The following is a 57,671-nucleotide window of genomic DNA, read 5'->3' as shown; positions in this document are numbered from 1 at the left end:
CGCGGGTGTCCCGCCGTCGAATGTGCCGCTTGCCTCCGCAGTCACGCTCCTCTATGTTAATAGAAAATCACATGGCCGGACGGTTCGAAATCTGCTCGTATCGCCTCCACACCCCAGTGTTCATGGCGATGTCCGGCCGACCGGGAAGTAGGCGAGCGAATGCAAAATCTCAGCAGAAGACGAGCGCTGACCCTCGGTGCCGCGCTGGGGCTGGTGGGTGCGCTGCCACCCGCCACGGCGTGGGCGTGGTCGTCCGCCAACTCGATCGCCGGGACCGACACGGTCACCGACCCATGGGACGTGTGGGACGACGCCACCGACCCGCTGGTCGCCTCGCTGCTCGACAACGGCCAGATCCCGGCCGTCAACACCGCGTTCCAGTCGTGGGTCAACAACGGCGACCAGCTCCCCGCCGGGCTGCCCGCCACGCTCGTCACCTACCTGCAGCAGGTCAACCGGCTGCCCTCGTGGGCCGACACGACCAAGCTGGCCGCCGCCGCCAAGTTCAACAAGCGCATGAGCCTGTACCTGTTCCTGCTGTACGGCCTGGGCAGCGGGATCATGAGCACCGTGATCCCGCGGGAGGCCCGCAACGTCTACTACTCGGCGGGCGGCGCCGACATGAAGTCCCGCGCGGCCAAGACGTTCACCTACGGCTACGACCTGAGTGCACCGGACGCCTTCCTGCCGACGGGGCACTTCATCACCACGTCCAACAAGACAAGACTGACCCACGCGGCGGTACGTCACCTGCTGCCCCAGTCGCCGGCGTGGCGGGCGGTCACCGACAACCCGATCCCCATCAGCAACGGGGACATCCTGATCACGTTCCACAGCCTCGGCACCTTCGTCCACCGCAAGCTGAAGTCCTGGGGCATCCGGATGTCGGCCGCGGAAGAGGCCGCCTATCTGCACCAGTGGCAGGTCGGGCTGCACCTGCTGGGCGTGCGGGACGACTTCATCCCGGCGACCTGGGCCGCCGCGGACGCGCAGTCGAACTACGTGCTGACGCCGCTGCTCGCCCCGACGCCCGAGGGCATCCAGCTGGCCAACATCCTGCTCGGGCTGGTCTCGCAGGTCGACGGGGGGCTCACGCTGGGGATTCAGCGGGAGTTCGTGCGGTACGTGCTCAGCGACAAGATCGGCGACTGGCTGAGGCTGCCGCGCGACCTGGTGGCCCGGGGGCTGATCGAGGTCGGCTGGCCGGCGTACGTCGCGTTCCAGGAGGGGCTCTCGCCGATCGTGCCCGCCGGGTTCGACGTGATCGACAAGCTCGTGCGCGCCATCGCCATGCTGTTCCTCAACAACGGCACCTCGGCGAGCTACACCCCCATCACCATCCCGACCGGGAACCGGCCCGGCGCCTGAGCCGGCCGCGTGCTCACAGGGTCAGCGCGGCGGTGACCAGGCCGGTCACCATGTCCCGGTGGCCGGGCGCGTCCTGCCAGCGCAGGGCGCGCCCGGCCTCCACCACCACGCCGAATCCCGCGTGCACCAGCAGCCGGGCCTGGCGCGGGTCCAGCTCCGGGCGGACCGCTCGCAGTTGCTGCTCCCAGACGGCGATGTGCTCACGCTGGGCCAGGATCAGCGGCCGCTGCACGTCGGCCGGCAATCCCGCGACCTCGGCCTCGGCGACGCTGGTGAGCGCGTTGTGCTCGAAGCAGTAGGCCACGTACGCCGCGGCCAGCGCGACCACGGCCTGCCGCGGATCGGTCGCCTGGTGCAGGCTGCGCTCGACGGCCTGGGCGAGCAGCCCCGCCGCCTGCAGACACGCGGCGACCAGGATGTCGACCTTGCCGGGATAGTGGCGGTAGAGCGCGGACGGTGTGAGCCCGACGGCCTGCGCGATCTGGGCGTTGGTCACGTTGGCGAAGCCCTCCCGCGCGAACAGCGGGATCGCCGCGGCCAGGATCTGCGCCCGCCGCGTGCGCGGCACGGGCTGGCCGGGCAGCTCGACCAGGTGGGCACTGCGCGCGGCCCCCGCCGGATCGGTGCCGACCACGCGCATTGCGGAGTCCAGCAGCAGCTCCTCGATCCGCCGCTGGGCGATCGAGGTGTGGTGCATCGTGATGGAGCCGATGGCGCCGAGGGCGGCCACGGCTCGCAGACGTTCGTCCGGCAGCGGGTGCTCGCGCCGCACGAGCTCGGTCACTCGCCCCACGACGTGCGCGAACTTCCCGCGCAGCACCCGGCGGTCGGCGCGCTCGAGATAGCGGGCCTCCCACCGGTAGAGCCCGCCCGAGGTGCGGTGTGCGACCGTGACGCGGATCAGGGCGGCGAGCACGTCCGGCAGCGCCGCGTCGGGCGGCCACTCGTCAAGCACCTCGACCAGCTCGTCCACCATGCCGTTGGCGCACTCGGCGAACAGCGCGTACTTGTTCGGGAAGTGCCGGTACAACGCCGGCGCGCTGATGCCCACCCCGGCGGCGATCTCCTCCATCGACGCGGCGTGATAGCCGCGCGCGCTGAACACCTGGCCGGCCGCCTCGACGATGATCTGCCTGCGGTTGTGCGGCCGGGTGGCCGCCGCCGAACCGGCGGTCACCGGATCACTCGAGCGGGCGGGGGCGCGCACAGGGCCATACGTGCTAGTCAAGCACAGCCCCGCCGCCATGGTGATCAACGGCCGGTGGTCAGGCGTGCAGGACCGCGAGGGCGAGGCGGGACGTCTGGGCGTCGAAGCCGGAGGTGCGCTCGAATCGGCCGAGCCGTCCGATGTCGGTGACGACGTTGAGCGCGGCGTGCACGAGCACCCGGGCGTCGGCGACCGGCAGCTCCGGGCGCACGGTGCCGAGCAGGCGCACCCACTCCTCGACGTGCTGGCGCTGGGCGCCGCGCAGCTGATGGCGGTCCTCGTCGGGCAGGTTGTTGTTCTCCGCGAGGTACACCGCGACGAGGTCGCGCTGGCCGAACGCGAAGGCGACGTAGGCCCGCACGACGCGGTGCAGGGCGTCGGCCGGGTCGGCGGCCTCGGCGAGGGCCGCGGTCGTCGCGGCGGTGAGGCGGTCGGTCGCGCGGTAGTAGGCGGCCGCGAGCAGGTCGGCCTTGCTGGGGAAGTAGCGGTACACGCTGGAGGCCTGCATGCCGGCGGCGCGCCCGATGTCCTCGACGCCGACGGCGTGGTAGCCGTGCCGGTGGAACAGCCGGATCGCCTCGAGGAGCAGCAGCTCGCGGCGGGAGGAGGGGCGGACCGGCGGCGCGGGCGGGTCGGCGGGCGGCGCGGGCGGCCGCCGCGGCGGGTCGGCCCGCAGGAGCGTCCAGGCGACGCGGGTGAGCAGTTCCTCGGTGTCGGCGGCCGTGGCGCGGTGGGTGGTCACGCTGCCGAGGGCGCTCAGCGCGGCGTCGACCAGCAGCTGCGCCGGTGCCTCGGCCAGTCGCGGCCGAATCGTGCGCAGCGGGGTGGTGAGGCGGCCGACGAGCGTGTCGAGTCCGGCCTGGAACTCCTGGCGGTGCTCCGGGGTGAGGTAGCGGCCCTCCCACTGGTAGAGCCCGGCGACGCGGCGCTTGGCCACGGCGACCGCGGCCAGCGCGCGGAGCAGTTCGTCCAGGACGCCCTCGGCGGTGGTCGCCTGCGGCTCGGCGGACGCCTGGAGCAGGGCGCCGACGACGTCGCGGGTGGCGTGCACGAGGATCGCGTACTTGTTCGCGAAGTGGCGGTACACGGCCGGGCCGCTGATGCCGACGACCGCGGCGATCTCGTCGACCGAGACCCGGTGGTAGCCGCGCTCGCAGAACAGTTCGGCGCCGGCCAGCGCGATGCGGTCTTTGCGGTCCTTCGGGCGCTTCGTCGCCGTCGGGCCGACCCCGCTCGCTGCTGGCTGCACCCGTACAGGTTAGCGCCACCTCGCAGCGGTGACGTCGGCGACCTGCGTGCGCCGTGCGGCCGGACGCCTTGACAGCCGTGCGGCGCCTCGGAGAAAGTTAGGCGCGATTCGCATTCGGGTGAGCGACGAGGAGCCGGCGCCATGACGACCGAGGCGTACATCTACGACGCGCTGCGCACCCCGCGCGGCCGCGGCAAGGCGACCGGATCACTGCACGGAGTGAAGCCGGTTTCGCTCATCACCGGGCTCATCGAGCAGGCGCTGCGGCGGATGCCCGGCCTCGACCCGGGCCGCATCGACGACGTCGTGCTCGGCGTGGTCTCCCCGCTGGGCGATCAGGGCGCCGACATCGCCAAGACGGCCGCCCTCGCCGCCGGCCTGCCCGACACGGTGGCCGGGGTCCAGCTGAACCGGTTCTGCGCCTCCGGCCTGGAGGCGGTGAACATCGCCGCGCAGAAGGTGCGATCGGGCTGGGAGGACCTGGTGCTCGCCGGTGGCGTCGAGTCGATGTCACGGGTGCCGATGGGCTCCGACGGGGGAGCGTGGGCGCTGGACCCGGAGACCAACTACACCACCGGCTTCGTGCCGCAGGGCGTCGGCGCGGACCTCATCGCGACCATCGACGGCCTCGGCCGCGAGGCCGTCGACGGCTACGCCCTGCAGTCGCAGGCCCGGGCCGCGAAGGCGTGGGCCAACGGCTACTTCGCCCGGTCCGTGGTGCCCGTCCGCGACCGCAACGGGCTCGTCGTGCTCGACCGCGACGAGCACCTCCGCCCGGACTCCACCATGGAGGGCCTGGCCGCCCTGCCGGCGTCGTTCGCCGCCATCGGTGACCTCGGCGGGTTCGATGCCGTGGCGCTGCAGCAGTACCACTGGATCGAACGCATCGACCACGTGCACACGGCCGGCAACTCCTCCGGCATCGTCGACGGCGCCGCGCTGGTCGTCGTCGGCAGCGAGGCGGCCGGCCGCGATGCGGGCCTGACACCGCGGGCCCGGATCCGGGCGACCGCGGTGAGCGGCGCCGACCCCACGATCATGCTGACCGGTCCGGCCCCGGCCGCCCGCAAGGCGCTGGCCAAGGCCGGTCTGGACGCCGCCGATCTGGACCTGGTCGAGATCAACGAGGCGTTCGCCGCCGTCGTCCTGCGCTTCGTCGCCGACCTGGACCTGAGCCTGGACATCGTCAACGTCAACGGCGGTGCCATCGCCATGGGCCACCCGCTCGGCGCCACCGGCGCCATGATCCTCGGCACGCTCGTCGACGAGCTGGAGCGCCGCGGCGGGCGGTACGGGCTCGCCACGCTCTGCGTCGGCGGCGGCATGGGCATCGCGACCGTCATCGAACGAATCTGAGGAGCGCGCATGGTCGGCACCATCCGGTGGGAGGACGGCGAGGACGGGATCGTCCTGCTCACCCTCGACCACCCGGGACGTTCGGCGAACGTCATGAACGCCGAGTTCACCGCGAGTCTCGTGAGCACCGTGGACCGGCTGGAGGCCGAGCGCGACCGGATCGCGGGCGTGATCATCACCTCCGCGAAGACGACCTTCTTCGCCGGCGGTGACCTCGAGTCCCTGGTGCGGCTGACCCCGGCCGACGCCGCGGCCGTCGAGGCCGACACCCACCGGCTCAAGCGGGCCGTGCGGCGGCTGGAGACGCTCGGCCGGCCGGTCGTCGCGGCCATCAACGGTTCGGCCCTCGGAGGCGGGCTCGAGCTGGCGCTGGGATGCCACCACCGCATCGCGCTCGACGACCCCGCCGTCGAGATCGGGTTCCCGGAGGTCACCCTCGGCCTGCTGCCCGGCTGCGGTGGCGTCGTGCGCAGCGTCCGGCTGCTGGGCATCGCCGACGCGCTCGGCAACTGGCTGCTGCGCGGCCAGCGGCACCGGCCGCCGGCCGCGCGCACCCACGGGCTCGTCGACGAGCTCGCCCCCGATCCGGTCGCCCTGCTCGCCGCCGCCCGCGCCTGGATCGCGGCGAACCCGGACGCCACGCAGCCGTACGACCGCAAGGGCTACCGGATTCCCGGCGGCACCCCGGCCACCCCGGCGCTCGCCGCCCAGCTGCCGGCGCTGCCCGCGACCCTGCGCAAGCATCTCAAGGGCGCGCCCTACCCCGCGCCGCGCAACATCCTCGCCGCCGCGGTCGAGGGCGCGCAGGTCGACCTGGACACCGCCCTGGTCATCGAGGGTCGCTACTTCATCGAACTGGCCACCGGCCAGATCGCCAAGAACATGATCCAGGCCCTGTTCTTCGACGTGCAGCGGTCCGCCGCCCGGGACCCCGGCGCGGGCCACCCGCCGGCGCGGCACGTCGCCGTCGTCGGGGCCGGCATGATGGGAGCCGCGATCGCCTACGTCTGCGCGAAGGCGGGCCTGGAGGTCGTGCTCAAGGACGTCACGCTCGAGGCCGCGCACAAGGGCAAGGCCTACGCCGAGGGCCGCCGTCACGACCAGGCGCTGCTGGAGCGCATCACCCCGACCGCCGACGTCGCCGACCTCGCCGGCGTCGATGTCGTCATCGAGGCGGTCTTCGAGGACCCGACGCTCAAGCAGCAGGTGTACGCCGAGATCGAGCGGGTCGCACCGGATGCGCTGATCGCCTCCAACACCTCCACCCTGCCCATCAGCCTGCTCGCCGGGACTGTGCGCCGGCCCGAGGACTTCGTCGGCCTGCACTTCTTCTCGCCGGTGGACAAGATGCCGCTGGTCGAGGTCATCCGCGGCGAGCGGACCGCCGACGCGACGGTCCAGCGGGCCCTCGGCGTCGTCCGGCAGCTGCGCAAGACACCCATCGTCGTCAACGACAGCCGGGGCTTCTTCACCAGCCGGGTCATCGGGACGTTCACGAACGAGGGCGTGGCGATGCTCGCCGAGGGCATCCCGGCCGCGACCATCGAGCAGGCCAGCAGCCAGGCCGGATACCCGGCGCCGGTGCTCGCGCTCATGGACGAGCTCACCCTCACCCTGCCCCGCCGGATCCGCCAGGAGACGGCGGCGGCGGTGGTCGCCGCGGGCGGGGCCTGGACACCGCACGCCGCCGACGCCGTCATCGACCGGATGATCGACGGGCACGGACGCCCGGGACGCGCCGGGGGAGCGGGCTTCTACGAGTACCGCGACGGCAGACGGGCCGGCCTCTGGCCGGGGCTGCGCGACGAGTTCGGCGGCGCCAACCTCGGCGTGCCGTTCGAGGATCTCAAGGAGCGGATGCTGTTCGTCGAGGCGATCGAGTCGGTGCGCTGCCTCCAGGAGGGCGTGCTCACCTCGGTCGCCGACGCCAACGTCGGCTCCATCCTGGGCATCGGCTACCCCAGTTGGACCGGGGGCGTGCTGCGGTACATCGATCAGTACGCGGGCGGGCTGCCGGGCTTCGTCGCCCGGGCGCGGGAACTCGCCGAGCGCTACGGCGAACGGTTCGACCCGCCGGCGCTGCTGTGCGCCAAGGCCGAGCGGGGCGAACCGTTCGCGTAGGTCTCGCCCGTGGTGTTACCGCAGCTCGTCGGTCAGGCCGTAGGTCCGGGCGATGATCTCGCGCTGGATCTCGCTGGTGCCGCCGTAGACGGTGGAGACGATGGAGGAGCGCACCAGCCGCTCCATGTCGAACTCGGTGGCGTAGCCGTAGCCGCCCATCATCTGCATCGCGTCCAGGGCGACGCGGCGGGCGGTCTCGGTGGCCTTGAGCTTCGCCATCGAGCTCGCCCGGGGCAGCACCGCGCCCGGCGTGCGGTCGAGTTCGGCGGCGGTGCTGTACACCAGCAGGCGGGCGCATTCGATCTCGGTGGCCAGGTCGGCCAGGCGGTGGCGCAGCACCTGGAACGAGCCGATCGGCCGGCGGAACTGGCGCCGCTGCTTGACGTAGGCCACGACGTCGTCGAAGGCCCGCTGGGCGGTGCCGAGCATGAGGCTGGCCAGGATCAGCCGCTCCATGTTGAGCCCGGCCATCAGCTGCTTCCAGCCCGCGTCGACCTGGCCGACCACGGCGTCGGCGGGCAGGACGCAGTCGGTGAAGTACAGGTCGTTGACCTCCCGGCCGCCCATGGTCTCGATGCCGGCGACGACCAGCCCCGCCGCCGTCGTCGGGACCTGGAACATCGTCAGGCCGGAGTGCTCGCCGGCCCGGCCGGACGTGCGGGCGACGAGCAGGATGTGCTCGGCGAGATGGGCGTTGGAGCACCAGGTCTTCTGCCCGTTGACGACGAACTCGTCGCCGCGGCGCTCGGCCCGGCAGCTCAGGTTGGCCACGTCGGAGCCGGCCTCGGGCTCGGACATCGCGATCGCCTCGACGGCCCCGCGGGCCACGCCGTTGAGGATGAGCTTCTGCTGCTGCGGTGACCCGAAGCGCTCGTAGGTCGCCGCGACGATGATCGACGTGGTGAAGCCGCCGATGGGCGCCATGGCCCGGGAGGTCGCCTCGAGGAAGAGGCACAGGTCGACGATGCCGGCCCCGCCGCCGCCGTGCTCCTCCGGCAGGGAGAGGCCCAGCCAGCCCAGGTCGGCCATCTTGCGGTACAGCTCCGGGCTGTGTGTCTCCCGCCCGCCGTCGGTGAGCTGCTGCCGCTGGGCCCGGCTCCCGGCCTCGCGGCGGCAGAAGTCCTCCACGGCGGCCACCATCGACCGCTGCTCATCGGTCCACTCCACGGCATCCTCCAGTTCCACAAGGGATTGACACGAAGATTAGACTATCGAATATCAAATGTCAGGAGGCCGGTGCGATGACGTCCATCGTTGAACAACCCCGCCGCTTGCACGTCGTCGATCCGGCCACCGGTGAGCCGGCCGGCGACTACGACATCGCCGACGCGGCGCAGGTCGACGCCGCCGTGACCCGGGCGCGCGCCGCGGCGAGCTGGTGGAGCGGCCTGGACGCCCGCCGGCGCGCCCGCCATCTGCTCGCCTTCAAGGCGCTGATCGCGGGCCGGATCGACGAGCTGGCCGGGCTCATCCGGGCCGAGACCGGCAAGCCGATCGCCGGGGCGCAGCTGGAGGTCATGCTGGCCGTCGAGCACCTGGACTGGGCCGCCCGCAACGCCCGGCGGGTGCTGCGGCGCCGCTCCGTGCCGTCCGGGATGCTGGCGTTCAACCAGGCCAGCTCCGTGCAGTACGTGCCCTACGGTGTCGTCGGCGTGATCGGGCCGTGGAACTATCCCGTCTACACCCCGATGGGCTCGATCTCGCACGCCCTCGCGGCCGGCAACGCGGTGGTGTTCAAGCCCAGCGAGTACACCCCGGGCGTCGGCGTGTGGCTGGCCCAGCGCTGGTCCGAGCTCCTGCCCGACCAGCCGGTGCTGCAGGTCGTCACCGGCGACGGCGGCACCGGAGCGGCACTCAGCCGCGCCGCCGTCGACAAGATCGCCTTCACCGGATCGGCGGCCACGGCGCGCGCGGTCATGGCGGCGTGCGCCGAGCGGCTGACCCCGGTCGTGATCGAGGGCGGCGGCAAGGACGCGCTCATCGTGACGGCCGACGCGGACCTGGACGCGGCCGCCGCCGCGGCGGTCTTCGGCGGCCTGGGCAACGCCGGCCAGACCTGCGCCGGGGTCGAGCGCGTCTACGTCGAGCGGGCCGTCCACGAGCCCTTCGTGGCGAAGCTGGCCGGGCTGATGCAGCAGGTCCGGCCGGGCGCCGAGCCGGAGGCGGCGTACGGGCCGATGAGCACCCCCACCCAGGCCGCCATCGTCCAGCGCCACATCAGCGACGCGATCAGCCGCGGCGCGCGGGCGGTGGTCGGCGGCGCCGAGTCGGTGCGGGCGCCGTTCGTCGAGCCGGTGCTGCTGGCCGATGTGCCCGAGGACAGCGCCGCGATCACCGAGGAGACGTTCGGCCCCGTCATCGTGGTGAACCCGGTCGCCGACGCCGACGAGGCGCTGCGCCGGGCGAACGCCAGCGCCTACGGGCTGTCCGGCTCCATCTTCACCCGCCGCCGCGGCCGCGGGCTGGCGCTGGCCGCCGGCCTGCGCGCGGGCGCGGTGTCGGTCAACTCGGTGCTCGGATACGCCGGCGTGCCCTCACTGCCCTTCGGCGGCGTCGGCGACTCCGGCTTCGGGCGCATCCACGGCGCCGACGGCCTGCGCGAGTTCAGCCGGCCGCGATCGGTGACCTGGCAGCGGTTCCGGCCGCCGATCGACCTGATGACCATGCAGCCGGCGGCGTCGGCGATGCGGATGTCGCTGGCCCTGTTCAAGTGGCGTCACGGCCGGCGGTGACCCGCTCACTCGCTCCAGACCCCGAGCCCGTCCAGATGCTTGAGGAGCCGCTCGGCGCCGTCGTTGAAGTGCCGCGCCACGACCGGGCGCACGGCGGCCGGGTCGCGCGCCTCCAGCGCGGCCAGCAACGCCTCGTGGTCGGTGACCATTGCCGCCCGCCACTCGGCGTTGCCCGCGTAGAAACGACTCGGGGTGTACCGCGTGGCCGCCCGCAGCAGCCAGGACAGCTTGCGGGCGTCCGCCAGCCGGTTGATGCTGCGGTGGAACTCGAACTCGAGCTGCTCCACCCGGCTGACCTGCCGGGCGTGGGCGGCCCGGCGCAGCCGCTCGTGCTGCTCACGCAGGTCGGCGAGCTGGGCCGGGGTGATGTCGGCGGCTACCCGGGCGGCGAGCTCGCCGGCGATGTGGCCCTGCACCGCGAAGACGTCGACGATGTCCTGCCGCGAGAGCGGGGCGACGACGTGGCCGCGCCGCGGCTGCAGCTCCACCATGTCCTCCGCGCGCAGCATCAGCAGCGCCTCGCGCACCGGGGTGATGCTCAGCCCGGTCTCCTCCGCGACCTGCTCGAGCCGGATCCGCTCGCCCGCCCGCAGCTGGCCCGACATGATCCGGTCGCGCAGCAGGTTGGCCACCGTCTCGGACAGCTGCGGCTGGGACAGGTCGCCCGTCTTCGTCCGTTCCATCCGTAGAGAGTATCAAATGTCAAATATCACTGACCCGGACCGGACGGAGCCGATCGGGGCCGGGCTGCTGGCCGCCACCGGCCACGGCGTCCGCACGATCTGGTTCGACCGGCCCGACCGGCGCAACGCCATGACCCTGGAGATGTTCCGCGACTACTACACCGCCCTGCGGTCGGCCGACGAGGACCCCGCCGTCCGGGCCATCGTCGTCACCGGCACCGGCGACTGGTTCTGCACCGGCGCCGACCCGGAGTCGCTGCAGGGGCTGCTCGACCCGCGCCACCGCGACCGCCTGGTGCACGAGCTCGGCTTCGCGGCCCACCTGCCGGCGACCCTCTCGACGCCGATCATCGCCGCGGTCAACGGCGGCGCCGCCGGCCTCGGCCTGGTGCACGCTCTCTACGCCGACGTCCGGTTCCTGGCCGCGCAGGCCCGCCTCTCCACCGCGTTCAGCCGCCTCGGCCTCGTCGCCGAATACGGCAGCGCCTGGCTGCTGCCCCGGCTCGTCGGCGCGGGCAACGCCCTGGACCTGCTGCTCTCCGCCCGCAGGATCGACGCGGCGGAGGCGTTGCGGATCGGGCTCGTGCAACGGGTCCTCCCACGCGACCGAGTGCTCGCCGAGGCCCGAGCCTATGCCGCGGACCTCGCCGAGCACTGCTCGCCGGCCTCGATGGCGGCGATCCGGCGGCAGGTATGGTCGGGCCTGGAGACCGGGATCGCCACCGCGGCGGACGCCGCGGTCGAGCACATGGCCGCCTCGCTGGCCGGGCCGGACTTCGCCGAGGCCCTTACCAGCCGGGCCCAGGGGCGGGCACCGCGGTTCGCACCGAGGGACGCGCGTGCGTAGCGGCCCGCTGGCCGGAGTCCGGGTGCTGGAGCTGGCCGGGATCGGGCCCGGCCCGTTCGCGGCGATGCTGCTGGCCGACCTCGGCGCCGACGTCGTGCGCGTCGACCGGCCCGAACCCGGCGCGCCGCTCCTCGGCGACCCGAGCCGCGACCTGCTCAACCGGGGCAAACGCTCGATCATCGTGGACCTCAAGCACCCCGACGGCGCCGACGTGGTCCTCAGCCTGGCCGAGCGCTCCGCCATCCTGATCGAGGGCTGGCGGCCGGGCGTGGCCGAACGGCTGGGCCTCGGGCCGGAGGCCGCGCTGGAGCGCAACCCGGCCCTGGTGTACGGGCGGATGACCGGCTGGGGCCAGGACGGGCCGCTGGCCCATGCGGCCGGTCACGACATCGGCTACATCGCCGTCGCCGGGGCACTGCACCCCATCGGCCCGGCCGGCGGGCCGCCGCAGATCCCGCTCAACCTGGTCGGCGACTTCGGCGGCGGCGCGCTGTACCTCGTCGTCGGCTGTCTGGCCGCGCTGCACGTGGCCCGGAGCACCGGCCGGGGCCAGGTCGTCGACGCCGCCATCGTCGACGGCACCGCCCACCTGACCACCGTCTTCGCGGGGCTGCTGGCCGGCGGGGCCTGGCGGGCCGAGCGGGGAAGCAACCTGCTCGACGGCGGCGCCCCGTTCTACAGCGTCTACGCCACCGCCGACGGCGGGCACATGGCGGTGGGCGCCCTGGAGCCGCAGTTCTACGCCGAGCTGCTCCGGCTGCTCGGCCTCTCCGGTGCCGGGCTACCGGCCCAGGACGACGTCCGGGGATGGCCGGCGCTGCGCGCCCGGTTCGCGGCGGTCTTCGCCACCCGCACCCGGGCCGAGTGGACCGACCTGTTCGAGGGCACCGACGCCTGCGTGGCGCCGGTGCTGTCGCTGGCCGAGGCCCAGCACCATCCGCACCTCGTCGCGCGCGGGACGTTCGAGGATCACGCCGGGGTGCGCCAGCCCGCCGTGGCGCCGCGGCTGTCGTACACACCGGGAGCGGTCGGCGGCCCGCCACCGGCTCCCGGTGCCCACACCGAGGCGGTCCTGGCCGAGTGGGGCCTGGGCGCGCACGCCCGCCGCTGGCTCGACAGCGCCGCCGCCCGCCGGACCCGGGAGGAACCCTGATGCGCATCGCCACCACGCTCGCCTACGCCAACGACCCCAGGAGCGAGGCGGACGCCGTGGCCGGGTGGGAGCGCGACGGCCTCGACGTCGTATGGGTGTCCGAGGCCTACGGCTTCGACGCGCCGACCATCATGGGCTACCTCGCCGCGACGACGCGGCGGCTGGAGATCGGCTCCGCCATCCTGCCCGTCTACTCGCGCACGCCGGCCCTGCTGGCGCAGACCGCGGCCGGCCTGGACGCGATGTCGGGCGGGCGCGCCCTGCTCGGCATCGGCGCGTCGGGGCCGCAGGTGGTCGAGGGGTGGCACGGCGTCGCCTACGACCGGCCGCTGGGGCGGACCCGCGAGGTGATCCGGATCTGCCGGCAGGTGTGGCGCCGGCAGGCACTGGAGCACGAGGGCATCTACCGGCTGCCGCTGCCCGCCGGGGAGGGCACCGGGCTGGGCAAGCCCCTGAAGCTGCTCAACCACCCGGTCCGCGAGCGGATTCCGATCTACGTGGCGAGCCTCGGCGACAAGAACGTGCAGATGACCGCGGAGCTCGCCGACGGCTGGCTGCCGTTCCTGTACGACCCCGGGCGCGCGGCCGACGTCTGGGGCGGCGCACTGGCGGCCGGGCGCGAGCGGCGATCCGCCGATCTCGCGCCGCTGGAGGTGGTGGCCGGCGGGCCGCTGGCGATCGGCCCCGACGTGACCGGCCTGCGGGACCTCGCCCGGCCGCTGATCGCGCTGTACGTCGGCGGCATGGGCGCCAAGGGCCGCAACTTCTACCACGACCTGCTGTGCCGCTACGGCTACGGCGAGGAGGCCGGTCGCATCCAGGAGCTGTACCTGGCCGGGCACAAGGCCGAGGCCGCCGCCGCGGTGCCGGCCGAGCTGCTGGAGCGCACCAGCCTGATCGGCCCGGCCGCGTACGTGCGGGACCGGGTCCAGGCGTATCGCGACGCCGGCGTCACGGTCCTCAACGTCACGCCGCTCGGGGCCGACCCGCGGCGCCTCATCGCCGCCGTGAAGGAGATGACACAGTGAACCGCACGACGTTCACCGCCGAGCACCGGGCGTTCGCCGACATGGTGCGCGCCTTCATCGGCAAGGAGATCGCGCCGCACCACGAGCGCTGGGAGGCCGAGGGCATCGTCGACCGCGCCGTGTGGCGGGCCGCGGGCGCCGCCGGGCTGCTGGGCTTCTTCGTCGACGAGCGCTACGGCGGCGGCGGGGTGACGGACCGGCGCTTCAACGCCATCCTCACCGAGGAACTGGCCCGGGCCGGCGCCAGCGGACCGGCGTTCGGGCTGCACAACGACATCGTCGGGCCGTACCTCACCGACCTGACCACCGACGAGCAGCGGCAGCGGTGGCTGCCGGGCTACTGCTCCGGCGAGATCATCACGGCGATCGCGATGTCCGAGCCCGGCGCCGGCAGCGACCTGCAGGGCATCACGACCACCGCGGTGCGCGGTGCCGGTACGGGCGACGAGTACGTCCTCAACGGGCAGAAGACCTTCATCAGCAACGGCATCCTGGCCGACCTCGTCATCGTCGTCGCCCGCACCGACCCCGCGGCCGGGCACCGGGGGATCAGCCTGCTGGTCGTGGAGCGCGGCATGCCCGGCTTCGAGCGCGGCCGCAACCTCGACAAGATCGGGCAGAAGGCGCAGGACACCGCCGAGCTGTTCTTCTCCGACGTGCGGGTGCCGGTGGCCAACCGGCTCGGCGCGGAGGGCGAGGGTTTCCGGTACCTGATGCGCAATCTGGCCTTCGAACGGCTGTCGATCGCGGTCGCCGCGCTCGCGGGCGCCGAGGCGGTGTTCGAGCAGACCCTGGCCTACTGCAAGCAGCGCCAGGCCTTCGGGCGGCCGATCGGCACCTTCCAGCACAACCGGTTCGTGCTGGCGGAGCTGGCCACCGAGCTGCGCCTCGGCCGGGTCTTCGTCGACCAGTGCCTGATCGACGCGGCGCTCACGGCCGAGACCGCGGCGATGGCGAAGTGGTGGTGCACCGAGCTGCAGCTCCGCACCGTCGACCGGTGCCTGCAGCTGCACGGCGGCTACGGCTACATGCGCGAGTACGCGGTGGCCCGGGCCTATCTCGATGCCCGCGTGCAGACCATCTACGGCGGCACGACGGAGATCATGAAGGAGCTGATCGGCCGGTCACTCGGCCTGTGAGCCGTGCTCCAGCATCGGCACCAGGAATCGCCGGGCCAGCGCGCGCAGCTGCCCGGCGTCGTCGAGATCGACGACGTGGCTCGGCGTGACCAGGAAGGAGCAGGACAGCCGCGTCATCAGCTCGGCCACCACCTCCACGTCCACGTCGCCGGAGAGGTGCCCGGCGCGCTGCTCGCGGCGCAGCTGCCCGGCGACGAAGCGCTGCACCGTGGCCAGGGTGCCCCCGCCGTCACCGATCATCGACGGGATGAGGGCGTCCGGCTCGCCCGCCATCAGACCGCCGATCAGCGGGTTGCCCCGGATGGCCTGCAGTGAGCTGACGAAGCCCAGCACCACCCGGTCGGCGACGGTCGCGGCCTGCTGGATGTCGACGAGGAACCGGTCGAAGTACCGCCGGAACTCGCGCCGGACCACCTGCTCGACGAGCGCGTCCTTCGAGGCGAACCGGCGATAGGCGGTGATCCGCGAGACGCCGGCCCGCCGCGCGACGTCCTCCATGGTGGAGCGGCGGATACCCATGCGGCAGAACTGGTCGTAGGCCGCGTCGAGCAGCTGCCGGGCGACCTCGTCGCTGTCGTCGGCCCGCCCGAGCGCGTCGGTGAAGGCGCGCTCGAGCAGCGACGGTGCGCCCGGCGGAGCGTCGAGCGCGGACATCAGCGGGTCGCCGGCCATGAGCCGTCCTGCTCCTGTTCCTGCGATACGTTGAGGCGAGTTGCGTATCACAGTACCAAGCGATGGCCGGACGGTGCCTATCCGGCGTAGAGCGCGTCGATGGTGTCGCTGTAGCGGGCGGTGATGACCCGGCGCCGCAGCTTCAGCGTGGGGGTCAGCTCGCCGGTCTCCGGTGTCCAGCTCGACGGCAGGATCCGGAAGCTCTTGACCTGCTCGGGCCGGGAGAGCCGGGCGTTGGCGGCGTCCACCGTGGCCTGGATCTCGGCCAGCAGCACCGGATTCGCGGCCAGGGCGTCCGGCCGCGGGTCCTCGATGCCGTGCGCCCGGGCCCACTGCGGCGCGACCTCGTCGTCCAGGACGATCAGCGCCGTCACGTACGGCCGCCGGTCGCCGATCGCCACGGCCTGGCCGATCAAGGGGTGGGCGCGCAGCAGTGCCTCGATCTGGGCCGGCGAGACGTTCTTGCCGCTCGAGGTGATGATGAGTTCCTTCTTGCGGTCGGTGATGGTGAGGAAGCCGTCCTCGTCGAGGGTGCCGACGTCGCCGGTGGCCAGCCACCCGTCCGTGTCGGTGATCGCCTCCACGCCGCCGTCCCGGCGCAGGTAGCCGGAGCAGACCAGCGGTCCCCGCACGAGGATCTCGCCGTCCTCGGCGAGGCGGACCTCCATGCCCGGGTTGGGCCGGCCGACGGTGCCGGTGCGGAACCGGGCCGGCGTGTTGATGGTGGCCGTGCCGGTGGTCTCGGTCATGCCCCAGACCTCGAGCACGTCGAGTCCGAGCCCGGCGAGGAACCGCAGCACCTCGACCGGGATGGGCGCCGCGCCGCTGCCGGCCCACACCATGTTCTGCAGCCCGAGCAGCGCGCGCATCGGCCGCAGGACGGAGTCGTCCGCCTGCGCCAGCCGGGTGGCCAGCTCGTCCGGAACCGGCCGGCCGGCCGCGCGCAGCTCGTAGGCCTCCAGCGCCACCGCGCTCGCCGCCTCGAACGCGGCGCGTGCCGCCGCAGCGGCGGCGGCCAGCTGGGCCTGCACGCCGGCGGCCATCTTCTCCCACACGCGCGGCACGCCGAAGAACGAGGCCGGCCCGACCGCGCGCAGCGCCGCGACGAGCTGGCCCGCGTCCGGGCAGATCGTCACGTGACCGGCGCGGTAGACGGCGTTGTAGATGCCCAGCATCCGCTCGGCGATGTGCGCGAGCGGCAGGTAGGCGACCGACGGGGCGTGGTCGGGCACCGCGACGGTCGCCTCGAGCACCACGGCCTGGTAGATGACGTTGTGGTGGCTGAGCACGACGCCCTTCGGGTCGCCGGTGGTGCCGGAGGTGTACAGCAGCGTCACCGGCTGGTCCGGCCGGATCGCGCGCCAGCGCCGCTCGAACGCCTCGGGGTCGGCGCGGTGCGCGGTCCGGCCCACGGCCCGCACGTGCGAGAGGGGCACGGTCGCCAGGCTGATGTCGTCCGGCGCGGGCTCGTCGACCAGCACGATCCGGCGCAGGTCGGGCAGGTCGGGCAGGATCGGCCGCCAGCGGGCGAGCTCGGCCGCCCCCTCCAGCACGAGGACCTGGGCCCGGCTGTGCACGGCCAGGTACCGCAGCTGCTCGGGGCTCAGCGTCGGGTAGACCGTGGACGGCACCGCGCCCAGGTGAACCGCGGCCAGGTCGACCAGCCAGTGCTCGGGCCGGCCGGACATCATGATCAGCATGTGCCGGCCCGGCCGCAGCCCGATCTCGGCCAGGCCGCGGGAAATCTCGGCCACCTCCTGACGCAGCTCGGACCAGGTCCGGGTGTCGTCGCGGCCCAGCGTCGTCAGCGCCGGCCGATCGCCGAATTCGGTGGCGTTGCGGTGTAGCAGGCCGGGAACGGTCAGGTCGGCGGCGGTCTTCGCGCACTGGTCGGCAAGGGTGTCGGCGGGGTCCATGGGTGTGCTCCTTAACCGGGACCGGGCGGGGTGTCGGTCGAGCAGAGCCGCTGCGGGCTTACCGGCACTGTAAACGACGGCTAACTTTCTGGGAAGGTTCCGCGTGTGCCCCCTCATTCCCGGTTGGAGAACGCAGAACGGCGACTAACTGACGGGGCGCGGTGCGGCATTGATCGACGTCGCCGGATGCCTTGTGGTCGGGGGCGCGGTGTGCTCTGATGCCTGATACACGGATGCAGTTCGTGTATCAACGTATCAACGAGCTTCCGGCCTCAAGGAAAGAGGAGAAGCGTGGAACCACTCAGCAGACGCAAGGTCTTGCGGGCCGGCGGGGCGCTGGGCGCGCTCGGGGCGCTGGCCGTCGCCGCACCCGCGCAGGCGAAGTCGGTGTGGACGTGGTCGCCCACCGGATCCGTGGCCGGTGCCGGAGTCGGCGCCGATCCGCGGTGGGTGTGGGACGAGGAGGCCGATCCGCTGGTCGCCTCGCTGATCGATCGGGGCGATGTGCCCGCCGTCAACGCGCTGCTGCGGACCTGGACCAAGAACGGCCAGGCGCTGCCGGCCGGGCTCCCCGCCGACCTGCGCGACTTCATGGAGCGCGCCCGCCGGCTGCCGGCCTGGGCCGACCAGGGCAAGCTGGCCACCGCGGTGCAGTTCAACCAGAAACGCGGCCTGTACCTCGGCGTGCTCTACGGCCTGGCCAGCGGCATGATGAGCACCGTCATCCCGAAGGAGGCCCGCGCCGTCTACTACTCCAAGGGCGGCGCGGACATGAAGGACCGCATCTCCAAGACGGCCAAGCTCGGCTACGACATCGGGGCCGTCAACGCCTTCCAGCCCGACGGCGAGATGATCGTGACCGCCGTCAAGACCCGCCTGGTGCACGCGGCGGTCCGCCACCTGCTGCCGCAGTCGCCCGACTGGGCGCAGGTCGCCGACGAGGACATCCCGATCAGCCAGCGCGACATGATGGTCACCTGGCACAGCCTGCCCACCACCGTCATGCAGAAGCTCAACGCCTGGCAGGTGCCGATCCCGGCCGCCGAGTCCACGGCGTTCCTGCACTCGTGGCAGGTCGGCGCGCACATGCTGGGCATCCGCGACGAGTACATCCCGGCGACGTGGAGCGAGGCCAACGCCCAGGCCCAGCAGGTGCTCACCCCGATCCTGGCGCCGACGGCCGAGGGGCTCGTGCTCTCCGACATCCTGCTCAACCTCGGCTCCGTGATCGACGGCGGTCTGCTGACCAAGCCGATCCTCGGCGCGTTCACGCGGTTCATGCTCGGCGACCAGATCGCGGGCTGGCTGCAGATCGCGCGGGAGCCGCTCTGGGACACGCTGCTGCGCACGGCCTGGGGCCCGTTCATCCTCGTGCGCGAGGGCCTGCTGCCGTTCCCGCTGGCGCCCGAGGCCTACTGGCTCTTCGACGAGTTCCTGCGCAAGGCCGCCCTGCTGTTCCTGTCCGAGGCCAGGCCGATCAGCATCGAGATCCCTGTGACGAACCGCCCCGGGCAGGTGTCGCGCTGACCCGAGCGGACGTCAGCCGGAGCGGCATCGTCATCGGGCGGCCCGCGCTTCCGCCTCGGTGCCGATCCGGCCGTCGCGCACGATGACGAGCCGGTCGGCGTACCCGGCCACCCGGCTGTCGTGGGTCACCAGCAGCACGGTGACGCCCTCCTCGCGGGCGAGCCCGACGAGCAGGTCCATCACGGCCTTGCCGGTGACCGAGTCCAGCGACCCGGTCGGCTCGTCGGCGAAGAGCACGCGCGGGCGGACGGCCAGCGCCCGCGCGACCGCGACCCGCTGGGCCTGGCCGCCGGACAGCTCGCCGGCCCGCCGCGTGCCGAGGCCGCCGAGGCCGAGCCGGTCCAGCCAGCTCGCGGCGGTCGCGTACGCCGTGTTCCTTCCGACCTTGTTCAGCAGCAGCGGCAGGGCGATGTTGTCCGCGACGGTCAGCTCCGGCACCAGCTGGCCGGACTGGAAGACGAACCCGAACGCGGTGCGCCGCAGCTTCGTACGGGCCGGTTCGGGCAGGGTGTCGAGCCGCCGGCCGTCGTAGCGCACCTCGCCGCTGTCGGGCGTGAGGATGCCGGAGAGGCAGTGCAGCAAGGTGGATTTGCCGGAGCCGCTGGGACCCATCACGGCCAGGATCTCGCCGGGTGCCACGGCGACGGCGGCGCCGCGCAGCGCCGGGGTCGTGCCGAACGACCGGGCGACGTCCCGGGCCTCGATCATGCTCATGCCTGGACGCTATGGGCCGCACGGGTTGCCGCGCGTCGATCTGTGCTCCGATATCGGCCGCTCCGTGGGTACGACGACGCGGCGGGGTCCTACCAGCGATGTACGACCCGGGGCCCGTCGGGCGCTGCCGAGCGGACGATGTGCCGGGCGGGCGGGTTTGCCAGACTTGGCCGGTGAGCTTCACGACGTTCCGCGAACAGTGGCGTACCGGCCCGGTGACCCCGCCGGCGCTGTCGCGGTGGGCGCTCGCCGCGGATGTCGTGCTCGCGGTGGCGCTCGCGGGCGGCGCGTACTTCGGCTTCGCCCTGCGCGCCGAGGGAATCCCCACGACGGCGTCGCACGGGCCGCCGGCGCCGGTAGCGCCCGGTGCGTCCGGTCCGCCCGACGTGGTGGTGCCGTACTTCACGTCGCTGCCCTGGCCGCAGGCGCTGCTGTGGGGCCTGGTGGTCGGGCTGGCCACGCTGCCCGTGGCGGCCCGGCGGCGCTACCCGCTCGCGGTGTTCTGGATCGTGCTGCTGGCGGCGACGACGTACCACCGGTCGCCCGGCTTCGGCGATCCGCTGTTCACGTTCGCCGCGTGTGTGGTCGCCGCGTACAGCGCGGTGATGCACAGCCCGTACCGCATCCCCGCCGTGGTCAGCGTGGTGCTCGGCGGGATCACCATGGTGCTGCACCGGGCCAGCCTGCCGATCAACCAGCCGGCCCTGCTGCTGATCCTGATCCTCGTGCCGGTCGGGCTCGCGGCGAACGCGGTGCACGGGCTGCAGCAGCGGGTGCGGATGGCGGAAGCCCAGCGGGAGGCCGAGGCGACGCTGGCGGTACAGCGTGAGCGCGCCCGGATCGCCCAGGAACTGCACGACGTGGTCACGCACAACGTGAGCGTCATGGTCGTGCAGGCGGTCGCGGCCCGCCGCGTCCTGCCCGTCGCGCCGGACAAGGTCGATCAGGCCCTGGCCGCCATCGAGTCGGGCGGCCGCGCCGCGATGAACGAGCTGCGGCACGTCATGGGCCTGCTGACCATGGACGGCGACGAGCCCGGCCCGGACGAGCCTGAGGTCGAGCCGCCGTCGCCCGGCCTGGACAGGGTACCGGAGCTCGTCGCCCGGGTCCGCGACGCCGGCACGCCCGTCGAGGTCACCGTCGACGGCGACCCGCACCCGCTGCCGCCCGGGGTCGACCTCGCGGCGTACCGGGTCGTGCAGGAGGCGCTCACCAACGCCGTGAAACACGCGGCGGGCGCCGCGGTGCACGTCCGCATCGAGCACCGGCCCGCGGAGCTGCGCGTCGAGGTCACCGACGACGGCGGCACCGCCCGTCCAGCGGCACCGGCCGGCAACGGCCGCGGCCTCATCGGGCTGCGGGAACGGCTCGCGGTCTACGGCGGGACCCTCGCCAGCGGGCCGCTGCCGTCCGGCGGCTACCGAGTCCACGCGACGATCCCGGTGCAGCGGTCGTGACCGCGGACCCGCCGCGGGTCGTGATCGCCGACGACCAGGCGCTGGTCCGCACCGGCTTCGCGATGATCCTCGGCGCCGACGGCATCGAGGTCGTCGCCGAGGCCGCCGACGGGGCCGAGGCCATCGACGCGGTCCGGCGCACGCGGCCCGACGTGGTGCTCATGGACGTGCGGATGCCCGGCGTGGACGGCCTCGAGGCCACCCGGCGCATCCTGGCCGACCACCCGGACCCGCCCCGGATCATCATCCTGACGACCTTCGACCTGGACCGGTACGTGTACGCGGCGCTGAGCGCCGGCGCGAGCGGGTTCCTGCTCAAGGACGTCACCGCCGACCGCCTCGTCTCGGCGGTGCGCATGGTCCGCACCGGCGACGCGCTGCTCGCGCCGAGCGTGACCCGCCGGCTGGTCGAGCGGTTCGCCGGACGCGACGAGGAAACGACCCTGCACCGGGACCTGTCCACCCTGACCCCGCGCGAGCTGGACATCCTCCGGCTGATCGCGCGCGGCCTGAGCAACACCGAGCTGGCGGCCCGGCTGCACATCAGCGAGACGACGGTGAAGACCCACGTCACCCGGATGCTGTCCAAGCTCGGCCTCCGCGACCGGACGCAGGCCATCATCGCCGCCTACGAGACGGGGCTGATCGTTCCCGGCACCGGCCCGCTGCCCGAGTGACTTCCTCCCCGCGCGGGACCGGTCGCTCTTGAACCGCCTCTGTACGATGCACCGCGCTCTTCTTCGTACACCAGGCATTCAGGAGTTTTTGCGCATATGACATCCCAGCCGCAGTACCACGCGCGTTCGCTGGCCCTGGCCGGGCGAGCCGCGGAAACCTCACCCCGACGCCGTTGCGGCCGTCGACCGGTTCGCCGCCGAGCGCGGCTTCCCGTTGCCCGCGTCGGTGCGGGAGTGGTATTCACTCGCCGCCGGACAGGAGATCCGGCTCCTGCCGTTCATGATCGAGAATCAGGGCGTCTGCTTCTGGGCGGTCATGCTCGACGGCAGCGACGACCCGCCGGTGATGATCTCGCTCGACGACCTGGAACCCTCCGACGAATGGACGATGCTCGCGGCCACGTTCTCGGATCTGGTGTACACCCGGATCTGGGACCATCAGGCGATGTGCGGCGTCCGGACGCTCCGGGCGCCGGTCGCGAGCTTCGACCCGGCCACCGTGCGGGCGTCCACCGGCCTGGCGACGCAGCTCAGCACGTCCTGGGGCGACGAGACCCTCGAGCGCATCGGTCATCGCCCGGCGGCCTGAACCGTCTCCTCCATGCGCACCGCGCGGCCGCGACGGGCTGTGGACACTGATCACCACGGGCCGCACCGGCCAGGAACCCGAGGAGGTTCGCGTATGAGCGAGATCCGCTACGAGGTCAGCGACGGCGTCGCACGCATCACCCTCGACGCGCCCGACCGGCGCAACGCCCTGTCGGTCGAGATGTCGCAGGAGCTGACCGACGCGGCACTCACCGCCGAGGCCGACAGGTCCGTGGGCGCGATCGTGATCAGCGGCGGCGCGCACTTCTGCGCGGGCGCCGTCCGCGGCGTGCTCGCCGACGCGGGCCGGGACCCGGCGGAGGACGGCGCCTACCGCAACCTGGAGACGGTCTACCGGGCGTTCACGACCGTCGGCTCGGTCGGCGTGCCGACCGTCGCCGCCGTGCGGGGCGCGGCCGTCGGCGCCGGCCTCAACCTGGCGCTGGCGACCGACCTGCGCATCGTCTCCCGCACCGCCCGGTTCCTGCCCGGCTTCGCCCAGATCGGCATCCATCCCGGCGGCGGTCACTACACGCTACTCGCCCGCGTGGCCGGCCGCGAGGCGGCGTCCGCGCTCGGTCTCTTCGGCGACGAGGTCGACGGCGAGCGTGCGGTCGTGCTCGGGATCGCCTGGGCGGCGTACGACGACGGCGAGGTCGAGGAGCAGGCCCTGACCATGGCCCGGCGCGTGGCCCGGGACCCCGAGCTGGCGCGGCGCATGGTCGCGAACTTCCGCCGCGAGACGGCCCTGGGCGGGGTGGCGTGGGATGTCGCCGTCGAGCTCGAACGCCCCGCGCAGATGTGGTCCTTGCGCCGCCGGCATTCCATGTGAGCTGCGAGTGGGTCCCCTACCGGCCACCGCCACGCCGGCATGCGGCCGGATCGGCCCGCGGCTGACCGAGGCGTCAGCCGTCGCCGGCGCGAGCGACGCCCCTGAGACGGGAAGGAGACCTCGCCGTCGGCCGGGTGGACGAACGCGTCTGCCTGACGGTCCTCGAAGGCGGAGGAGGACCGGCGCCAAGGTCGGGCCCTTCGGCCTTGGATCGGGCCCCGCGGCGCATGGAGCATGAAGTGAGGCCGGTTCGCCGGGCCGACCGGCTCCCAGCGGGACGGAGGGCTCCGATGGCGCAGCTGCGAGGTTCCCGCCTGTGGGCCGCCCGAGAGGCACTGCTGTTCTGGTTGGCGACGCTGCTGCTCATCGCCGGCGTGGTGGCCGCTGCCGCGGGGGCGGGCAGTCCGGCGTCCGCGCTGTGGGCCGGTGCGACGCTGGTCGGCCTGGCCTACTCGACGATCACCATTGCCGTCGCGCTGCTGCGCCGCCGGCCTTCGGTGGATGTCATCGCGTGGCTGGCGCTGGTGGGCGCCCTGCTGGTCGGCCAGCCGCTGGCCGGCGCGGTGATCTCGGTCATGCTGTTCACCGGAGGCCTCCTGGAGGCGCGCGCGTCGGCCCGGGCCCGCCGGGAACTCGGCCGCCTGGCCGCCGGCGCGCCGCGGATCGCCCGCCGGGAGGGTCCGGCCGGCCTGGACGAGATCCCGGTGGACCGGGTCGCGGTCGGCGACCGGCTGCTGGTCGGCGCCGGCGAGCTCGTCCCGGTCGACGGCCGGCTGCTCGACGACGGCGTGTTCGACGAGTCGGCGCTGTCCGGCGAGCCGCTGCCGGTCGAGCGCCGGGCCGGTGACGACGTCCGCAGCGGTGTGGTCAACGCCGGGGCGGCGGCGCGGATGCTGGCCACCGAGACAGCGGCCGCGTCGACCTACGCGGGCGTGGTGCGACTGGTGCAGCGGGCCCAGGCGAGCAGCGCACCCTTCGTCCGCCTCGCCGACCGGTTCGCGCTGATCTTCGTACCGCTGACGCTGCTGGTGGCCGGACTGGCCTGGGCGATCTCGGGTGAGGCGGTGCGGGCCGTGGCCGTGCTGGTCGTGGCGACTCCCTGCCCGCTGCTGCTGGCCGCCCCGATCGCCATCATGTCCGGCGTGTCCCGGGCGGCCCGCTACGGGGTGATCCTCAAGGGCGGGGCGGCGCTGGAGCGCCTGGCCGCCGGGCGGGTCCTGCTGTTCGACAAGACCGGCACGCTGACCAGCGGCCGGCCCGTCCTCGCCACGGTGGTCACCGGCCATGACCTGCCGGCCGACGAAGTCCTGCGGCTGGCCGCCTCGCTCGACCAGTCGTCGGCGCACGTGCTCGCCGCGCCCATCGTGACCGCCGCCCGCGACCGCCGCCTGAGCCTGTCCGCGGCGTCGGACGTGCGGGAGCGGCACGGGTTCGGCATCGAAGGAACGGTCGAGGGTCACGCGGTACGCCTCGGCAAGGCGGCCTGGGTCGTCGACGGCCCCGCCCCGGAGTGGGTGCGCCGCGCCCGGCGCCGGGCCACCCTGGACGGGTCGCTGACCGTGTTCGCGGCGGTGGACGACCGGCCCGCCGGGGTCCTGCTGCTCACCGATCCGCTGCGGCCCGACGCTCCGCGCATGATGCGGACGCTGCGCGACGCCGGCATCGAGCGCACCGTCCTGATCACCGGAGACCGGGCGGACATCGCGGAGACCGTCGGGCGGGTCGCCGGCGTCGACACCGTGTACGCCGACCGCGACCCCGCCGACAAGCTCGCCATCGTCGGCGCCGAACAGGCCGCCGCACCGAGCGTCATGGTCGGTGACGGGGTGAACGACGCCCCGGCGCTCGCCGCCGCCGGGGTCGGCGTGGCCCTGGCGGCCCGCGGTGTCACGGCCGCCGCCGAGGCGGCCGACGTCGTGCTCACCACGGACCGCGTCGACGGCCTCGCCGACGCGATCCTCGTCGCCCGCCGCGCCCGCCGCATCGCCCGCCGCTCGGCCGCGCTCGGCATGACCCTGTCGCTGGCCGCGATGGTCCCGGCCGCGGCCGGGCTGCTCACGCCGGTGGCCGGCGCGCTGCTGCAGGAGGCGATCGACGTCGCGGCCATCGGCCTGGCCCTGACGGTCCTGCTGCCGCAGCGCACGCATACCGTCACCATGCCGACCGCCGACCTCGCCGTCACCCGGCAGCTGTATGAGCAGCACACCGCCATCCGCCCGATCGTCGAGCAGATCCGGGCCGTCGCCGACGACCTCTCCGTCACCCGAGCCGACCTCGGGCCCGCCCGTGCGCTGCTCGACCGCCTCGAGACCGACCTGCTGCCGCACGAGCGGGCCGAGGAGGAGCAGCTGCTGCCGATCGTCGCGCGGGCCCTCGGCGGTCCCGACCCGATCGCGGCGCTGAGCCGCACCCACGCCGAGATCGAGCACCAGATCCGCCGGCTGCGCCGAACCCTGCCGGACGTCGGCAGCCGGCCCGAGCCGGAAGACGTGATCGACCTGCGGGCCGGGCTCTACGGTCTGTACGCCATCATGCAGCTGCACAACGCGCAGGAGGAGGAGAACGCGTTCAGCCTGATGCCGACGGCTCGGGGCGGCGACGCGTGAACCGGCCCGGGTAGCGTTGAAAAGGTTGGCAGACCTTTCGAAGCGTGTCACCGCGCGATTCGAGCTGCGTCGCCAGCGCGAGGTGTACGTGTGGGACCTGAGAGCGTGATGCGGGAGAGGGCGGCCCCGATGCGGGTACGCCTGCTGTCGTCCCTGGTGCGTGCGAAGCCGCCGCTCCCGCTCGCGCTCCTGCTCGCGGCGGTGGTGATCGCGGCGGAGACCGTGATCCTGATCCCGCTGCACGGCGCCGTCCGCCAGGACTCCCGGGGGATGATCTACCTCGTCGGCGTTCTGGTCATCTCGACCGTGTGCGGGGCCAAGCTCGGTGTGCTCTCGGCCCTGGCCAGCACCGTTGCCTACAACTACTTCCAGGTCCCGCCCTTCGGCAAGTTCGAGGTCTCCACCACCAGGGAAGACCTGAAGGAGGCGGCCGTCTTCATGGCGGCCGCCCTGCTCGTCAGCGGTCTTGCCCACCTCGCCCGCAGACACGCCGCGGAGACGTCGGACCGCCGCCAGGAGGCCGACCTCGGTGCCGGCCTGGCCCGCCTGCTCCTCGGCACCGACGACCTGCAACCCGCCTTGGGCGTCGCCGCGCACCGGATCGCTCAGACCCTCCACATTCCCCGGGCGGCGATCGAGCTCGGCACGGCCACCACGAACGCTGACCGGGTGGCCTTCCCGCTGCGGACCTGGTCGACCGACCTCGGCACCCTGCTCGTCCCGGCCGGCCTGCCCGAACCCACCCTGGTACGCCTCCGTGAGCGGATCATTCCCATGCTCGCATCGGTGCTCGGCGCCGCGCGGGAACGCGAGGCGAGCCGGGAGCAGCAGGCCGCATTGCGCCGGGTGGCGATGCTGGTCGCCAAGGGGATCAAGCCGACCGAGGTGTTCGAGGCCGTAGCCGAGGAGATCGGCCGGGTCCTCGGTCCGTACCCCACGGCGCTGTACCGGTACGAATCCAACGGCACCGTCCGCAGACTGGCCGGCACCATGGAGCTGAACGTGGCCGAGCAGACATTCCCGGTCGAGGGAGAGTCGCTCCTGCCGATGGTGCTGCGGACCCGCGCCGCGGCCCGGATCGCCTCGTACGAGAACTCCACGGGCCCCAACGCCGCGGTCGCTCGCCGTGAAGGCATCAAATCGGGGGTCGGTGTCCCGATCGTGGTCGAAGGCCGTGTCTGGGGGGTGGCCGTCGTCGTGACGATGCGACCCGAGCCGTTGCCGGACGACACCGAAGCCCGCATGGGCGACTTCACGGAGCTCGTCGCGACCGCGATCGCCAACGCCGAGACCCACGCGGAGCTCACCGCGTCGCGTGCGCGCATCGTCGCCGCCAGCGATGAGGCGCGCCGCCGCATCGAACGCGACCTGCACGACGGCGCACAGCAGAGTCTCGTCGCGCTCGGCCTCCAACTGCGCGGTGTCGAGGCGGCGCTGCCCGCCGACCTGGTGTCCGTTCGTGACGACCTGTCGCTGGCCGTGGGCAACCTGACCGGCGTCCTGCACGACCTGCAGGAGCTCTCGCGCGGCATCCACCCGGCGATCCTGTCCAAGGGCGGACTCGGCGCGGCCGTCAAGTCCCTCGCGCGCCGCAGTCCCACCCCCGTGGACCTCGCCCTGGCCGTCGGGCAGCGACTACCCGAACAGGTCGAGGTCGGCGCCTACTACGTCGTGTCCGAGGCGCTCACGAACACCGCGAAACACGCCCACGCAACGCTGGTCCGCGTCGGCCTCGAAACCTGCGACAGCTGTCTGCGGATCTCGGTGCAGGACGACGGCGTCGGCGGCGCCGGCGTGAGTCGCGGCTCGGGACTCGTCGGCCTCCGCGATCGCGTTGCCGCGCTCGGCGGCCGGCTGGAGATCTCCAGCCCGGTCGGCCACGGAACGGCACTCAAGGCCGAGATCCCGATCGACAAGCGCTGAGCCTGGTACTCAACCCTTGCCCGGATGGGAGCTGAAGAACTGCCAGATCGTGTCGGTCGCGTTCAACGCCGTCGACGGTGGCGGCAGCCCGAGCAGCTTCTCCACCGCCGGCATCGGGGTGCCGCCCGGCCACTGGTGCCCGGCCCCCGCGATGGTGATCAGCTCGACGTCACGCCCGTCGGGGCAGCGGGCCAGCGACGTGGTGACCGAGCCCGAGGTGTGGGCCTGCGGTGCGGAACACCGCTCGGTCTTGCGCCAGCCGGCGATCTGGTCGGGCACCGAGCCGCCGTCGATCTTGACCGGGATCAGCCCCACGCCGTCGTTGTTCATCTTCCCCGGCTTGCCGTCGTACGGGACGATGTCGTCCCCGGTGCCGTGGACGTGGATCACGGAGATGGGTGCCGGCGACGGGCAGTCCCCGAGCAGCTTGCCGGCCACCACCCCGATCGCGGCGAACGTGGTGCTGTCGCAGGCCAGCCGGTAGGCGAGCATCCCGCCGTTGGATATGCCGGTGGCGTAGGTCCGGGCCGGATCGATCGGCAGGTCTTTCGAGACCGCCGCCACCACGTCCTTGATGAACGCCACGTCGTCGACGCCGCCGTGGACCGACGGGCCGCAGCAGTCGCCGCTCACGACCCAGGATCGCAGGAGCCCGTCGGGGTATGCGACCACGAAACCCTTGCGGTCGGCCTCGGCGTTCCAGCCGTACGCCATCTCCGCCTGGACGCCGTCGCCCAGCGCGCCGTGCAGCATCACGACCAGCGGCACCGGCTTCGACATCGACAGGTTGGCCGGCCGGTACAGCCGGTACGTGCGCTTCGTTCCGCCGATGGTGATGGTGTGGTCGGTCGAACCGGCGGCGACGGCCGGGCTGCGGACCTTGCCCGCGGCCGCCTTGGTCGTGCTCGCCGCGGTCGGTGTGGCCGACCCGCGCCCCTGCGGCTGTCCCGCATCGCAGGCGATGAGGACGATGAGCGCGCACACGGCCGCCACCGCCCACACGGTACGCCTGGCGGACGTCGTACTGCTGGTTGGCCAATTCATGAAGCCTCCGCCTCTCTCGGTAACGCGGCCTCTCTCGGTAACGCGGCCTCTCTCGGTAACGCGGCCTCTCTCGGTTACGCGGCCTCTCTCGGCAACGCGTGCCTCGTCGGTGGTGGCCGCCGGCCGGTCGGCGCCGTGCGCTGACCGGCCGGCGGGAAAGGGATGCCGCAGGCCCGAGCGGGTCAGTTGCCCCGGCCCGGACGGTAGGCCGCCGGCCGGTTGTTGCCGGTGGCGCGCAGCCGGATCAGCTCCCAGCCACCCTCGGGGACGTTGTCGCCCTTGTCGGTGCGCAGGTTCATCGGGTTGGCCATGCCGAGATAGATCGTCGATCCGTTGGCCACCATGTTGCGCACGCCGTAGTTGAAGTAGTTGCCCAGCCCGGTGGTGTTGACCGGGCGGGCCGGCGACTGCGGGCTGTCGAACGCCCACAGGTCGGCGCCGTACGTCTTCGGGTCGGGCGTGCCGAACGCGGCCCGGACCCCCGGCAGCGCCTTCGCGGGCGAGTACTGGCTGATCTGGCCCCAGTCCATCGTGCCGACGTACAGCGAGCCGCCGGCGACCACCATCGACCAGGTGTAGTTGTTGTAGACGTTGCCGAACCCGGCCGAGCCCCACTTGGGCTTGTACCCGGTGGAGGCGAGGTGCCAGGCGCCGGCCCCGTTGTTCGCCTTCGGGTCGTACGCGGGCAGCTGCGACGCCCCGTAGAGCAGGTCGACCGTCGGGCGGCCCTTGTCGAAGTTGGCGGCGCGGAAGATGCTCACCGTGCGCTGGGTGTTCTTCACCGCGAGGCCGCCCGCCTGGTCGTTCGCCGGCGGGTACTGCTTCACCATGGCCGCGGTGGCCTGCAGCGGCACGTGCATCGTGCCCCAGTACAGGTAGCCGCCGTACGAGGCCAGCGAGCCGAGGCCGTACGTCTTGGCCACGACCGGGTCGGGCTCGTACTGGCTCACGCCCCACACCTGCCGCCAGCTGCCGGCGTCGTCCTTGGTCAGGCCGGGCTGGCCGTTGGCCAGCGGCGCGCTCATCCAGAGGCCCGCCGCGGTCGCCTTCGTGCTCCCGCCGGCGCTGGGCCAGGTGGTGACGAAGAGCCGGCCCTGGTGCACGACGAGATCCGCGACCTGCGACGGCAGGTAGCCCACCGTCGTGAACTTGAACGGGTTGGACTTGTTGCCGGTCCAGCGCAGCACCGCGCCGCCGCCCTGGCCCTCGGGGCCGATGCCGACACCGGCGTAGAGGGCACCGTCGGCCACGACGAAGTGCCGGATGTTGCCGTACGTGTTGAGGCTCGTCGACCCGAGGTACTTACCCGAGTTGCTGTCGAAGGCGAAGAGGTTGATGCCGAGCAGACCCGGGCCGCCGAGCAGCACCACACCGTTGTACGTGCCGGCGGCACGCATGCCGACGGTCGTGTTGAGCCGCAGGCTGTCGTTGCTGGACGCGTTGTTGATGTCGGCGGTCTTGTCGGTCAGCTTCTTCGTCGACGTCTGGTAGACGTACACCTTCGGCGCGCGCCAGTCGCCCAGACCGGCCGCCAGGTTGCCCGCGCTGCCCAGGCTGTCCTTGAGGTTGCCGAGCTTGCCCCCGAGGCCGCCGATCTTCTGGGTCAGCTGGTTGCCCAGCTGGCTGGAGCCGTACTCGCACACGTAGTCGTCGTTCTGGGTCGGCGTCGTCTGCGCGAGGCTCGTGCCGAGCGTGAGGCACTGGACGTTGGCGCCCGTGCCGAACCAGACCCGGTCGCCGGACTGGGCCAGGCCCCAGATGTACGACTGGTTCACCTTCGCCTGGCCCTCCTGGCAGGGCGGCCCGGACGGGTACGGCTGACCGATGCCGGCGAAGCACTCGTCCGGTGCGGCCTTCGCCAGCAGCTCCGGCCCCGAGGCCGTCCGCGCCGCCTGGGCCGTGATGGCACCGCTGGCGGCCGGCGCGGCGACGAACACGGGGATGGCCGCCAGGATCGCGGCGGGTAGCAGAGATCGGGCGAAGAACCGGATCCTGTGCATGCTTGTCCTCTCATCAGGTACAGGTCCGTCGGCGGCAGCCGCGCGGACGTCGAAAAGGGCGAGAGATAAGGGATCCGCCGACGGGCAGGGGCGTCTGCCGTCGCGGGCGGATGACGGGTACAGCGATGTCCGCACCCCGAGCCGAGCGGGCGGGAAGGGTGCGTGCCGACGGGCGGTGCGGCATTGGCAGTCCGGCTGGAATCCAGCACATCGGACGCGCTGCGCCATGCGGGCGTCTCGCCGAGCGCGGAAGGGTCCGCGGGCGGTTCAGCCCAAGGCATCTACAACGAGGTTTGTATCAGACCGCCGACGTGCGAAGGGGAGGATCGGCGAAGAGAGTCCTGAATAGCCGGACAAACCTGAGGACCGTGTTGTACGAATAACGTGTCGCGGCCACAGCGTGCTGGAAGACGCCGCGGACTCGCCGGTTGCGGACGCCGGCGGCGCGCACGCCGGACGTGAGCATGCTTCGGCCCGACGGCCTTGAGTTCGCTCTGGTGAAGACCCGACTGATTCGGCGCACAAGGCTGCGTCGTGGGGTCAGTGTGCGCCTGCGCAAGCCAACGCTGCACACCTGACCCATCGACGGGAGCCTGATGAAGACTGCATTCGGCGGCAACGACCTGGTTGTCGCCATCAATCCGTGTGGAGCGGTGGAGCCCGGTCCGCGGCTCGTGGCGGCCGCCGTTGCCGGTGGCGGACGCGGGGTCTTCGACCTGGCTCGGGGCGACGAGGCGGCACTGCGGGCGCTGGAGCGGGCGGCGTCGTGGTCGGCGGGTTCGATCGGGGTCCGGGTGCCGGACGGTTGTCGCGCCACCCTCGCCGAGGTGGAGCGTGCCGCGGGGCATCGGGTGAGCCTGGTGGTGATGCCGGCGAGCGGCGCCGGGTGGTCGCTGCGTGAGGCGGCACAACGGTATCGGGTGCTGGTGGAGGTGAGCAGCCGGGCGGAGGCCCGGGCCGCGGCCGAGGCCGGTGCGCACGGGGTGATCGCGCGCGGTTGCGAGGCCGGCGGCCGGGTCGGCGAGCTGAGCTCCTTCGTCCTGTTGCAGCAGTTGCTGGCCGACGAGGCGCTGGCGCTGCCGGTGTGGGTGGCCGGGGGCATCGGGCCGCGCACCGCCGCCGCATGCGTGGTCGGCGGCGCCGCCGGTGTGGTGCTGGACAGTCAGCTCGCGCTCATGCCGGAGTCGGACCTGCCGGAGGACGTGCGGGCCGTGATCGGGCGGATGGACGGCTCGGAGACGGTGCTGTCCGATGGCGTGCGCGGCCTGCGCCGCGACGGCCGCCCGGACGGCACCGGCGAGCTGCTGCCGGTGGGCCAGGACGGCTGGATGGCCGCCGTGTTCCGCAACCGCTGGCGCACCACCGCCGCGGCGGTGCGCGGGATTCGCGCGGCGATCGAGGCCGCGGCCGGCGACGACGCGGCGGGCGCGCTGCTGGCGCCGGGCGCGCCGCTCGCGGAGGCGTTGGGCGTGCGGATCCCGGTGGCGCAGGGGCCGATGACGCGGGTCAGTGACGTGGCCGGGTTCGCGGCCGCGGTGGCCGACGACGGGGCGCTGCCGTTCATCGCGCTCGCGCTGGCCACCGGCGAGCAGTCCCGGCGGATGCTGCGGGAGGCCGCGCAGCGACTGGGCCGGCGCCCGTGGGGGGTGGGCGTCCTCGGCTTCGCCCCGGAGGAGGTGCGGGCGGCGCAGCTCGCCGCGGTGATGGAGGTCCGGCCACCGGTCGTGATCATCGCGGGTGGCCGGCCGGCCCAGGCCAAGGCCCTCGAGGCCGACGGCCTCAACGCGTTCCTGCACGTGCCGTCGCCCGGGCTGCTGCGCCAGTTCCTGCGGGCCGGCGCGCGGCGGTTCGTCTTCGAGGGCGCCGAGTGCGGCGGGCACATCGGGCCGCGCACGAGCTTTGCGCTGTGGGAGGCGCAGGCGCTGGCGCTGGAGGAGTTCCTCGACGAGGCGCCGCCCGGCACCGCCGCGCAGGTGCAGGTGTTCTTCGCCGGCGGAATCCACGACGCGCGTTCCGCGGCGATGGTGGCGGCGATGGCCGGCCCGCTGGCGCAACGCGGCGTCCAGATCGGCGTGCTGATGGGCACCGCCTACCTGTTCACGAGCGAGGCGGTCGAGTGCGGGGCGATCCAGCCGCTGTTCCAGCGCGAGGTGCTGGATGCGACGGTCACCGCGCTGCTGGAGACCGCGCCGGGACACGTGACGCGGTGCCTGCACACGCCGTACGTCGACGACTTCCACCGGATGCGGCGGGAGCTGGACGCGGCGGGAGTGGACGCCCGGCAGGTGTGGGAGCAGTTGGAGACGCTGAACGTCGGCCGGCTCCGCATCGCCAGCAAGGGCCTGCGCCGCGACGGTGAGGTCCTGGTCGCCGTGGACGAGCCGGGCCAGCGCGCCGAGGGCATGTTCATGGCCGGCCAGATCGCGGTCCTGCGCGACGAGCAGACCACCGTGGCCGCGCTGCACGCCGACGTGACCGTGGGGGCGCGGCGCTTCCACGCCGGGCGGATCGCGGCGCTCAGCACGGTGCTCGGGCCGGACGCCGCGGTGGCCGAGCCGGCGCCGCCGCCCCTGGACGTCGCCATCGTCGGCATGTCGTGCGTCTTCCCCGGCTCGCCGGACCTGCCCGCGTTCTGGCAGACGATCCTCGGTGGCCGCGACGCGGTGACCGAGGTGCCCGCCGAGCGGTGGGACGCCGAGACGTACTACGCGCCCGAGGTCGAGCCGGGACAGACGGGCCGGATCAGCGTGTCGAAGTGGGGCGGCTTCATCGAGCCGGTGCCGTTCGACGCGATCGGCTTCGGCATCCCGCCGGCGGCGCTGGCCAGCATCGACCCGGCCCAGCTGCTGGCCCTGGAGGCGTCGCGGCGGGCGCTGGCCGACGCCGGGTACCACCACGGCTCGCCCGCGGCCGACCACTCGCGGACCGGGGTCGTCTTCGGCGCCGAGGCGGGCAGCGACCTGGGCAACGCGAAGGTGGTCCGCACCTCGCTGCCCGGGTATCTGGGTGAGGTACCGGAGGATTTGGCCGGGCAGTTGCCCACGGTCACCGAGGACTCGTTCCCCGGCATCCTGGCGAACGTGATCGCCGGGCGGGTGGCGAACCGGCTGGACCTGGGCGGCCCGAACTTCGCCGTGGACGCCGCCTGCGCCTCCTCGCTGGCGGCGATGGACGCCGCCTGCAAGGAGCTGGCCGCCGGCGGCAGCGACCTGATGCTCTGCGGCGCGGTGGACCTGCACAACGGCATCCACGACTACCTGATGTTCAGCTCCGCGCACGCGCTGTCGCCGACCGGGCGGTGCCGCACGTTCGACTCCACGGGCGACGGGATCGCGCTCGGCGAGGGTGTCGCGTGCGTGGTGCTCAAGCGGCTGGCCGACGCGCGGCGCGACGGCGATCGCGTCTACGCGGTGATCAAGGGGCTGGGCGCGGCCAGCGACGGGCGGGCGCTGGGACTGACCGCGCCGCGGGCCGAGGGGCAGCGCCGGGCGCTGGACCGGGCGTACGCGCAGAGCGGCTTCTCGCCGCGGCAGGTCGGCCTGCTCGAGGCGCACGGCACCGGCACCGTGGTCGGCGACCGCACCGAGCTGCAGACCCTGACCCGGCTGTTCGTGGAGGCCGGCGCGTCGCCGGGCAGCTGCGCGCTCGGCTCGGTCAAGTCGCAGATCGGGCACACCAAGTGCGCCGCCGGCCTGGCCGGGGTGATCAAGGCGGCGCTGGCGCTGCACACCGGCGTCCGGCCCCCGACGATCAACCTGACCCGGCCGAACCCGGCCTGGGACGCGCAGCACAGCCCGTTCGCCTTCTACACCGAGGCCCGCCCGTGGGCGGCGCCGGCGCGGGAGCGCATCGCCGGCGTCAGCGCGTTCGGCTTCGGCGGGACCAACTTCCATGTCGTGCTCGCCGCGGACCCGCACACGCCCGAGCCGCGCCACGCTCGCGGCGAGTGGCCGGCGGAGCTGTTCTGCTTCCGCGGCCGCGATCGCGCCGCGGCGCACCAGGCCGTGGGCCGGCTCGCCGAGCTGCTGCGCGGCGCCGACCGGTACGACCGGCCGTGGCGGCTGCGGGACCTGGCCGCCACGGCCGCCGCGCAGGCCGACCCGCGCTCGGGACCCGTCCAGGTCGCGATCGTCGCCCGCGACGCCACCGAGCTGGACCAGCTGCTGCGCCGCGCGCTCGCCGGCGAGCACGACCCCGGCCGGGGCCTGGTCCAGCCGGCGACGGGCGCGGCCGACGGCCGCGTGGCCTTCCTGTTCCCCGGGCAGGGCAGCCAGCGCCCGGGCGCCCTGGCCGAGCTGTTCGTGACCTTTCCCGAGCTGCGGGAGTACCTCGATCTCGGGCCGGAGCCGGCGGAGCGGCTGTTCCCGCCGGCCGCGTTCGACCCGGCCGCGCAGCGCGAGCAGCAGCAGCGGCTCACCGACACCCGGGTGGCGCAGCCGGCGCTCGGCATCGGCGGGCTCGCCGTCGCCCACCTGCTTCGCCGCCTCGACATCCATCCCGACCTGGCCGCGGGGCACAGCTACGGCGAGCTCGTCGCGCTGAGCGTGGCCGGCGCCCTCGACCCGCCGACCCTGCTGCGGCTCAGCCGGCAGCGCGCCGAGGCGATCGTCGGCGCCGCCGGTGACGATCCGGGCACCATGGCCGCGGTCAGCGCGACCGCCGAGCAGATCTCCGCGGTCCTGGCCCGCGCCGGTCTCGCCGACCGGGTGGTGCTGGCCAATCGCAACGGCCCCACCCAGCAGGTGATCTCCGGCCCCACCCCGGCGGTGCAGTCGGCGGTCACCGCCCTGAAGGCCGCCGGCCTGACGACGCACCGGCTCAATGTCGCCTGCGCCTTCCACAGCCCGCTCGTCGCCGGAGCCGCGGACCGCTTCGCGCGGGCGCTCGCCGACGAGCCGGTGGCGGCGCCGCGCATCGAGGTCTGGTCCAACCGGACCGCCGCCGCGTACCCCGCGGACGCCGACGGGGTCCGGCGGGAGCTGGCCGCCCAGGTCGGCGCGCCGGTCCGCTTCGTCGAGCAGATCGAGGCCATGTACGCCGCCGGCGCGCGGACCTTCGTCGAGACCGGCCCGGGGGAGGTCCTCACCCGCCTCGTCCAGGCCATCCTCGCCGACCGGCCGCACCTCGCCATCGCCTGCGACCGCAACACCGGCGAAGGGCTTCGCGACCTGCTCACCGCGGTAGCGCAGCTGGCCTGTGCCGGGGTGCCGGTGCAGACCGGCTGGCTGTTCCACGGCCGCGACACCGTCGAGGTCAGCCCGGCCGTGCCGTCCGACCGTCCCTTCTGGACAGTGGACGGCCAGCTCGTCCGCGACCGGGAGGGCACCTGCATCCCCGGTGGCCTGACGCCGCCGCGACGCATCAAGGAGCTGTCCATGACCCCAACCATCCGGCCGGCCACCGGCGGCCACGACAACGGGACCCGGCGACCGGGCCAGGAGGAACTGCTTGCCGAGTTCCTGCGGACGACTCGCGAGCTGATCGCCTCCCAGCGCGACGTCATGCTCGCCTACCTCGGCAGCGACGCCGTCGAGGCACGCGGCCCGGCGCCGGCCACCGCGACGCCTCCGCCGGCCACCGCGGCGCCACCGCCGCCGCCCGCGGTGAGCACGGTGAGCGCGCCTCTGCCCGTCGCGTCTGTGACGATGCCGGCCGCGATGCCCGTGTTCGCGCCGTCCAGCAACGGCGGCGCCGGCAACGGGGGCGTCAACGGCAAGGTCAGCCGCCTGACCGCGACCACCACGCTGGTGGCGGAGGCGCCGAGGTACGACTTCCGGGGTGCGGTGCTGGCGGTGCTGAGCGATCGGACCGGCTACCCGGTCGACCTCATCGATTTCGACCTGGACCTGGAGGCGGATCTCAGCATCGACTCGATCAAGCGGGCGGAGGTCGCCGGTGACGTCGTGGCTCGCCTCGGGCTGTCGGGCGAGGGGGACGAGTCGGAGCTGGAGGAGCTGGTCAAGGCGCGGACCGTGCGGGCCATGGTCGACTGGCTCACCGTCCGGTTGGGCGACGCACCCTCCGACGCACCCTCCGAGGCGCCCGTCGATGCGCCCGCCGAGGCGCCGGCGGCCCGGCCTGTGGCCGCCCAGCCGGCCGCGTTGGACTTCAAGGAAGCGGTACTGGCGGTGCTGAGCGATCGGACCGGCTACCCGGTCGACCTCATCGATTTCGACCTGGACCTGGAGGCGGATCTCAGCATCGACTCGATCAAGCGGGCGGAGGTCGCCGGGGACGTCGTGGCCCGCCTCGGCCTGTCGGGCGAGGGGGACGAGTCGGAGCTGGAGGAGCTGGTCAAGGCGCGGACTGTGCGGGCCATGGTCGACTGGCTCACCGTCCGGTTGGGCGACGCGCCCGTCGATGCGCCCGTCGATGCGCCCGCCGAGGTCCCCGCGGCCCGGCCGATACCCGCCCAGATCCGGACCGACGCGCCGACCGGCAGCGGGGGCACGCGGCCGGGCATCGCGCCGGCCCGCCTGCTCCCCACGCTGGTTCCCGTCGCCGACGAGCCGATCGGGTCGGCGACGGCGCTCGCGGGCGCCACGCTGGTGCTCACCGGGGCCGGGCCGGTGGCCGACCGCGTCGCCGAGCTGCTGCGCCGGCGCGGAGCGACCGTGCGAGCCGGCACGCTCGCCGAGCCGGTCGACGGGGCCGACGGGTTCGTCCTGCTCGACGGGCTGGAGGCACCGGACGGGGGACCGGCGCCGCTGCTGCCCGGCGCCTTCGGGCCGATCAAGCAGGCCCTCGCCGGCGGGCCGCGCTACCTGCTGGCGGCCGCGGACGCGAACGCCGGTGCCCGCACCGACGGGCTGCGGGGCCTGCTGCGCACCGTCGCCCGCGAGTACCCCTCGACCGCCGTGCGGCTGGCCGTCGTGGATGGCACGGAACCCGCGGATCAGCTCGCCCGGCAGATCGTCGACGAGCTGCTCGCCGGGGGCGACGCGGCGGTGGTGCACCACAGCGGCGGCGTGCGGCAGGCGTACGAGACGGCCCCGGCGAGCCTCGGCGCGCTCGCGGCCGGCGGTGCCGGGCCGGCCGGAGACGGTGTGGCCGAGGCCCGGGCGGTCGGCCTCGACCGCGACTCGGTGGTGGTCCTGGTCGGCGGCGCGCGCGGCATCACGTCCTGGTTCGCCCGGGCGCTCGCCGGGTCGGCCGCGTGCCGCATCGAGCTCATCGGCAGGACCCCGGCGCCGCAGGGGCCGGAGGATCCGGCGCTGGCGGCGGCCACGGACGAGATCTCGCTGCGGGCCGCGCTCGCGCGCCAGGGCGGCGCCACACCGGCCGAGCTCGCCCGCCGGGCGCAGGCGATCCTGGCCGGCCGGGAAGTCGAAGCCACCCTGCACGAGCTGCGCGACCTGGGGGCCGAGGTGCGTTACCACAACCTCGACGTCCGCGACGCGGAGGCGACCGACCGGCTGATCGCGGCGATCCACCGCGAGTACGGCCGCATCGACGGGCTCGTGTACGCGGCCGGAGTGATCGAGGACAAGCTCATCGCCGACAAGGACCCGCAGTCGTTCGCCCGGGTCTTCGGCACCAAGGTGGCCGGAGCCCAGGCGGTCCTCGACGCGCTGGACCGGCTCGACTGCGCGCCGAAGTTCGTCGTCTTCTTCGGCAGCGTCGCGGCCACCTACGGCAACCGCGGCCAGGCGGACTACGCGGCCGCCAACGACGCCCTGGAGGCGATCGGCGCCCGCTGGGCGGCCCGCACCGGCAACCGGTGCCTGACCGTCCACTGGGGACCGTGGGCGCCCGCCGAGGGCCGCAGCGGCATGGTCAGCGCCGAGCTGAGCCGGGAGTACGCCCGGCGCGGTGTCGCGCTCATCGACCCGGAGGAGGGCGCGCTGAGCCTGCTGGGCGAGCTGGCCTGGGGGGATCCGGCGCTCACCGCCGTCGTCTACACCGCCTCGGCCGGGTGAGCGGGTTGCACGGCGACGAGACGGCCATCGTGGGCATGGCGGCGCTGCTTCCCGGCGCCGCCGACCTGGACAGCTACTGGCGCAACCTGGTCGAGGGCACCGACGCGATCAGCGAGGTGCCGGCGGCCAGGATCGATCCCGAGTTCTACGACCCGGCACAGGCGCACCGCCCGGACCGCCTGTACTGCCGGCGGGGCGGCTTCGTCGACGAGCTGGCCACGTTCGATCCGCTGCGGTTCGGCATCATGCCGGCGTCGATCGCGGACATCGAGCCGGATCAGCTCATCGCGCTGCAGGTGGCCGCGGCCGCCATCGACGACGCGGGCGGCCCGGACCGGCTGCCCCCGGGCGACCGGGTCGGCGTCATCCTCGGCCGGGGCGGCTTCCTCAGCCCGGGCCAGGTCCGCTTCAACCAGCGGGTCCGGATGTCCAACCAGGTGATCGAGGTGATCCGGGAGCTGATCCCCGACCTGCCGGAGGAGCGGCTCGAGGCGGTCCGGCACAAGTTCGAGGAGCGGCTCGGCAAGCACCAGCCGGAGGGCGCCATCGGGGTGGTGCCGAACCTGGCCGCGTCCCGGATCGCCAACCGGCTCGACCTGCGCGGCGGGGTGTACACGCTGGACGCCGCCTGCGCGTCCTCGCTGGTCGCGGTCGACCAGGCGATCGCCGAGCTGAGCCGCGGCCGGCTCGACGCGGTGCTGGCCGGCGGCGTCCACCACGTGCACGACGTCGGCCTCTGGTCGGTCTTCAGCCAGCTCGGCGCGCTGTCCCGGCGCGGCGAGATCCGGCCGTTCGACAGCGCCGCCGACGGCCTGCTGATCGGCGAGGCCACCGGCATCGTCGTGCTCAAGCGGCTGGCCGACGCGCGCCGCGACGGCGATCGGATCTACGCGGTGATCCGGGGCAGCGGCGTGTCCAGCGACGGGCGCTCGGTCAGCATGGTCAACCCGGCCACCGCCGGGCAGGTGCTGGCGATCCGGCGGGCCTGGGATGCCGCCGGCCTCGACCCGGCCGCGCCGGACGCGCTGGGCATGCTGGAGGCGCACGGCACCGCCACGCCGACCGGCGACGCCGCCGAGCTGGACACCCTCGCCGAGGTGTTCGGCCCGCCCGGCGAGGGTCCGGCGCCGGTCATCGGCTCGGTCAAGTCGATGATCGGCCACGCCATGCCCGCGGCCGGCATCGCCGGGATGATCAAGGCGGCCCTGGCGGTGTACCGCGGCGTGCTCCTGCCGACCCTGCACTGCGACGATCCGCGCCCGGAGCTCGCGCGCACCCGGTTCGCCCCGATCGGCTCGGCCCGGCCGTGGGAGAGCGACGGGCCCCGCCGCGCCGGCGTCAACGCGTTCGGCTTCGGCGGCATCAACGCCCACGTGATCCTGGAGGAGGCGCCGGAGGCGTTCGCGGCCCGCCGCGGCGGCACGGGCACGACCGGCCCCGTGGCATCGGCCGCGGCGGCGAGCGTCGTCGAGCCGGACGAGGTGCTGTGGCTGGCCGCACCCGACCCGGCCGCGCTGGCCCGGCTGCTCGACGCAGACGACACCACGGTCCGCGGCCTCGGCACCGCCCGGGCCCGGCAGGGCGGCGGCACCGAGGGGCGGCCCGCGGACGAGGGGTGCCGGATCGGCATCGTCGACCCCGACGCCAAGCGACTCGCGACCGCCCGCCTTGCCGTCGCCAAGGGACGGGCCTGGCGCGGCGCACGCGACATCTGGTTCAGCCCGGCCCCGCTGCTCGCCGGCGCGGCCCCCGGGCGCCTCGCCTTCGTGTTTCCCGGGCCGGAGGCCGAGTTCGGCCCGCGCACCGCGGACGTCGCGGCGCACTTCGGCCTGCCCGACCGGCAGTGGTCCGCCGCCGACCTGGGGCGGCACAGCGCCGGCCTGATCGAGCTGGGCATGCTGCTCAACGACGCCCTGCACCGCGTCGGGGTCACCCCGGACGCCGTCGCCGGGTACAGCATCGGCGAGTGGACCGCCGCGCTGAGCAGCGGGCAGGTCAGCGTGTCGTCCATCGACGACGTCATCGCCACGCTCGACCCGGCCTCGGTCGACGTCCCCGGTCACGCGTTCGCCGTCGTCGGCTGTGCCGCCCAGCGGCTCGGGCCGTGGCTCGCGCAGTACCCGGGCGTCGTGCTGTCCCACGACAACGCCCCCGCGCAGTGCATCGTCAACGGACCGGAGCGCGAGATCGACCGGCTCGTCGAGGCGCTGCGCGGCAACGGCTTCGTCTGCCAGAAGCTGCCGTTCCGCTCCGCCTTCCACACCCCGCTGTTCGCCACCGGGCTGGAGTCGATCGGCGCCGCGCTGCGGCGCTGGCAGGTGCACCCCGCCCGGGTGCCCGTCTGGTCGGCGACGCTCAAGGCGCCGTCCCCGAGCGACCCGGAGAGCGTCCGCGAGCTCTCGGTGCGGCACATGCTCGAACCGGTCTGGTTCCGCGAGACCGTCCAGGCCATGTACGACGCCGGGTTCCGGGTGTTCCTGCAGGTCGGTGTCGGGCAGCTGGCCTCGGTCATCGACGACAACCTGCGCGGCCGCGACCACCTCGCCATGCCGGTCAACGTCGCCCAGCGCAGCGGCCTGAGCCAGCTGCGCCGTGTCGCCACGGCGTTGTGGGTCGAGGGCGCCGCGCCGGACCTGCGCACGCTCGACACGGGCGGGGCTCGCACTGTGGCGGCGGCGCCAACCAACGCCCGGGCCGCACGCCGCGGCCCGGCCGTGCGGCTCGACCTCGGCGTGCCGCTGGTCCGCCTCGGCGAGGGGGCCCGCGACCTGCTCGGCGTGCCCGCGCCGCGAGGCGACCGCGCCGTCGCGAAGGCCGCGGTGGCGGCGCCCGCCGCCGTGCCGCCGCCCCGAGCGCCCTCCACGCCGTCCAGGCCGTCCGAGCCGGCCCTCGCGGCGCTGAGCAAGCTCGCCGGCCGGTCGAGCGCCGCCGCCGAGCTGGCCTCGCTGCTGGGCGGCGCGAACAGCGGCGGGAGCGGGCCCGGCGAGCCGCCACCGCCGCCGCCGGAGATCCACCGCACGGTCCTGCGGGTCGCCCTCGACACGATGCCGTACCTGCGCGACCACTGCTTCTTCGCCCAGCCCGACGACTGGCCCGACCCGCAGGACCGCTTTCCCGTGGTGCCGGCGACCACGGTCATGCAGCACATGATGGACGCCGCGCGGCAGGCGGTTCCCGGCGCGCGGGTGGTCGCCGTGCGCGACGCCAGGTTCAACCGCTGGTGCGTCGCCGCGCCGCCGCAGGACGTCGAGATCACCGTCAAGCCCGCCGGGGCCGGCAGGCTCTCGGTGATCTTCGGCGGCTTCTCCCGCTCCACGGTCGAGGTGGCGCCCGACTACCCGGCCGAGCGCCCGGAGGTGTGGCGGCACGACCCGGCCACGGAACAGCCACCGAAGATCAGCGCCGAGCAGATGTACGCCGAACGGTTCGTCTTCCACGGGCCCGCGTTCCGCGGCCTGACCGAGGTCCGCGCCATCGGCGACGCACACGTCCGCGGCGTGCTGACCGCGCCGGCCCCGCCCGGCGCGCTGCTCGACAACGCCTCCCAGCTCATGGGCGACTGGCTGTTCACGACGCAGCCGTTCGGGGCGCTGCCGGTCGGGATCGGCCACGCTCGGTTCTTCGGCCCCGAGCCCGTCGCGGGCACCGCGGTCGACTGCGTCGTGCGCATCCGCTCGGTCGGCACCGAGCAGATCGTCTTCGACACGCAGCTCGCCGTCGACGGCCAGGTCTGGGCGCAGCTCGACGAATGCGTCCACCGGCAGTTCGTCAGCCACCCGACCGCACGTGCCGCCGAGCGCTTCCCGGGGCGCAACGCGATGTCGCTGCGCCAGCCGGAGGGCTGGACCGTCGCCTTCGACCGCTGGCCCGACCTGGTCACCCGCGGGCTGGCCGCGCGCGGCATCCTCGGTGCCGCCGGCGCGGCCGAGTACGAGCGGCGACCGCCGAAGGCGCGCAAGCAGTGGCTCCTCGGCCGCATCGCGGTCCAGGACGCCGTCCGATTCCAGATGTGGGACGACGGCCACGCCGACGTCTACCCGATCGAACTGAACGTGCGCAACGACCCCAGCGGCCGGCCCCGGGTCCACCCGCGCGCCGGCCGCGGCTACCGGGAGTGCGCGGTCTCGCTCGCCCACGTCGCGGAGATCGCGGTCGCGATCGCCAGGCCGAGCGCCCCGGGCACGCCACCCGACGCGCCCGGCGTGGGCATCGACGTCGCCGAGATCACCGACTGCACGGACAGCACCATCGCCTTCGCCATGACCGACGCCGAGCGGCGGCTGCTGCTCGAGTCGGCGGCGGCGACCGGCGAGGACCGGCACGTGTGGTTCACGCGCTTCTGGACCGCGAAGGAGGCCGCCGCCAAGGCGGAGGGCACCGGCCTGGCCGGCGATCCCAAGCGGTTCACCGTCGTGGAGGCCACGCCGGCGGCGCTCACCGTGGCGGTGGCCGACCGCGTCTACCTGGTCGCCCATCGAGAAATCTCCAACCCCGAAGACCTGCCGCCGCGGCGTTACGTCGTCGGCTGGACGTGGGGACCGGAGCCCGTCAACCCAACCGGCCGCGCGGAGCGGCCCGAACCATCTGAAGGGACATCCCATGCCCGCTGACCAGACCGCGATTCTCGCCGAGATCGCCGAGATGCTGTACGCGATCCGTGACCACTCCGGCCTCGAGGGCGAGATCACGATGGAGAGCACCTTCCAGGACGACCTCGGGATGGAGAGCATCGACGTGGTGTCACTCGCCGGCCGCCTGCAGGCCCGGTTCGGCGACACCGTGAACTTCGCCCAGTTCATCGCCGGCCTGGACGTGGACGCGGCCCGGCACCTGCGGGTCGGCCGGCTCGTCGAGCACATCGCCGCCTCGCTGGACCAGGCGGACGCCGGCTCCGGCCGGGTGGGCATGCCGGCATGAGCACGGTGCTGGCCAACGGCCTGTCCGTCCACGTGGAGCGGCTCGCCCCGGCCGAGCCGGCGTCCGGGGCACCCCGCACCGCACCGACCGCGGTGCTGATCCACGGCCTGGCCCTGGACACCCTGGCCAGCTGGTACCTCACCCTGGCCCAGCCGCTCGCGGCGGCCGGCCTCGACGTGGTCATGTACGACCTGCGCGGGCACGGGCACACCGAACGCCCGGCGGAGGGCTACGCGCTGGACGACTTCGTGGACGACCTGGAGGCGCTGCTGGCCGCGCTGGACACCACCGGCCCGGTCGTGCTGCTCGGCAACTCGTTCGGCGGCACGATCGCGTTCGCGTACGCGGCGCGCCACCCCGAGCGGGTCGCCGCCATCGTCGCGATCGAGGCCGTGCCGCCCATCGCGGTGTGGCGCGAGCGGATGCCGCGGTGGCTCTCCAACGCCGTCGCGTACCTGCCCGACGACACGCTGGCCGGGATCGACGGGCGTGGCGGCCTCGGCCGGCGGGCCCGGAGCATTCGCGAGGTGATCACCGGCACCAGCCTCATGCGCGATGTGCCGGCCAGCCGGATATCGCCGGACGAGCACATCGCCGCGATCGGATGCCCGGTGCTGTGCGTGTACGGCGGCGCCGCAACCGTGGGCGACCTGGCACCCGACGTGCGCCGGCTGCTGCCGCAGGCGCGGATCGTCACCGTGCCCGGGCAGCGGCACACGGTCCTCGTCGACGAGCCGGACTCCGTCCGCGACATCGTCCTGCCCTGGCTGCTGCAGTCCGGCGGCCTCCACCGCGGCCATCACCAACTGGCCTGCATCGACCAATAGGAAAATCCATGGATCCAGCGACCCACGATCACGCCATCATCATCAACACCGGCCGGTGCGGCTCGACGATGCTCTCCGACCTCATCGCCGAGCAGCCCGACACCCTGTCGGTCCAGGAGTGCCTCATGTGGGTGACGCCCGGGATCGCCAGCGAGACGGTGCTCACCGGCCCGGCGTACTGGTCCGCCCTGAGCGCGCCCAGCACCCAGCTCGCCACCCTGGTCCGGACCGGCCTCGTGCCGCCCGAGGTGCGCTACCCGGCGCACGGCCGCTGGGCCGGCAACCTCGCCGAGCTCCCGCAGATCCTCGCGATCACGCTGCCGAAGCTCTCGGCCGACCCCGACCGCCTGTACGACGTGCTCGCCGGGCTGGTGCCCGCGTTCCCGGAGCAGCCGCTGGCCCGGCACCACCGGATGTTCCTGGACCTGCTCACCTCGCTCGCCGGCCGGCGGCGCTGGGTCGAGCGCTCCGGCGGCTCCAGCAACATCGCGCCCCGCCTGCTGCGGGACTTCCCCGACGCGAGGATCGTCTACCTGACGCGCGACTGGGCGGACACCGCCCGGTCGATGAGCCGGCACTCCTGCTTCCAGCTCATGCAGCTGCGCGTGGAGCTGGTCGGCCAGTACGGCCTCGACCCGTTCGAGATCGCCCCCGGCCAGCGGGTGCCGGCGGAGGTGGAGCGGTACCTGCCCGACCGCCTGACCGCCGAGACGCTGCGCGAACGCGGCCAGGACGTCCGGCGTTTCCAGGGGCTGTGCGCGTTCCTCGCCAGCCAGGCCGAGCAGGCCATCGCCGACGCACGGCCACGGCGCCTGCTGAGGATGGCGTACGAGGACATCGTCGACGACCCGCTGCCGCAGCTCGAGCGGCTCGGCCGGTTCCTCGGCCTCGAGGACTGGCAGCCGTGGGCGCGCCGGGTGGTCGGCTCGGTCAACGCGCGCGGGGGCGCGCAGGCGATGGCGGTGCGGGCATGAGCGACTTCGCGGACCGGGCCGCGCTCGTCACGGGCGCCGGCTCGGGCATCGGCGAGGCGTGCGCGTCGCTGCTGGCCGCGCGTGGCGCCGGTGTCCTGGTCGCCGACGTGGACCTCGACGCGGCGACGCGCGTCGCCGAGGCCATCGGCACGAGCGCCGTGGCCCACCGGGTCGACGTGCGCGACCCCAAGGCGTGCGAGGCGATGGTCGCCGCCGCGGTGGACTCGTTCGGCCGGCTCGACGTCGCCGTGAACAACGCCGGCATCGGCGGGCCGCGGGTCCTCACGGGGGAGTACCCGCTGGACGGCTGGGACGACGTGATCGCGGTCAACCTCAGCGGGGTGTTCTACTCGATGCGGGCCGAGATCCCCGCCATGCTCGGCAACGGATCCGGGTCCATCGTCAACGTGGCATCGGTCATGGGGTCGGTCGGCTTCCCGCGGTCGGTGGCCTACGTGGCGGCCAAGCACGGCGTCGTCGGCATGACCAAGAGCGCCGCCCTGGAGTACGCCAGGCAGGGCATCCGGGTCAACAGCGTCGGTCCGGGCTTCATCGAGGCGCCCATGCTGAAGCGGGAGAGCGCGGTCGGCGTGGCCTACCTGCACCCGACGTGCCGGCTGGGCCGCTGCGAGGAGGTCGCCGAGCTGATCGCGTTCCTCGCCTCCGACCGCGCGTCCAACACCACCGGCTCGTGCTTCGCCACCGACGGCGGATACACGGCGCAGTGACGCCGATGCCGTACGCCGACCTGGTCGTGTCCGACCCTCCGTCGCCGAACGCGGCGCTGGTGCGGCAGATGCTGCGGAACGCGGCCCTGCGACGGCCGGCCACGCTCGAGCAGTGGCGGATCGCGTACGAGCGGTCCGCCGCCGCGTTCGTGGGGGCGCCGGTCGATCTGGAGGCGGTACCGGTCGGGGCGGCCTCGGGCACCTGGCTGCGCCGTCCCGCCGCGAACCGGCCCGTACTGCTCTACCTGCACGGCGGCTTCTACTGCCTGGGCTCCGCCCGGACCCACCTGCACCTGGCGGGCCTGCTGGCCGACTCCGCCGGGGCCGGCTGTCTCGTGCTGGACTACCGCCGAGGCCCCGAGGAGCCGTTCCCGGCCGCGGTCGACGACGGCCTGGCCGCGCTGGAGGCCATCCGCGCCGCGGCGCCGGACAGCCCGATCGTCGTCGCCGGGGACTCGGCCGGCGCCGGCCTGGCCCTGTCGGTGGCGATGCGCGTGCGCGACGACGGGGGCCGCCCGCCGGACCTGCTGGTGCTGCTGTCGCCGTGGACCGACCTGACCTGCTCCTCCCGCAGCCATCGGGAGCTGGCGGCGGCGGACCCGGTGCTGGTCGCCGACGAGCTCCGGGAGATGGCCGCCCGGTACGCCGGCGGCGCCGATCCGCGGCGGCCGGGCATCTCGCCCCTCTTCGGCGACCTCGCCCGCCTGCCACCGGTGCTGGTCCAGGCCGGCGGCCAGGAGGTGCTGCTCGACGACGCGACGAGGCTCGTCGACGGCATCCGGGCCGCCGGCGGGCGGGCCGTGCTGCACCACTGGCCGCACATGTTCCATGTCTGGCAGTGGTACCACCCGATCCTGCCCGAGGGCGCCCGTGCGCTGCGGGACGCCGGCGCGGTCATCCAGGCGGCTACGGCAGGTGGAGGTACTCGGCCGGGGCGAACCGCCGGGTGCGCCGCCAGTACTCGTGCGGCGGGAACGGCCAGTTCTGCGCCGACCGTCCGGCGGGGTTGACGTACCAGCCGCCGGTCCTCGAGAAGCCCCAGGCGCGCTCGGCGTTGGCCGCGTCCACCTCGGCGCTGAAGGCTTCGCAGACCTCGGGCCGCACCTCGATCGCCCGGTGCGTCGAGCCGAGCAGGTGCCGCACCGCGTCGAGCAGGTACGTGACGCCGCACTCGGACATGTGGATGATGCTGCCGCCGTGCCCCGCGAGGTTCGTGTTCGGCCCGTAGAGGCAGAACAGGTTCGGGAAGCCGGGCACGGTGAGGCCGAGATGGGCGCGAGCGTTGCCGTTCCAGGATTGGTGCAGGTCGACGCCGCCGCGACCGGTGACCGACATCGGCGCGAGGAACTGCGACGCGGCGAAGCCGGTGCCGTAGACGATGACGTCGGCGGGGTGCTCGGTGCCGTCCGCGGTCCGGATGCCGCCCGGCGTGACCCGCTCGATCCGCTCGCCCACCAGCCGGACGTTGTGGCGCTTGAGCGTGGCGATCCACGCGCCGTTGTCGCGCAGGACCCGCCTGGCGCCGACCGGGTAGCCGGGGATCACCAGCGGCTCGAGGTCGGGGCGGTCGGCGAGCTGGCCGCGCATGTGGCCGGCGAGCGTCACGCGCAGCGCCTCGTTCATCGCCGAGACGGCCCGCTCGGTGGGCGGGTAGTCGCGGTCGACGACCCAGCCCTCGAGCACGCGGTGCAGCCCCGGCGCGAGCAGCCAGAAGCGGTGCCAGGCGAGGTAGTACGGCAGGTGCTCGTACAACCAGCGCAGCCCGTCGGCGACCGGGTGGTGGTAGTGCATGGTGGGCCGCAGCCACGGCGGCGTGCGCTGGAAGACGCGCACCTCGCCGGCCGTCTTGGCGATCTCCGGGACGAACTGGATGGCGCTGGCGCCGGTGCCGACGACCGCGACCCGCCGTCCGGTCAGCTCGATGCCGTGGTCCCAGCGCGCGGAGTGGAACGCCGCGCCCGCGAACTCGTCGCGTCCCGCGATGTCGGGCAGGCGGGGCCGGTTGAGCTGCCCGACGGCGGTCACGAGCACGGTGCTGGTGACGGTGCGGGCGCCGTCGGGCGTGTCCAGGGTGAGCCGCCAGCGCCCCGCCGCCTCGTCCCAGGCGGCCGCGCGGACCTCGGTGTCGAAGCGGATGTGGTCGTAGAGGCCGTGCTGCTTGGCGAACTCGGTGAAGTACTGGCGCAGGCTCTCGTGGGTGCTGAAGTGGTACGGCCAGTCGGCGCGCTGCGCGAAGGAGTAGCTGTACAGCTGGCTGGCCACGTCGACCCGGCAGCCCGGATACGTGTTCTCGAACCAGGTGCCGCCGACGTCGCCGTTCTTCTCGTACACGGTGACGGACACCCCGGCCTGGGTCAGCCGGTGCGCGGCGAGCAGCCCGCTCATCCCGGCGCCGACGACGGCGACCTCGACGTCGGGCGCGCCGGGCAGGTCGTCGCGGCTCCAGCCGGGCGCCCTGGGATCCGCGCCGGGCAGGATGATCTCCTCGGCCAGCATGGGTACCAGGTCGGCCGTGTCCACACCCAGGGCCCAGCCGGTGATCCGGCGCAGCGTCGGCGCATCCGGCGACGGCACCGCGGCACCGTCGCCGAGCCGGGCGAGCACGCCGGCCGCGAGCGTGCGGGCCTCCTCCCGCTGCCGGGCGGTCAGCCCGCCCTGCGGCAGGAACAGCCAGCCGTCGGTGCGCAGGTCGTCGCGCAGGATCGAGGTGTCGCCGGTCAGGTGCGCCAGCGTCATCAGGAGCGCGGGAATCTCGGCGTCGCGGAGGTGACGGCGCAGGTCAGCGTCGTCGGCGTGCATCGTCATCGCAGATGTCTCCGGTAGATCGGCGCAGCCGGCGTCGGGTCAACCGTCCGATGTGGACGTCCGCTCGCGGCGAGGAATCGCCGAGCACCGTCGTTGCGCCTGTCCGCGCGCTGCTACAGCGCTTGCGCCCGCGGTGCGCGCCGATCGTAACACCCGGCCGGCGCCGGCCGCGGGCAAAGACGGCGGCCGGGGCAGCCTGCCGCCCGTGCCGTGGCCGACCGGGTCGGCATCGACGAGGTGGTCGCCGACGTCCTGCCGGCCGGACCTGGAGACGGGGCCGGCCGTTGTGCACTGTCGGTCAGGAGCCGTCCGGGAGCAGGCGGGTCAGCATCGGCAGCGTCACGATCACGAGCACGACGCGGAGCAGGTGGAACAGCGCCACATGCGGGCCCTCGCCCCGTTGCAGCGCAATCGTCGACACCACGCTCAGCGCGCCCGGAGACGTGGCCAGCACGTCGCCGGGCGGGGCGAGGTGCAGAGCGCGCAGCAGATAGGCGATGCCGATCCCCGCGCCGATGATCAGCACGGCCGACAGGATGGCCGGCAGCACCGCCCAGCCGAGCGAGGCCAGGCTCGAGCGGGTCACCTGCAGGCCGATCGCGCCACCGATCACCAGCTGGGCGCCGGTGTTGAGCCAGCCCGGCACGTGCATCGTCGAGTCGCGCAGGAGAGCCACCATCGCGGCGCCCAGCAGCGAGCCGAGCAGCAGGCCGCCCGGCACGCCGAGCCGTTCGGCCACCAGTCCGCCCGCACCGCCCGCGAGCAGCGCACCGACAACCCACCAGTTCATTGCCACCCCTTGCGCAGAAATTGCAGATGTGTCCGGCCGACGCCGAGGGTCAGCTCGGGGAGGCGGCCGTGAACGAGCGGCCCGAGGACAGCCACTTGCCGCCGTCGACCACGAGGACGGCACCGTTGACGAAGGCCGCGATCGGCGAGACCAGGAACACGGCCGGCCAGGCGATGTCGCGCACGGTGCCGACCCGGCCGAGCGGGACACCGGCCTCCAGCCCCACCGCGGAGGCGCCGGTCGCCTTGTCCACCCCGGCGGTCGGGGTGTAGCCGGGCGCGAGCGCGTTGACCCGGATGCCGTGGCGGCCCCACTCGACCGCGAGGCTCTTGGTAAGCGAGTCGACACCGGCCTTGCCGACGCCGCCGTGGATGCGGCCCGGGTTGCCGGTCATCGGTGAGGTGCTGGTGATGTTGAGGATCGCGCCGCCGCTGCCCCGTTCGATCCAGCGCCGGCCCGCCGACTGGCAGGCGTAGAAGGTGCCGAACGCGTCGGTCTCGACCACCGACCGGAAGGCATTGGGCGACAGTGTCTCGGCCGGCGCGGTGAACGTGGCACCGGCGTTGTTGACCAGGATGCCGGCCGGGCCGAGCGCGGCCTCGGCGGCCGCCACCATCGCCTCGACGGCCTCGGGGTCGCGGATGTCACACGGGATCGCGGCGGCCCGGCCGCCCGCACCGGTGATCTCGGCCGCGACCTCGTCGATGCGGGCCTGACGCCGGCCGGTGACGGCGACGGCCGCACCGACGGCCGCCTGGCCGAGCGCGATGCCCCGGCCCAGTCCGCTGCCGCCGCCGGTGACGATGGCGACCTGGCCGTGCAACAGGTCAGGGGCGAACGGCAGATCCTTCGGGTCGTCGACGACCATGGGCGATCAACCTTCCATCGGCGTGCCCCGGGCCGGGACCGAGAAGCGGTAGCCACCGCTGCCCGTCCACGTCCACGGCACGCTCTGCTCGAGCGCGTCGGGGAACCGCCGCCGGGCGTAGGTCTCCCACTCGGCGAGGTGCTTGGTCATGGTCTCGAACGCGGCGTCGCCGTCGTGCTCGTTGAGCGCCGCCAGGATGGCTTCGTGCGCTCTGATCACGCCGCGCTGGTTGCGTTCGGAGTAGCTGAGGCCCACGATCGCGCCGTCCATGATGTCCAGCAGCGAGTCGGCCAGGTAGCGGAACAGCGCGTTGTCGGAGGACCACGCGATCACGTTGTGGAACCGGGTGTTGAGGTCGCTGAACTGCATGCTCTGCTCGTGGTCGTCCACGATGCGGTGCATTTCCGTGACGGTACGGGTCAGCTCCGCCAGCGCCTCGGCGGAGATGCGCTCGGCCGCCAACCGGCAGATCATCGGCTCGAGCGCGGTGCGCACCTCGACGATCGACTTGAACGGCGTGCGCTGCATCTGCATCAGGAAGATGATCGTGCTGGCGAAGTGCGACGAGTTCGGGGTCTGCACATAGGGTCCGCCGCCGAGACCCTGGCGGATCTGGATCGCACCCTGGTATTCGAGCAGCCGCAGCGCCTCGCGCACCGTGGTGCGGCCCATGCCGTAACGGTCGACCATCTCCTTCTCGGCGGGCAGCGCGTCGCCCGGCTTGAGCCGCTCGCGCACGATGTCCTGCATGATGGTCTCGGCCAGGATGAACGAGGACTTCTGCGGCAGCCGCCGGGTCCGTTCGATCGGCGGCAACTCGGCCTGGGCGTCGGAGCCGGTGCGCCGCCGGCGCGGGGATGAGCCTTCGGATCGTGCTGACGCGGCCACGATGGCCTCCCCGTCGACTGTGCCGGCCGGCCTCACGCCGGGGCACCATGAAAGATGCATACAGTGGTCATGTTCCAGGTCCACTGTAGAGCGCGGTACCGGCGATGTCACACAGCGCACTCCTCGTGTAGGTGCACAGCACCCGGCCCTCGCTGTCGAGCAGGGTGTCGGCGCAGTTGACGACGGCTCGCGGCGGTTTGCTGGTGCGCAGCAGGCTCTCCAGCCGCGACTCGATGTACACCGTGTCGCCCGGGCGCAGCGGGGCCCGGAACCGCACGTTGTCGTATCCGACCAGCGCGATCAGCCGCACGCCGAGCGCCTCGAGCTCGGGCTTGATCGCCGGTGTCGACAGGCCGAGCGCGAACGCGAGCACGCACGCACCGGCCAGCAGCCGTTCACCGCCGGGCGAGTCGGCCATGAGCACCTTATTGGTGTGGATCTCCGAAGTCGTCCAGGTCAGGTTGGTCATCAGGCTGAAGTCGCCCTCGGTGATCGTGCGGCCGCGGCTGCGCACGGTGAACCGGAACGACTCGGGCAGTTCGATCGCCTCGCCCACGCTGCTCACCTCGCCAGGAAGAACCGGTAGGGCGCGCCCAGCAGGTCGCGGCTGATGATCACCTTCTGCACCTCGGTCGCGCCCTCACCGATGCGGCGGATGCGCAGCTCCCGGTACCAGCGTTCGAGCGGCATCTCGCGCGAGACGCCCATGCCGCCGTGGATCTGGATGCTGCGGTCGACCACCCGGGCGGCGGCCTCGGTCGCCGCGATCTTGGCCAGCGCGGCCTCGCTGCGGAACGGCCGCCCGGCGTCGGCGGCACTCGCCGCGGCGAGCACGAGCAGGGTGGCGGAGCGAATGTCGTGCTCGTTCTCGACCAGCATCCAGGCGATGCCCTGGTGCTCGGCGAGGGTCTTGCCGAACGCCGTGCGCATCTTCGCCCACTCGATGGCGAGCTGCTGGGCCCGCACCGCGACGCCGATGCACCCGGCGCTGTACGGGATGCGGTTGCGGCTGAGCCGCTCGTTGGCCAGCGCGAAGCCCTGGCCGAGGCCGCCGAGCATGTTCCCGGCCGGCACCCGCACGTTCTCCAGCTGCAGCTCGGTCGCCGGATGGGTCGCCCGCAGCGTGTGCACGATGCGCCGCACGTGAAAGCCCGGCGTGTCGGTGTCGACGATGAAGCAGGTGATGCCGTCGCGGCCGGGCCCTCCGGTGCGGGCGAACACCAGCGCGAACTGCGCCTCGTGGGCCATGCTGATCCACAGTTTGTCGCCGTTGATCACCCAGTCGTCGCCGTCCTGAACCGCCCGGGTCGTGATCGAGCGGCCGGGGTCGCTGCCGCCGGACGGCTCGGACAGCGCGAACGCGGCCAGCTTCTCGCCCCGGATCGACGGCTCCAGATAGCGCGTGCGCTGCTCGGGTGTCGCCCAGGCCGACAGCAGCGGGATCTGCCCGGTGCGCCCGAACACGTCGTAACAGGGGGCGTACAGCCCGGCCCGGTGCTGCGACATCTCGATCGCCAGCAGGCAACGGGTCACCAGGTCGATCTCCGGCCCGCCCTCGCGCACCGGCAGGTCGAGGTTGTACAGCCCCATCGCCTTGGTCATCGCGGTCAGGCGGTCGAAGTCAGCCTTGGGCAGCACACTCTCGTCGGGGTCGAGGCCGTCCTCCAGCGGCCGGATCTCGTCATGTACGAAGCGGCGCACGGTCTCCAGCAAGGCCTGCTGCTCGTCACTCAGCTGCAACACGAAGCTGTCCTCCTGTTCTCGATTGGCTGCCGGCGGCCAGGCGACCGTGCACGGCCGGTTCGCGGGCGGCGACCCGGTCCGGCACCCGGCCGTCCTGGTGGGCCCGATGGCTGAGCACCAGCTCGATGTGCCGGCTGCGGTACTGCACGTGCTGCTCGTACCGCATCTGCAGGCCGGCACCGGGCTGGCCGGCGAGTTCGGCCGAGACCCGCTGGATCGCCGAGCGCAGCCCGAACGGCTCGCGGGCGCCCGCGTAGCCGATGTCGAGCACTTCGCCCCCGGCATCGCGAATCTCGTAGACCCCGGTGCCGACCGGGATCTCCGCCAGCGCGGCCGGTGTGAGGTCGATCCACGGCTTCGTCATGCTCGCGCTCATCGCGCCTCCTCCAGCAGGGACGCCGGCACCCGCACCGTCCGGCTGCGGATGAACTCGGCCAGCCCCTTGGCCTGCGGGTCGAAGCGGGAACCGGCGGCCGCGCCCTGGCCGAGCAGACCGTGCACGACGAAGTTCACCGCCTTCAGGTTGGGCAGCACCGTGCGTGTGATCGGCAGACCGTCGGCCTCGGGGAACACCGCCCGCAGCGCCTCGACGGTGAACGAGGTGCTGAGCCAGGCGAACTCGGCGTCGGTGCGGCCCCAGATGCCGACGTTGGCGTTGGCCCCCTTGTCGCCGGAGCGGGCGCCGAACAGCCGGCCGAGGGACACCGCCGCGGTTGGCCCGCCCGGCCCCGGCCCGGGCCCCGGCCCGGCCTCCGGCTCCGGCTCCGGCTCGGCAAGCGAGGCGGGCGAGGCGGGCGAGGCGGGCGAGGCGGGCGAGGCGGGCGAGGCGGGCGAGGCAAGCGAGGAGGTCGCGAGCGGCGGCAGCTCGGTCACCGTGCCGTCGGGCCGCACGACCAGCTCGCTGACCAGCTGCTGCGGCACCAGGCAGGGCCAATTGACGCCGGTCTGCGAGGCCTTCTGCTCGCGGCCGTCGGGGAAGTAGACGCCGGGGAAGGTCGACAGCGCGATGCCCGTGGCGGCGTCGAAGATCGGCCGGCCGAGCCGCTTCGGGTCGCGGGCCGAGAACGTGGCCGTGAGCCGGGCGACCGCGAGCTCGTTGTGCGTCGCGCCGGGCTGGTCCAGGCGGACCGTGTGCCACGCGACGTCGTCGAACTGCGCGCCGCCGCCCAGCGCCTCGAGCAGGTCTCGCCGGACCCGCTCGATCTTCGGCTCGACGTCGCCGCCGGGAATGCCGAACGTGACGGACTGGCGGTGCGGGCCCTCGCAGGTGATCGCCACCTTGAGCGTCGGCGGCGGCGGCAGGCCCCGCACCCCGCTGATCCGCACCCGGTCGGGCCCGTCCGGCGTGAGCTCGATCGAGGCGAGGTCGAGGGTGACGTCAGGGTTGAGGTAGTACCGCTCGCCGACCTCGTACAGGAGCTGCGCGGTGACGGTGCCGACCGAGACCAGGCCGCCGGTGCCGGGGTGCTTGGTGATGACGCTCGAGCCGTCGGGCGACATCTCGGCGATCGGGAACCCGGGCAGCCCGGCCGCCTTGATCTCGGTGAAGAAGGCGTAGTTGCCGCCGGTGGCCTGCGCACCGCACTCGATGACGTGCCCGGCGGCGACCGCACCGGCCAGCTTGTCGTGCTCGTCGGTGCGCCAGCCGAAGCGCCACAGGCACGGCCCGACGACCAGCGACGCGTCGGTGACCCGCCCGCAGATCACGATGTCCGCACCCTCGTTCAGCGCGTGGGCGATCGCCCGGCCGCCGAGATAGGCGTTGGCCGTGACCGGGCGGTCGGGCGAGTCGGCCAGGCGCGCGCCGGTGTCGAGGTTGCGCAGGTAGACGCCGGCCGCCTCGAGCTCACCGAGGCGGGGCATCAGGTCGTCACCGCTCACGCAGGCGATCCGCGGGGCCAGGCCCAGGCGCTCACCGGCAGCCAGCAGCGCACCGGACAGCGCCGCCGGGTCGAGGCCACCGGCGTTGGTGACGATCCGGATTCCGCGCTCGAGGCACGTGCCCAGCACCTGCTCCATCTGGCGCAGGAAGGTGACCGCGTAGCCGGGACGCCCGGCCGTGCGCGCCTTCCAGAGGAGGAACATGGTCAGCTCGGCCAGGTAGTCCCCGGTGAGCACGTCGATCTCGCCGCCCTCGACCATCTCGCGGGCGGCCGAGAGACGGTCGCCGTAGAAGCCGGAGCAGTTCGCGATCCGCAGCGGTTGCATCGTGGCGCCTCTCAGGACCCGCCGGTACCAACGGGAAGGAACACCTCGGCCTCGCCGCGGGCGCATTCGACGTCGTCGGACTCGCGCACCTCGCGGATGCTCAGGTGCGCCACGACACCGCCGTCGGCCGGCTCGACGCGCACGACCTCGCCCTCGCAGCGCAGCACGTCACCCGGGCAGGCGAAGCGGCGCACCGAGTACTGCACCCGGACCAGCCGGCCGTGCTCACCCATCCAGCCCGTGCACAGGCTGGTGAGGAACGCCCCGTGCAGGTGCGACTGCACGAGCACGTCGGGGTAGCCCTCGCTCGCGGCGTAGTCCTTGTCGTAATGGATCCGGTGGGCGTTCCACGTGACCGCGCAGTAGCGGAACAGCTGCACCTGCGTCGGCCGGTGCTCCACCGGCGGGATGGCGTCGCCGACCTGCACGTCGCCGGCGAACCGGGCGATCGCTGTGTCCACTGTGGTCATCGTCCGAGCACCGTCCGCATCGAGGTCATCAGGGGGGTTCCGTCCGTGCCGGTGTACTCGTTGCGCAGCCGCAGCACGAGCATCAGGCCGGACTTCGACTCCCGGGTGCTGACGTCGTGCAGGACACTGGTGAACACGACGTCGGTGCCGGCGGTGACGACGCGGTGGAACTGCATCTCCTCACCGCCGCCCATGATCCGTACCCCTTCCAAGGGGATCCAGGCGAGCTCCCGGGCCGGTGTGCCGTCCAGGCGCAGGTCCTGCTCGGGTCCGCCGTCGGTCCAGTCCAGCGCCGACGGCAGGAAGTTGGGCGGCACGACCAGGCCGTCGTAGCTCTTGGACCGCGCGTACTCCTCGTCGAGGTACAGCGGGTTGTCGTCGCCGATCGCGCGGGCGTATCGGCGCGTCGTGAGCGCGTCGATCCTCAGGTGCAGCGGCTCGCTCGATTCGCCGATGTGGGTCCGGATCCTCTCCACGAGCTCTGGGCTCACGGGCATTGCTACTCCTCGTTCATGAGATGGCGCCGTTGAGTACCGTTCGTCGCAGGGCGCTGCTGAGATCAGATGGCGCCGGTGCTGCGCAGCGCCGCGATCTCGCCGGCTGGCAGCCCCAGCCGGTCGGACAGGACCGCGTCCGTGTCGGCACCCAGCCGGCCGGCCCGCACGGGCTCGACCACGGGCGATTCGGACAGCAGCAGTGGGCTGCCGAAGGCCAGCCAGTCCCCCTGCCGGTCGTGCATCTTGCGCAGGACACCGCGGGCCTCCACGTGCGGGTCGTCCATCAGCTCGGCCAGCGTGACCACCTCCGCGGCCGGGATGTTCGCCGCCCGCAGCGCCTCGCGCAGCTCGGCCTTGGACCGGGTGCGGGTCCAGCGGCCGACGATCGCGTCGACCTCGTCCATCCCGGCGTTGCGGTCGGGCAGTCGCGCGAAGCGCTCGGCGTCGGCCTCCGGGTCGTTCATGAGCCCGCACAGCCGCCGCCAGTGCGCGTCGGTCGGGCACAGGATCGCGATCCAGCCGTCGTCGGTCTCGTAGGCGTTGTAGGGCGTCACGGCGAGCCCGCCGTTGCGGTTGCCGGTGCGTTCGGGCATGGTGCCCCGGCTGTTGACGAAGCCGGCGATGTTCGACGACAGCGACGGGATCACCGCGTCCTGCAGCGCCACCTCGACGTGCTGCCCGTCGCCGGTGCGTTCCCGGTGGTACAGCGCGGCGAGGATCCCGGCGACGAGGTGCGAGGCGGCCAGGAAGTCCACGACGGACGGCCCGGTGCGCACGGGCGGGCCGTCGTCGAACCCGGTCGTGCTCATGATCGCCGTGCGGGCCTGGATGGTCAGGTCCATCGCCGGTTCGCCGCTGTACGGGCCGAACGAGCCGAACCCGGTGCCCGACGCCATGATCAGTCGCGGGTCGGCCGCGTGGAGGGTCTCCCAGCCGAGCCCGAACCGGTCCATCGCGCCGGGCGCGAGGTTCTGCACCAGCACGTCGCTGTCGCGGACCAGGCGCATGAGCACGTCGCGCCCGGCGGGCTGCTTCAGGTCGAGCCGGATCACCTTCTTGCCCGCGTTGACGAGCTGGAACTGCACCGAGCTGCCGTCGCCGTAGGCGTCGACGAGCCGCCGGTACGGATCGCCCTCGGGGGCCTCGACCTTGACGACCTCGGCGCCGAGGCGGGCCAGCAGCATCGTGCAGTACGGGC

The 57,671-nt window shown here is 73.5% G+C and carries 42 protein-coding genes and 1 pseudogene (1 of these 43 only partly in view); 23 read left to right on the top strand and 20 right to left on the bottom strand.

What is annotated here, in order from left to right; translation table 11 throughout:
• Window positions 1-159: 159 nt before the first annotated feature.
• Complete coding sequence (locus AC6JBM_RS18915; RefSeq protein ID WP_497984900.1) at window positions 160-1,368, top strand: oxygenase MpaB family protein; 1,209 nt, start codon at window positions 160-162, stop codon at window positions 1,366-1,368.
• Between the two features lie 13 nt (window positions 1,369-1,381).
• On the opposite strand, the gene AC6JBM_RS18910 is transcribed toward AC6JBM_RS18915, so the two are convergent.
• Window positions 1,382-2,545, bottom strand: a complete 1,164-nt coding sequence (locus AC6JBM_RS18910) for a TetR/AcrR family transcriptional regulator (RefSeq protein ID WP_497984899.1) — start codon at window positions 2,543-2,545, stop codon at window positions 1,382-1,384.
• Window positions 2,546-2,633: 88 nt separating this feature from the next.
• The gene (locus AC6JBM_RS18905; protein ID WP_497984898.1) at window positions 2,634-3,824 is read right to left on the bottom strand and encodes a TetR/AcrR family transcriptional regulator; all 1,191 of its coding nucleotides are present in this window, start codon (window positions 3,822-3,824) and stop codon (window positions 2,634-2,636) included.
• Window positions 3,825-3,965: 141 nt separating this feature from the next.
• Between AC6JBM_RS18905 and AC6JBM_RS18900 the strand changes: the two genes are divergently transcribed.
• Both AC6JBM_RS18900 and AC6JBM_RS18895 read left to right on the top strand, forming a co-directional pair.
• Complete coding sequence (locus AC6JBM_RS18900) at window positions 3,966-5,180, top strand: acetyl-CoA C-acetyltransferase (protein ID WP_497984897.1); 1,215 nt, start codon at window positions 3,966-3,968, stop codon at window positions 5,178-5,180.
• Window positions 5,181-5,189: 9 nt separating this feature from the next.
• Window positions 5,190-7,301 carry a 3-hydroxyacyl-CoA dehydrogenase NAD-binding domain-containing protein gene (locus AC6JBM_RS18895; protein ID WP_497984896.1) on the top strand — a complete coding sequence of 704 codons (2,112 nt, stop codon included), beginning with the start codon at window positions 5,190-5,192 and terminating at the stop codon, window positions 7,299-7,301.
• A gap of 15 nt (window positions 7,302-7,316) precedes the next feature.
• Here AC6JBM_RS18895 and AC6JBM_RS18890 read toward each other — a convergent pair whose 3' ends face one another.
• A complete protein-coding gene (locus AC6JBM_RS18890) occupies window positions 7,317-8,468 on the bottom strand; it encodes an acyl-CoA dehydrogenase family protein (protein WP_497984895.1) in 1,152 nt (383 codons plus the stop codon).
• A gap of 74 nt (window positions 8,469-8,542) precedes the next feature.
• On the opposite strand from AC6JBM_RS18890, the gene AC6JBM_RS18885 reads away from it, so the two are divergent.
• On the top strand, window positions 8,543-10,033 hold the full coding sequence (locus AC6JBM_RS18885; RefSeq protein ID WP_497984894.1) for an aldehyde dehydrogenase family protein: 1,491 nt from the start codon (window positions 8,543-8,545) through the stop codon (window positions 10,031-10,033).
• 5 nt (window positions 10,034-10,038) lie between these two features.
• Here AC6JBM_RS18885 and AC6JBM_RS18880 read toward each other — a convergent pair whose 3' ends face one another.
• Window positions 10,039-10,716 (bottom strand): GntR family transcriptional regulator, encoded by a 678-nt coding sequence (locus AC6JBM_RS18880; RefSeq protein WP_497984893.1) that lies wholly within the window; start codon window positions 10,714-10,716, stop codon window positions 10,039-10,041.
• 16 nt (window positions 10,717-10,732) lie between these two features.
• On the opposite strand from AC6JBM_RS18880, the gene AC6JBM_RS18875 reads away from it, so the two are divergent.
• The 4 genes from AC6JBM_RS18875 to AC6JBM_RS18860 are packed head-to-tail and all read left to right on the top strand — an operon-like array spanning window position 10,733 to window position 14,883.
• Window positions 10,733-11,563, top strand: coding sequence for an enoyl-CoA hydratase-related protein (locus AC6JBM_RS18875; protein WP_497984892.1), 831 nt, complete (start codon window positions 10,733-10,735; stop codon window positions 11,561-11,563).
• Complete coding sequence (locus AC6JBM_RS18870) at window positions 11,556-12,716, top strand: CaiB/BaiF CoA transferase family protein (RefSeq protein ID WP_497984891.1); 1,161 nt, start codon at window positions 11,556-11,558, stop codon at window positions 12,714-12,716. The genes AC6JBM_RS18875 and AC6JBM_RS18870 overlap by 8 nt, the downstream gene beginning before the upstream one ends.
• A complete protein-coding gene (locus AC6JBM_RS18865; protein WP_497984890.1) occupies window positions 12,716-13,744 on the top strand; it encodes an LLM class F420-dependent oxidoreductase in 1,029 nt (342 codons plus the stop codon). The genes AC6JBM_RS18870 and AC6JBM_RS18865 overlap by 1 nt, the downstream gene beginning before the upstream one ends.
• A complete protein-coding gene (locus AC6JBM_RS18860; RefSeq protein WP_497984889.1) occupies window positions 13,741-14,883 on the top strand; it encodes an acyl-CoA dehydrogenase family protein in 1,143 nt (380 codons plus the stop codon). Before AC6JBM_RS18865 ends, AC6JBM_RS18860 begins: the two co-directional genes overlap by 4 nt.
• On the opposite strand, the gene AC6JBM_RS18855 is transcribed toward AC6JBM_RS18860, so the two are convergent.
• Entirely contained in the window at window positions 14,869-15,555 is a 687-nt protein-coding gene (locus AC6JBM_RS18855) for a TetR/AcrR family transcriptional regulator (RefSeq protein ID WP_497984888.1), read from the bottom strand. The genes AC6JBM_RS18860 and AC6JBM_RS18855 overlap by 15 nt on opposite strands.
• 77 nt (window positions 15,556-15,632) lie before the next feature.
• On the bottom strand, window positions 15,633-17,471 hold the full coding sequence (locus tag AC6JBM_RS18850; RefSeq protein ID WP_497984887.1) for an AMP-dependent synthetase/ligase: 1,839 nt from the start codon (window positions 17,469-17,471) through the stop codon (window positions 15,633-15,635).
• A gap of 291 nt (window positions 17,472-17,762) precedes the next feature.
• Between AC6JBM_RS18850 and AC6JBM_RS18845 the strand changes: the two genes are divergently transcribed.
• Entirely contained in the window at window positions 17,763-18,998 is a 1,236-nt protein-coding gene (locus tag AC6JBM_RS18845; RefSeq protein WP_497984886.1) for an oxygenase MpaB family protein, read from the top strand.
• Window positions 18,999-19,028: 30 nt separating this feature from the next.
• Here AC6JBM_RS18845 and AC6JBM_RS18840 read toward each other — a convergent pair whose 3' ends face one another.
• Window positions 19,029-19,712: an ABC transporter ATP-binding protein gene (locus AC6JBM_RS18840; protein ID WP_497984885.1), complete on the bottom strand. Its 684-nt coding sequence runs from the start codon at window positions 19,710-19,712 to the stop codon at window positions 19,029-19,031.
• A gap of 173 nt (window positions 19,713-19,885) precedes the next feature.
• Between AC6JBM_RS18840 and AC6JBM_RS18835 the strand changes: the two genes are divergently transcribed.
• The 7 genes and pseudogenes from AC6JBM_RS18835 to AC6JBM_RS18805 all read left to right on the top strand — a co-directional run bounded on the left by AC6JBM_RS18835 (window position 19,886) and on the right by AC6JBM_RS18805 (window position 27,795).
• On the top strand, window positions 19,886-21,169 hold the full coding sequence (locus tag AC6JBM_RS18835) for a sensor histidine kinase (protein WP_497984884.1): 1,284 nt from the start codon (window positions 19,886-19,888) through the stop codon (window positions 21,167-21,169).
• Window positions 21,166-21,846 (top strand): response regulator, encoded by a 681-nt coding sequence (locus tag AC6JBM_RS18830; protein ID WP_497984883.1) that lies wholly within the window; start codon window positions 21,166-21,168, stop codon window positions 21,844-21,846. The genes AC6JBM_RS18835 and AC6JBM_RS18830 overlap by 4 nt, the downstream gene beginning before the upstream one ends.
• Before the next feature lie 280 nt (window positions 21,847-22,126).
• Window positions 22,127-22,435 (top strand): hypothetical protein, encoded by a 309-nt coding sequence (locus AC6JBM_RS18825; protein ID WP_497984882.1) that lies wholly within the window; start codon window positions 22,127-22,129, stop codon window positions 22,433-22,435.
• Window positions 22,436-22,528: 93 nt separating this feature from the next.
• Window positions 22,529-23,266, top strand: coding sequence for an enoyl-CoA hydratase-related protein (locus AC6JBM_RS18820; RefSeq protein WP_497984881.1), 738 nt, complete (start codon window positions 22,529-22,531; stop codon window positions 23,264-23,266).
• A gap of 227 nt (window positions 23,267-23,493) precedes the next feature.
• Window positions 23,494-25,416, top strand: a pseudogene (locus tag AC6JBM_RS18815) (heavy metal translocating P-type ATPase); the annotation flags it as partial.
• 6 nt (window positions 25,417-25,422) lie between these two features.
• Complete coding sequence (locus AC6JBM_RS18810) at window positions 25,423-25,872, top strand: hemerythrin domain-containing protein (protein WP_497986490.1); 450 nt, start codon at window positions 25,423-25,425, stop codon at window positions 25,870-25,872.
• A 90-nt stretch (window positions 25,873-25,962) separates the two neighbouring features.
• The gene (locus AC6JBM_RS18805) at window positions 25,963-27,795 is read left to right on the top strand and encodes a sensor histidine kinase (RefSeq protein ID WP_497984880.1); all 1,833 of its coding nucleotides are present in this window, start codon (window positions 25,963-25,965) and stop codon (window positions 27,793-27,795) included.
• Window positions 27,796-27,804: 9 nt separating this feature from the next.
• On the opposite strand, the gene AC6JBM_RS18800 is transcribed toward AC6JBM_RS18805, so the two are convergent.
• Window positions 27,805-28,788: an extracellular catalytic domain type 1 short-chain-length polyhydroxyalkanoate depolymerase gene (locus AC6JBM_RS18800; protein WP_497984879.1), complete on the bottom strand. Its 984-nt coding sequence runs from the start codon at window positions 28,786-28,788 to the stop codon at window positions 27,805-27,807.
• 233 nt (window positions 28,789-29,021) lie between these two features.
• Window positions 29,022-30,839 carry a hypothetical protein gene (locus AC6JBM_RS18795; RefSeq protein ID WP_497984878.1) on the bottom strand — a complete coding sequence of 606 codons (1,818 nt, stop codon included), beginning with the start codon at window positions 30,837-30,839 and terminating at the stop codon, window positions 29,022-29,024.
• A 596-nt stretch (window positions 30,840-31,435) separates the two neighbouring features.
• Here AC6JBM_RS18795 and AC6JBM_RS18790 point away from each other — a divergent pair.
• Genes AC6JBM_RS18790 through AC6JBM_RS18760 form a run of 7 tightly spaced genes read left to right on the top strand, consistent with a single transcriptional unit; the run spans window position 31,436 to window position 47,214 of the window.
• Window positions 31,436-38,758, top strand: a complete 7,323-nt coding sequence (locus tag AC6JBM_RS18790; RefSeq protein ID WP_497984877.1) for an SDR family NAD(P)-dependent oxidoreductase — start codon at window positions 31,436-31,438, stop codon at window positions 38,756-38,758.
• The gene (locus AC6JBM_RS18785) at window positions 38,755-43,368 is read left to right on the top strand and encodes a beta-ketoacyl synthase N-terminal-like domain-containing protein (RefSeq protein WP_497984876.1); all 4,614 of its coding nucleotides are present in this window, start codon (window positions 38,755-38,757) and stop codon (window positions 43,366-43,368) included. The genes AC6JBM_RS18790 and AC6JBM_RS18785 overlap by 4 nt, the downstream gene beginning before the upstream one ends.
• On the top strand, window positions 43,358-43,675 hold the full coding sequence (locus tag AC6JBM_RS18780; RefSeq protein WP_497984875.1) for an acyl carrier protein: 318 nt from the start codon (window positions 43,358-43,360) through the stop codon (window positions 43,673-43,675). Before AC6JBM_RS18785 ends, AC6JBM_RS18780 begins: the two co-directional genes overlap by 11 nt.
• The gene (locus AC6JBM_RS18775; protein WP_497984874.1) at window positions 43,672-44,502 is read left to right on the top strand and encodes an alpha/beta fold hydrolase; all 831 of its coding nucleotides are present in this window, start codon (window positions 43,672-43,674) and stop codon (window positions 44,500-44,502) included. The genes AC6JBM_RS18780 and AC6JBM_RS18775 overlap by 4 nt, the downstream gene beginning before the upstream one ends.
• Before the next feature lie 8 nt (window positions 44,503-44,510).
• Window positions 44,511-45,476, top strand: coding sequence for a sulfotransferase domain-containing protein (locus AC6JBM_RS18770; RefSeq protein WP_497984873.1), 966 nt, complete (start codon window positions 44,511-44,513; stop codon window positions 45,474-45,476).
• Window positions 45,473-46,204 (top strand): SDR family NAD(P)-dependent oxidoreductase, encoded by a 732-nt coding sequence (locus AC6JBM_RS18765; RefSeq protein ID WP_497984872.1) that lies wholly within the window; start codon window positions 45,473-45,475, stop codon window positions 46,202-46,204. The genes AC6JBM_RS18770 and AC6JBM_RS18765 overlap by 4 nt, the downstream gene beginning before the upstream one ends.
• Window positions 46,205-46,209: 5 nt before the next feature.
• Window positions 46,210-47,214, top strand: coding sequence for an alpha/beta hydrolase (locus AC6JBM_RS18760; protein WP_497984871.1), 1,005 nt, complete (start codon window positions 46,210-46,212; stop codon window positions 47,212-47,214).
• Here AC6JBM_RS18760 and AC6JBM_RS18755 read toward each other — a convergent pair.
• From AC6JBM_RS18755 to AC6JBM_RS18705, 11 genes are all read right to left on the bottom strand, one after another.
• Complete coding sequence (locus AC6JBM_RS18755) at window positions 47,111-49,009, bottom strand: flavin-containing monooxygenase (protein WP_497984870.1); 1,899 nt, start codon at window positions 49,007-49,009, stop codon at window positions 47,111-47,113. The two genes, AC6JBM_RS18760 and AC6JBM_RS18755, sit on opposite strands and share 104 nt — an antisense overlap.
• A 298-nt stretch (window positions 49,010-49,307) precedes the next feature.
• Entirely contained in the window at window positions 49,308-49,922 is a 615-nt protein-coding gene (locus tag AC6JBM_RS18750; protein ID WP_497984869.1) for an AbrB family transcriptional regulator, read from the bottom strand.
• The gene (locus AC6JBM_RS18745) at window positions 49,849-50,667 is read right to left on the bottom strand and encodes an SDR family oxidoreductase (protein ID WP_497984868.1); all 819 of its coding nucleotides are present in this window, start codon (window positions 50,665-50,667) and stop codon (window positions 49,849-49,851) included. The genes AC6JBM_RS18750 and AC6JBM_RS18745 overlap by 74 nt, the downstream gene beginning before the upstream one ends.
• Before the next feature lie 6 nt (window positions 50,668-50,673).
• Entirely contained in the window at window positions 50,674-51,591 is a 918-nt protein-coding gene (locus AC6JBM_RS18740; protein ID WP_497984867.1) for a FadR/GntR family transcriptional regulator, read from the bottom strand.
• A 31-nt stretch (window positions 51,592-51,622) separates the two neighbouring features.
• Window positions 51,623-52,111: a MaoC/PaaZ C-terminal domain-containing protein gene (locus AC6JBM_RS18735; protein ID WP_497984866.1), complete on the bottom strand. Its 489-nt coding sequence runs from the start codon at window positions 52,109-52,111 to the stop codon at window positions 51,623-51,625.
• Window positions 52,112-52,116: 5 nt separating this feature from the next.
• Entirely contained in the window at window positions 52,117-53,298 is a 1,182-nt protein-coding gene (locus tag AC6JBM_RS18730) for an acyl-CoA dehydrogenase family protein (RefSeq protein WP_497984865.1), read from the bottom strand.
• Window positions 53,282-53,674, bottom strand: coding sequence for a DUF7508 domain-containing protein (locus AC6JBM_RS18725; protein WP_497984864.1), 393 nt, complete (start codon window positions 53,672-53,674; stop codon window positions 53,282-53,284). The genes AC6JBM_RS18730 and AC6JBM_RS18725 overlap by 17 nt, the downstream gene beginning before the upstream one ends.
• A complete protein-coding gene (locus tag AC6JBM_RS18720; protein ID WP_497984863.1) occupies window positions 53,671-55,506 on the bottom strand; it encodes an acyclic terpene utilization AtuA family protein in 1,836 nt (611 codons plus the stop codon). The genes AC6JBM_RS18725 and AC6JBM_RS18720 overlap by 4 nt, the downstream gene beginning before the upstream one ends.
• 11 nt (window positions 55,507-55,517) lie before the next feature.
• Window positions 55,518-55,976: a hotdog family protein gene (locus AC6JBM_RS18715; RefSeq protein ID WP_497984862.1), complete on the bottom strand. Its 459-nt coding sequence runs from the start codon at window positions 55,974-55,976 to the stop codon at window positions 55,518-55,520.
• Window positions 55,973-56,473, bottom strand: coding sequence for an FAS1-like dehydratase domain-containing protein (locus tag AC6JBM_RS18710; protein WP_497984861.1), 501 nt, complete (start codon window positions 56,471-56,473; stop codon window positions 55,973-55,975). Before AC6JBM_RS18710 ends, AC6JBM_RS18715 begins: the two co-directional genes overlap by 4 nt.
• A gap of 62 nt (window positions 56,474-56,535) precedes the next feature.
• On the bottom strand, window positions 56,536-57,671 hold the 3' portion of the coding sequence (locus tag AC6JBM_RS18705) for a CaiB/BaiF CoA transferase family protein (protein WP_497984860.1). It continues 52 nt past the right edge of the window; the window shows 1,136 of its 1,188 coding nt (coding positions 53-1,188); its start codon lies off the right edge, out of view; its stop codon occupies window positions 56,536-56,538.

Source organism: Dactylosporangium thailandense, assembly GCF_059739745.1.
Note: the sequence above shows the minus strand (reverse complement) of the source record. Positions and strands in the feature narration are given on the sequence as shown.

Excerpts from the sequence above, each read along its gene's own strand:
- AC6JBM_RS18915 (WP_497984900.1), top strand. The coding sequence starts at position 160 with ATGCAAAATCTCAGCAGAAGACGAGCGCTGACCCTCGGTGCCGCGCTG.
- AC6JBM_RS18900 (WP_497984897.1), top strand. The coding sequence starts at position 3,966 with ATGACGACCGAGGCGTACATCTACGACGCGCTGCGCACCCCGCGCGGC.
- AC6JBM_RS18895 (WP_497984896.1), top strand. The coding sequence starts at position 5,190 with ATGGTCGGCACCATCCGGTGGGAGGACGGCGAGGACGGGATCGTCCTG.
- AC6JBM_RS18885 (WP_497984894.1), top strand. The coding sequence starts at position 8,543 with ATGACGTCCATCGTTGAACAACCCCGCCGCTTGCACGTCGTCGATCCG.
- AC6JBM_RS18880 (WP_497984893.1), bottom strand. The coding sequence starts at position 10,716 with ATGGAACGGACGAAGACGGGCGACCTGTCCCAGCCGCAGCTGTCCGAG.
- AC6JBM_RS18875 (WP_497984892.1), top strand. The coding sequence starts at position 10,733 with ATGTCAAATATCACTGACCCGGACCGGACGGAGCCGATCGGGGCCGGG.
- AC6JBM_RS18865 (WP_497984890.1), top strand. The coding sequence starts at position 12,716 with ATGCGCATCGCCACCACGCTCGCCTACGCCAACGACCCCAGGAGCGAG.
- AC6JBM_RS18855 (WP_497984888.1), bottom strand. The coding sequence starts at position 15,555 with ATGGCCGGCGACCCGCTGATGTCCGCGCTCGACGCTCCGCCGGGCGCA.
- AC6JBM_RS18850 (WP_497984887.1), bottom strand. The coding sequence starts at position 17,471 with ATGGACCCCGCCGACACCCTTGCCGACCAGTGCGCGAAGACCGCCGCC.
- AC6JBM_RS18840 (WP_497984885.1), bottom strand. The coding sequence starts at position 19,712 with ATGAGCATGATCGAGGCCCGGGACGTCGCCCGGTCGTTCGGCACGACC.
- AC6JBM_RS18825 (WP_497984882.1), top strand. The coding sequence starts at position 22,127 with ATGATCGAGAATCAGGGCGTCTGCTTCTGGGCGGTCATGCTCGACGGC.
- AC6JBM_RS18820 (WP_497984881.1), top strand. The coding sequence starts at position 22,529 with ATGAGCGAGATCCGCTACGAGGTCAGCGACGGCGTCGCACGCATCACC.
- AC6JBM_RS18810 (WP_497986490.1), top strand. The coding sequence starts at position 25,423 with ATGCCGACCGCCGACCTCGCCGTCACCCGGCAGCTGTATGAGCAGCAC.
- AC6JBM_RS18795 (WP_497984878.1), bottom strand. The coding sequence starts at position 30,839 with ATGCACAGGATCCGGTTCTTCGCCCGATCTCTGCTACCCGCCGCGATC.
- AC6JBM_RS18790 (WP_497984877.1), top strand. The coding sequence starts at position 31,436 with ATGAAGACTGCATTCGGCGGCAACGACCTGGTTGTCGCCATCAATCCG.
- AC6JBM_RS18780 (WP_497984875.1), top strand. The coding sequence starts at position 43,358 with ATGCCCGCTGACCAGACCGCGATTCTCGCCGAGATCGCCGAGATGCTG.
- AC6JBM_RS18775 (WP_497984874.1), top strand. The coding sequence starts at position 43,672 with ATGAGCACGGTGCTGGCCAACGGCCTGTCCGTCCACGTGGAGCGGCTC.
- AC6JBM_RS18770 (WP_497984873.1), top strand. The coding sequence starts at position 44,511 with ATGGATCCAGCGACCCACGATCACGCCATCATCATCAACACCGGCCGG.
- AC6JBM_RS18765 (WP_497984872.1), top strand. The coding sequence starts at position 45,473 with ATGAGCGACTTCGCGGACCGGGCCGCGCTCGTCACGGGCGCCGGCTCG.
- AC6JBM_RS18760 (WP_497984871.1), top strand. The coding sequence starts at position 46,210 with ATGCCGTACGCCGACCTGGTCGTGTCCGACCCTCCGTCGCCGAACGCG.
- AC6JBM_RS18755 (WP_497984870.1), bottom strand. The coding sequence starts at position 49,009 with ATGACGATGCACGCCGACGACGCTGACCTGCGCCGTCACCTCCGCGAC.
- AC6JBM_RS18745 (WP_497984868.1), bottom strand. The coding sequence starts at position 50,667 with ATGGTCGTCGACGACCCGAAGGATCTGCCGTTCGCCCCTGACCTGTTG.
- AC6JBM_RS18725 (WP_497984864.1), bottom strand. The coding sequence starts at position 53,674 with ATGAGCGCGAGCATGACGAAGCCGTGGATCGACCTCACACCGGCCGCG.
- AC6JBM_RS18720 (WP_497984863.1), bottom strand. The coding sequence starts at position 55,506 with ATGCAACCGCTGCGGATCGCGAACTGCTCCGGCTTCTACGGCGACCGT.
- AC6JBM_RS18715 (WP_497984862.1), bottom strand. The coding sequence starts at position 55,976 with ATGACCACAGTGGACACAGCGATCGCCCGGTTCGCCGGCGACGTGCAG.
- AC6JBM_RS18710 (WP_497984861.1), bottom strand. The coding sequence starts at position 56,473 with ATGCCCGTGAGCCCAGAGCTCGTGGAGAGGATCCGGACCCACATCGGC.